Source organism: Blastococcus mobilis, assembly GCF_900188025.1.
Lineage (GTDB): Bacteria > Actinomycetota > Actinomycetes > Mycobacteriales > Geodermatophilaceae > Blastococcus_B > Blastococcus_B mobilis.
This window is the reverse complement of sequence record NZ_FZNO01000003.1, coordinates 167,300-223,881: the sequence shown is the minus strand read 5'-3', so window position 1 is coordinate 223,881 and position 56,582 is coordinate 167,300. Positions and strand designations below refer to the sequence as shown.

The 56,582-nt window shown below is 73.7% G+C and carries 54 protein-coding genes, 1 pseudogene and 1 riboswitch (1 of these 56 cut by a window edge); of the genes and pseudogenes, 26 read left to right on the top strand and 29 right to left on the bottom strand.

The window, feature by feature from the left end:
* Positions 1 to 124: 124 nt before the first annotated feature.
* Together CHB94_RS04385 and CHB94_RS04380 are read right to left on the bottom strand one after the other, a co-directional pair.
* Positions 125 to 814, bottom strand: coding sequence for a hypothetical protein (locus tag CHB94_RS04385; protein WP_089335355.1), 690 nt, complete (start codon positions 812 to 814; stop codon positions 125 to 127).
* Positions 811 to 1,638, bottom strand: a complete 828-nt coding sequence (locus tag CHB94_RS04380) for an alpha/beta hydrolase (protein ID WP_254920393.1) — start codon at positions 1,636 to 1,638, stop codon at positions 811 to 813. Before CHB94_RS04380 ends, CHB94_RS04385 begins: the two co-directional genes overlap by 4 nt.
* Before the next feature lie 124 nt (positions 1,639 to 1,762).
* On the opposite strand from CHB94_RS04380, the gene CHB94_RS04375 reads away from it, so the two are divergent.
* Positions 1,763 to 2,524, top strand: a complete 762-nt coding sequence (locus CHB94_RS04375) for a lysophospholipid acyltransferase family protein (protein WP_254920392.1) — start codon at positions 1,763 to 1,765, stop codon at positions 2,522 to 2,524.
* A gap of 29 nt (positions 2,525 to 2,553) precedes the next feature.
* Here CHB94_RS04375 and CHB94_RS04370 read toward each other — a convergent pair whose 3' ends face one another.
* Genes CHB94_RS04370 through CHB94_RS04360 form a run of 3 tightly spaced genes read right to left on the bottom strand, consistent with a single transcriptional unit; the run spans position 2,554 to position 5,643 of the window.
* Complete coding sequence (locus CHB94_RS04370) at positions 2,554 to 3,141, bottom strand: TetR/AcrR family transcriptional regulator (protein ID WP_176445409.1); 588 nt, start codon at positions 3,139 to 3,141, stop codon at positions 2,554 to 2,556.
* 16 nt (positions 3,142 to 3,157) lie between these two features.
* Positions 3,158 to 4,108: an alpha/beta fold hydrolase gene (locus CHB94_RS04365; RefSeq protein WP_089335353.1), complete on the bottom strand. Its 951-nt coding sequence runs from the start codon at positions 4,106 to 4,108 to the stop codon at positions 3,158 to 3,160.
* Positions 4,105 to 5,643 carry a flavin-containing monooxygenase gene (locus tag CHB94_RS04360; RefSeq protein ID WP_089335352.1) on the bottom strand — a complete coding sequence of 513 codons (1,539 nt, stop codon included), beginning with the start codon at positions 5,641 to 5,643 and terminating at the stop codon, positions 4,105 to 4,107. Before CHB94_RS04360 ends, CHB94_RS04365 begins: the two co-directional genes overlap by 4 nt.
* Before the next feature lie 99 nt (positions 5,644 to 5,742).
* On the opposite strand from CHB94_RS04360, the gene CHB94_RS04355 reads away from it, so the two are divergent.
* Positions 5,743 to 6,663 carry an SDR family oxidoreductase gene (locus CHB94_RS04355; RefSeq protein WP_089335351.1) on the top strand — a complete coding sequence of 307 codons (921 nt, stop codon included), beginning with the start codon at positions 5,743 to 5,745 and terminating at the stop codon, positions 6,661 to 6,663.
* A 56-nt stretch (positions 6,664 to 6,719) separates the two neighbouring features.
* On the top strand, positions 6,720 to 7,205 hold the full coding sequence (locus tag CHB94_RS04350) for a polyadenylate-specific 3'-exoribonuclease AS (protein WP_089335350.1): 486 nt from the start codon (positions 6,720 to 6,722) through the stop codon (positions 7,203 to 7,205).
* A gap of 51 nt (positions 7,206 to 7,256) precedes the next feature.
* Here CHB94_RS04350 and CHB94_RS04345 read toward each other — a convergent pair whose 3' ends face one another.
* Positions 7,257 to 9,407 (bottom strand): methyl-accepting chemotaxis protein, encoded by a 2,151-nt coding sequence (locus CHB94_RS04345; RefSeq protein ID WP_254920391.1) that lies wholly within the window; start codon positions 9,405 to 9,407, stop codon positions 7,257 to 7,259.
* Between the two features lie 30 nt (positions 9,408 to 9,437).
* Here CHB94_RS04345 and CHB94_RS04340 point away from each other — a divergent pair, with 30 nt between their 5' ends.
* On the top strand, positions 9,438 to 10,049 hold the full coding sequence (locus tag CHB94_RS04340; RefSeq protein WP_217899159.1) for a DinB family protein: 612 nt from the start codon (positions 9,438 to 9,440) through the stop codon (positions 10,047 to 10,049).
* Here the strand turns inward: CHB94_RS04340 and CHB94_RS04335 are convergent.
* Positions 10,046 to 10,945 carry an NAD(P)H-binding protein gene (locus CHB94_RS04335; RefSeq protein WP_089335349.1) on the bottom strand — a complete coding sequence of 300 codons (900 nt, stop codon included), beginning with the start codon at positions 10,943 to 10,945 and terminating at the stop codon, positions 10,046 to 10,048. The genes CHB94_RS04340 and CHB94_RS04335 overlap by 4 nt on opposite strands.
* A gap of 77 nt (positions 10,946 to 11,022) precedes the next feature.
* Here CHB94_RS04335 and CHB94_RS04330 point away from each other — a divergent pair, with 77 nt between their 5' ends.
* The 3 genes from CHB94_RS04330 to CHB94_RS04320 are packed head-to-tail and all read left to right on the top strand — an operon-like array spanning position 11,023 to position 14,417.
* Positions 11,023 to 12,048, top strand: a complete 1,026-nt coding sequence (locus CHB94_RS04330; RefSeq protein ID WP_089335348.1) for a 6-phosphofructokinase — start codon at positions 11,023 to 11,025, stop codon at positions 12,046 to 12,048.
* 28 nt (positions 12,049 to 12,076) lie between these two features.
* Entirely contained in the window at positions 12,077 to 13,414 is a 1,338-nt protein-coding gene (locus tag CHB94_RS04325; RefSeq protein WP_089335347.1) for a class II 3-deoxy-7-phosphoheptulonate synthase, read from the top strand.
* On the top strand, positions 13,407 to 14,417 hold the full coding sequence (locus CHB94_RS04320; protein WP_089335346.1) for a threonine aldolase family protein: 1,011 nt from the start codon (positions 13,407 to 13,409) through the stop codon (positions 14,415 to 14,417). The genes CHB94_RS04325 and CHB94_RS04320 overlap by 8 nt, the downstream gene beginning before the upstream one ends.
* Before the next feature lie 9 nt (positions 14,418 to 14,426).
* Here CHB94_RS04320 and CHB94_RS24420 read toward each other — a convergent pair whose 3' ends face one another.
* The 7 genes from CHB94_RS24420 to CHB94_RS04285 form a co-directional block, all read right to left on the bottom strand.
* Positions 14,427 to 14,933 carry a hypothetical protein gene (locus CHB94_RS24420; RefSeq protein ID WP_141137415.1) on the bottom strand — a complete coding sequence of 169 codons (507 nt, stop codon included), beginning with the start codon at positions 14,931 to 14,933 and terminating at the stop codon, positions 14,427 to 14,429.
* A 116-nt stretch (positions 14,934 to 15,049) separates the two neighbouring features.
* Positions 15,050 to 16,225, bottom strand: coding sequence for a S8 family peptidase (locus tag CHB94_RS04310; protein ID WP_217899158.1), 1,176 nt, complete (start codon positions 16,223 to 16,225; stop codon positions 15,050 to 15,052).
* 210 nt (positions 16,226 to 16,435) lie between these two features.
* A complete protein-coding gene (locus tag CHB94_RS04305; protein WP_089335345.1) occupies positions 16,436 to 16,924 on the bottom strand; it encodes an NUDIX hydrolase in 489 nt (162 codons plus the stop codon).
* A gap of 109 nt (positions 16,925 to 17,033) precedes the next feature.
* On the bottom strand, positions 17,034 to 17,954 hold the full coding sequence (locus CHB94_RS04300; protein WP_089335344.1) for a deoxyribonuclease IV: 921 nt from the start codon (positions 17,952 to 17,954) through the stop codon (positions 17,034 to 17,036).
* Positions 17,955 to 17,956: 2 nt separating this feature from the next.
* Complete coding sequence (gene pknB, locus CHB94_RS04295) at positions 17,957 to 19,942, bottom strand: Stk1 family PASTA domain-containing Ser/Thr kinase (RefSeq protein ID WP_089335343.1); 1,986 nt, start codon at positions 19,940 to 19,942, stop codon at positions 17,957 to 17,959.
* 144 nt (positions 19,943 to 20,086) lie between these two features.
* Positions 20,087 to 21,586, bottom strand: a complete 1,500-nt coding sequence (locus tag CHB94_RS04290) for a glycine hydroxymethyltransferase (RefSeq protein WP_089335342.1) — start codon at positions 21,584 to 21,586, stop codon at positions 20,087 to 20,089.
* A gap of 23 nt (positions 21,587 to 21,609) precedes the next feature.
* A riboswitch (ZMP/ZTP riboswitch) is annotated at positions 21,610 to 21,693 on the bottom strand.
* Between the two features lie 4 nt (positions 21,694 to 21,697).
* A complete protein-coding gene (locus CHB94_RS04285) occupies positions 21,698 to 22,831 on the bottom strand; it encodes an alpha-hydroxy acid oxidase (protein ID WP_089335341.1) in 1,134 nt (377 codons plus the stop codon).
* Between the two features lie 13 nt (positions 22,832 to 22,844).
* Here CHB94_RS04285 and CHB94_RS04280 point away from each other — a divergent pair, with 13 nt between their 5' ends.
* From CHB94_RS04280 to CHB94_RS25980, 3 genes and pseudogenes are all read left to right on the top strand, one after another.
* Positions 22,845 to 23,168, top strand: a complete 324-nt coding sequence (locus CHB94_RS04280; protein ID WP_089335340.1) for an Rv2175c family DNA-binding protein — start codon at positions 22,845 to 22,847, stop codon at positions 23,166 to 23,168.
* Between the two features lie 43 nt (positions 23,169 to 23,211).
* Positions 23,212 to 23,556 carry a lycopene cyclase domain-containing protein gene (locus tag CHB94_RS04275; protein WP_089335339.1) on the top strand — a complete coding sequence of 115 codons (345 nt, stop codon included), beginning with the start codon at positions 23,212 to 23,214 and terminating at the stop codon, positions 23,554 to 23,556.
* Positions 23,553 to 23,762, top strand: a pseudogene (locus CHB94_RS25980) (lycopene cyclase domain-containing protein); the annotation flags it as partial. The gene CHB94_RS04275 and the pseudogene CHB94_RS25980, both read left to right, overlap by 4 nt.
* Here CHB94_RS25980 and CHB94_RS04265 read toward each other — a convergent pair.
* Genes CHB94_RS04265 through CHB94_RS04255 form a run of 3 tightly spaced genes read right to left on the bottom strand, consistent with a single transcriptional unit; the run spans position 23,759 to position 27,314 of the window.
* Positions 23,759 to 24,694, bottom strand: a complete 936-nt coding sequence (locus tag CHB94_RS04265; protein ID WP_217899157.1) for a phytoene/squalene synthase family protein — start codon at positions 24,692 to 24,694, stop codon at positions 23,759 to 23,761. The pseudogene CHB94_RS25980 and the gene CHB94_RS04265 overlap by 4 nt on opposite strands.
* Positions 24,691 to 26,187: a phytoene desaturase family protein gene (gene crtI, locus CHB94_RS04260; protein ID WP_089335337.1), complete on the bottom strand. Its 1,497-nt coding sequence runs from the start codon at positions 26,185 to 26,187 to the stop codon at positions 24,691 to 24,693. The genes CHB94_RS04265 and crtI overlap by 4 nt, the downstream gene beginning before the upstream one ends.
* On the bottom strand, positions 26,187 to 27,314 hold the full coding sequence (locus CHB94_RS04255; RefSeq protein ID WP_254920390.1) for a polyprenyl synthetase family protein: 1,128 nt from the start codon (positions 27,312 to 27,314) through the stop codon (positions 26,187 to 26,189). The genes crtI and CHB94_RS04255 overlap by 1 nt, the downstream gene beginning before the upstream one ends.
* 269 nt (positions 27,315 to 27,583) lie before the next feature.
* Between CHB94_RS04255 and metF the strand changes: the two genes are divergently transcribed.
* Positions 27,584 to 28,486 (top strand): methylenetetrahydrofolate reductase [NAD(P)H], encoded by a 903-nt coding sequence (metF, locus tag CHB94_RS04250; RefSeq protein ID WP_217899156.1) that lies wholly within the window; start codon positions 27,584 to 27,586, stop codon positions 28,484 to 28,486.
* On the opposite strand, the gene CHB94_RS04245 is transcribed toward metF, so the two are convergent.
* Positions 28,476 to 29,114: a hypothetical protein gene (locus CHB94_RS04245; RefSeq protein ID WP_089335429.1), complete on the bottom strand. Its 639-nt coding sequence runs from the start codon at positions 29,112 to 29,114 to the stop codon at positions 28,476 to 28,478. The genes metF and CHB94_RS04245 overlap by 11 nt on opposite strands.
* Before the next feature lie 171 nt (positions 29,115 to 29,285).
* Here CHB94_RS04245 and CHB94_RS04240 point away from each other — a divergent pair, with 171 nt between their 5' ends.
* The 3 genes from CHB94_RS04240 to CHB94_RS04230 are packed head-to-tail and all read left to right on the top strand — an operon-like array spanning position 29,286 to position 32,118.
* On the top strand, positions 29,286 to 30,392 hold the full coding sequence (locus tag CHB94_RS04240; RefSeq protein ID WP_141137414.1) for a LolA family protein: 1,107 nt from the start codon (positions 29,286 to 29,288) through the stop codon (positions 30,390 to 30,392).
* Entirely contained in the window at positions 30,389 to 31,309 is a 921-nt protein-coding gene (locus CHB94_RS04235) for an ABC transporter ATP-binding protein (RefSeq protein WP_089335335.1), read from the top strand. Before CHB94_RS04240 ends, CHB94_RS04235 begins: the two co-directional genes overlap by 4 nt.
* On the top strand, positions 31,306 to 32,118 hold the full coding sequence (locus CHB94_RS04230; protein ID WP_089335334.1) for an ABC transporter permease: 813 nt from the start codon (positions 31,306 to 31,308) through the stop codon (positions 32,116 to 32,118). Before CHB94_RS04235 ends, CHB94_RS04230 begins: the two co-directional genes overlap by 4 nt.
* Before the next feature lies 1 nt (position 32,119).
* Here CHB94_RS04230 and CHB94_RS04225 read toward each other — a convergent pair whose 3' ends face one another.
* A complete protein-coding gene (locus CHB94_RS04225; RefSeq protein ID WP_089335333.1) occupies positions 32,120 to 32,917 on the bottom strand; it encodes a lipase family alpha/beta hydrolase in 798 nt (265 codons plus the stop codon).
* A gap of 68 nt (positions 32,918 to 32,985) precedes the next feature.
* On the opposite strand from CHB94_RS04225, the gene CHB94_RS04220 reads away from it, so the two are divergent.
* Together CHB94_RS04220 and CHB94_RS04215 are read left to right on the top strand one after the other, a co-directional pair.
* Complete coding sequence (locus CHB94_RS04220) at positions 32,986 to 33,639, top strand: CDP-alcohol phosphatidyltransferase family protein (RefSeq protein ID WP_089335427.1); 654 nt, start codon at positions 32,986 to 32,988, stop codon at positions 33,637 to 33,639.
* 115 nt (positions 33,640 to 33,754) lie between these two features.
* Positions 33,755 to 34,729, top strand: coding sequence for a carbohydrate kinase family protein (locus CHB94_RS04215; RefSeq protein WP_089335332.1), 975 nt, complete (start codon positions 33,755 to 33,757; stop codon positions 34,727 to 34,729).
* 286 nt (positions 34,730 to 35,015) lie between these two features.
* Here CHB94_RS04215 and CHB94_RS04210 read toward each other — a convergent pair whose 3' ends face one another.
* Genes CHB94_RS04210 through CHB94_RS04185 form a run of 6 tightly spaced genes read right to left on the bottom strand, consistent with a single transcriptional unit; the run spans position 35,016 to position 40,476 of the window.
* Positions 35,016 to 35,666 (bottom strand): flavin reductase family protein, encoded by a 651-nt coding sequence (locus tag CHB94_RS04210; RefSeq protein ID WP_254920389.1) that lies wholly within the window; start codon positions 35,664 to 35,666, stop codon positions 35,016 to 35,018.
* Positions 35,663 to 36,811: a glycosyltransferase family 2 protein gene (locus CHB94_RS04205; RefSeq protein WP_089335331.1), complete on the bottom strand. Its 1,149-nt coding sequence runs from the start codon at positions 36,809 to 36,811 to the stop codon at positions 35,663 to 35,665. The genes CHB94_RS04210 and CHB94_RS04205 overlap by 4 nt, the downstream gene beginning before the upstream one ends.
* Complete coding sequence (locus tag CHB94_RS04200) at positions 36,808 to 37,626, bottom strand: carotenoid biosynthesis protein (protein WP_089335330.1); 819 nt, start codon at positions 37,624 to 37,626, stop codon at positions 36,808 to 36,810. The genes CHB94_RS04205 and CHB94_RS04200 overlap by 4 nt, the downstream gene beginning before the upstream one ends.
* A complete protein-coding gene (locus CHB94_RS04195) occupies positions 37,623 to 39,344 on the bottom strand; it encodes a phytoene desaturase family protein (protein WP_254920388.1) in 1,722 nt (573 codons plus the stop codon). Before CHB94_RS04195 ends, CHB94_RS04200 begins: the two co-directional genes overlap by 4 nt.
* 2 nt (positions 39,345 to 39,346) lie before the next feature.
* Positions 39,347 to 39,934, bottom strand: a complete 588-nt coding sequence (locus tag CHB94_RS04190) for a GNAT family N-acetyltransferase (RefSeq protein WP_089335329.1) — start codon at positions 39,932 to 39,934, stop codon at positions 39,347 to 39,349.
* Entirely contained in the window at positions 39,931 to 40,476 is a 546-nt protein-coding gene (locus CHB94_RS04185) for a YbaK/EbsC family protein (RefSeq protein WP_089335328.1), read from the bottom strand. The genes CHB94_RS04190 and CHB94_RS04185 overlap by 4 nt, the downstream gene beginning before the upstream one ends.
* A gap of 227 nt (positions 40,477 to 40,703) precedes the next feature.
* On the opposite strand from CHB94_RS04185, the gene CHB94_RS04180 reads away from it, so the two are divergent.
* From CHB94_RS04180 to CHB94_RS04145, 8 genes are all read left to right on the top strand, one after another.
* Entirely contained in the window at positions 40,704 to 41,027 is a 324-nt protein-coding gene (locus tag CHB94_RS04180; RefSeq protein ID WP_089335327.1) for a DUF6504 family protein, read from the top strand.
* On the top strand, positions 41,027 to 41,521 hold the full coding sequence (locus CHB94_RS04175; RefSeq protein WP_089335326.1) for an SAV_6107 family HEPN domain-containing protein: 495 nt from the start codon (positions 41,027 to 41,029) through the stop codon (positions 41,519 to 41,521). Before CHB94_RS04180 ends, CHB94_RS04175 begins: the two co-directional genes overlap by 1 nt.
* Positions 41,518 to 45,294: a DNA polymerase III subunit alpha gene (locus tag CHB94_RS04170; protein WP_089335325.1), complete on the top strand. Its 3,777-nt coding sequence runs from the start codon at positions 41,518 to 41,520 to the stop codon at positions 45,292 to 45,294. Before CHB94_RS04175 ends, CHB94_RS04170 begins: the two co-directional genes overlap by 4 nt.
* 366 nt (positions 45,295 to 45,660) lie before the next feature.
* A complete protein-coding gene (locus CHB94_RS04165; protein ID WP_176445408.1) occupies positions 45,661 to 46,044 on the top strand; it encodes a nuclear transport factor 2 family protein in 384 nt (127 codons plus the stop codon).
* Positions 46,045 to 46,560: 516 nt separating this feature from the next.
* Positions 46,561 to 48,132: an HNH endonuclease signature motif containing protein gene (locus tag CHB94_RS04160; protein ID WP_089335323.1), complete on the top strand. Its 1,572-nt coding sequence runs from the start codon at positions 46,561 to 46,563 to the stop codon at positions 48,130 to 48,132.
* Between the two features lie 112 nt (positions 48,133 to 48,244).
* Entirely contained in the window at positions 48,245 to 48,730 is a 486-nt protein-coding gene (locus CHB94_RS04155; RefSeq protein WP_089335322.1) for a VOC family protein, read from the top strand.
* A gap of 64 nt (positions 48,731 to 48,794) precedes the next feature.
* A complete protein-coding gene (locus CHB94_RS04150) occupies positions 48,795 to 49,562 on the top strand; it encodes a class I SAM-dependent methyltransferase (protein WP_254920387.1) in 768 nt (255 codons plus the stop codon).
* Positions 49,559 to 50,749 carry an alkaline phosphatase family protein gene (locus CHB94_RS04145; protein ID WP_089335321.1) on the top strand — a complete coding sequence of 397 codons (1,191 nt, stop codon included), beginning with the start codon at positions 49,559 to 49,561 and terminating at the stop codon, positions 50,747 to 50,749. Before CHB94_RS04150 ends, CHB94_RS04145 begins: the two co-directional genes overlap by 4 nt.
* Positions 50,750 to 50,755: 6 nt before the next feature.
* Here the strand turns inward: CHB94_RS04145 and CHB94_RS04140 are convergent, their stop codons facing one another.
* From CHB94_RS04140 to CHB94_RS04130, 3 genes are all read right to left on the bottom strand, one after another.
* On the bottom strand, positions 50,756 to 51,739 hold the full coding sequence (locus CHB94_RS04140; RefSeq protein WP_254920386.1) for a ferredoxin family protein: 984 nt from the start codon (positions 51,737 to 51,739) through the stop codon (positions 50,756 to 50,758).
* A gap of 25 nt (positions 51,740 to 51,764) precedes the next feature.
* A complete protein-coding gene (locus CHB94_RS04135; protein ID WP_368073844.1) occupies positions 51,765 to 52,799 on the bottom strand; it encodes a cupin domain-containing protein in 1,035 nt (344 codons plus the stop codon).
* Between the two features lie 299 nt (positions 52,800 to 53,098).
* Positions 53,099 to 53,392: a BatC protein gene (locus CHB94_RS04130; protein ID WP_089335319.1), complete on the bottom strand. Its 294-nt coding sequence runs from the start codon at positions 53,390 to 53,392 to the stop codon at positions 53,099 to 53,101.
* 227 nt (positions 53,393 to 53,619) lie between these two features.
* On the opposite strand from CHB94_RS04130, the gene dinB reads away from it, so the two are divergent.
* A complete protein-coding gene (gene dinB / locus CHB94_RS04125; RefSeq protein WP_254920385.1) occupies positions 53,620 to 54,918 on the top strand; it encodes a DNA polymerase IV in 1,299 nt (432 codons plus the stop codon).
* Between the two features lie 125 nt (positions 54,919 to 55,043).
* Entirely contained in the window at positions 55,044 to 55,454 is a 411-nt protein-coding gene (locus tag CHB94_RS04120) for an SCO2097 family morphological protein (protein WP_089335318.1), read from the top strand.
* 76 nt (positions 55,455 to 55,530) lie between these two features.
* On the opposite strand, the gene CHB94_RS04115 is transcribed toward CHB94_RS04120, so the two are convergent.
* Positions 55,531 to 56,582: the 3' end of a transglutaminase TgpA family protein gene (locus CHB94_RS04115; protein ID WP_089335317.1), read on the bottom strand. It continues 1,318 nt past the right edge of the window; the window shows 1,052 of its 2,370 coding nt (coding positions 1,319–2,370); its start codon lies off the right edge, out of view — the gene reads right to left on this strand; its stop codon occupies positions 55,531 to 55,533.

The following is a 56,582-nucleotide window of genomic DNA, read 5'->3' as shown; positions in this document are numbered from 1 at the left end:
GACACTGTCGTCCTTCCGGACGACACCGCGGCCACGTGCCGTCCTCCGGCGGCGACGAGCCGCTTCGTCGTCGCTACGCGGAACCCTCCGGGTCCCACTCGCGACGGCTGCCTTCGATGTCCTGCTAGACCACCGCGCCGTCGTCGTCGTCGTCGGACCGGTCCCGCATGCGCGAGACCAGCATGACGGCGCCGCCGGCGATGGCCGCCACCCCGACGACGAGCCCCAGGTCGGGGGAGAGGTTCAAGAGGCCGGGTGCTCCGACGAGGAGGACGCCGGCAGCCACGAGCAGGACCGCGTAGAGCGACGCCGGCGCCGGCGCCGGGATCGGGGGAGGGGCAGGGGGTTCGTAGTGGTCGTCGGGTCGGTCGAGGACGGGCAGCTCGTGCGGCGGGGGCGGTGGCGCGTCCGACGGCTCGTCGACGACGGTGCGGCCGTGCTCGGCCTCGAACGCCGACACGATCCGTGACCACTCGGCGTCCTCGTCGAGGTCATGACGGGAGGCGGGCGGCCGGGAGCCGAGCTGCGTCGTCGGTGTTTCTCCCGCCTCCGGCGCGTACTCGTCGACGACCGTGCGTGCCTCCGCTCGCCGGGACCGGTCGACGAAGAGCCGGTCCGCCGGCGGGCTGGGCAGGCTGACCGACCGTGTGTAGGGCTCCACGTCGGCCGACGGCTCGAGGTACGCGGCGATGCCCACGGCGGAGAGCAGGTCGAGCAGGTGTTCACCGATCCGCGGGTCGACGTCGCGCAGCGGGCTCCAGAGGGCCGCTTCCAGGCCGTTGTCGCGGCGGCCGCGTCCGCGGCGGTAACTCACCGGGTCCCCGCCGCGGGACTCCCAGCGCCTGGGCTCTCGCCGGCGCCCACGCGCTCGCGGATCCAGTCCACCGAACCGGCGAAGATGCGCGGGGCGTCGTTGTCGAGGGTGGCGACGTGGTAGCTGTCCTCGAGGAGCACTTCGGTGGTGTCGGTACTACCGACGCCGGCCAGCAGGATCGTGCTGTTGACCGGCTCGACGACGTGGTCCTCCACGCTGTGGAAGACGATCACCGGCGCGGTCACCCGCCCCAGCTCCGCGCGGGTGGCCGCCCAGAGCCCACGCAGCTGCATCATCGCCCTGGTCGGCAGCTTGGGATAGGCCAGCTCGGTGACGCCGGGCTTCTTGATGTCGCTGGCGATCGGAGCCCAGCTCGGGGTGAACCGGGCGAGCACGGGCAGCAGCTTGGCGTCCAGCCGCTGGGTGAGCAGCGCCGGGTTCACCAGCAGCAGTCCGGCGACGTCGTCGGGCCGCACCTCGGCCAGCCGGGTCGCCAGGGTGCCGCCCATCGACAGGCCGGCGACGAACACCCGGTCGCACACGGCGGCGAGCTCGTCGAAGGCGTGCTCGACCGTCGTCGTCCACTGATCGTGCGTGCTGGCGTTGCAGTCCTGCCAGCGGGTTCCGTGACCGGGGAGCAGGGGGCACCGGACGGCGAAACCTTCCGTCGCCAGGTGCTCGCCCCACGGCCGCATGCTCATCGGGGTGCCGGTGAAACCGTGCACCAGCAGGACGCCCGTGCGGCCGTCGGGACCGTCCCCGCCGGGGAAGGCGAACGGTTCGGCGCCGGGCATCACGTCGTGGGGCACGGTCGCTCCAGACACGGGGGTCCTCCTCGGCGTCCGGCGGCGACGCCGACCGGCGTTACGGGTGCACGGGTATCTCACACCGGCGACCGATTGTGATTCGGCCCTCCGGCTCCTTAGTCTGGCAGCTCACGAGGGAGGCGTGTTGTTCTACTGGTTCCTCAAGTTCGTCGGGATCGGCCCGCTGGTGCACGCCGTCTTCCGTCCGCGCGCTGAAGGCGCGGAGCACGTCCCGGCGACTGGGGCGGTGATCCTGGCGAGCAACCACCTCTCCGCCGCCGACTGGATCTTCATGCCTCTCCAGCTCAAGCGGCGGGTGACCTTCCTCGCCAAGGCGGAGTACTTCACCGGCAAGGGCCTCAAGGGTGCGGCGCAGCGCGCGTTCTTCTCCGGCGCCGGTCAGGTGCCGATCGACCGCTCCAGCGCCTCCGCCGCGGAGAACGCGATCCAGACCGGCCTGCGCATCCTGCGCGAGGGCAAAGTCCTCGGGATCTACCCGGAGGGCACGCGCTCCCCGGACGGGCGGCTCTTCCGCGGCAAGACCGGCGTCGCGCGGATGGCGCTGGAGACCGGCGCCCCGGTCGTCCCGGTCGCGATGATCTACAGCAAGCGGAAGCTGCCGTTCGGCAAGTCCCTCATGCGCGTGCGCGTGAGGTTCGGCGCCCCGCTGGACTTCTCCCGGTACGAGGGCATGTCGGGCGACCGCTTCGTCGAGCGGTCGATCACCGACGAGATCATGTACGAGATCATGCAACTGTCGGGTCAGGAGTACGTCGACGTCTACGGCGCGACGGTCAAGAAGTCCATGGACGCCACTGGAGCCAGCGCACCCGACGTCGTCGCCCGGCTGCAGCCGCCGCCGGACGAGGCGGGCGACCGCGCCCCCACCTCCCTCGCCGGCTGACGCCCCAGCTTTCTGTACCGAAAGCTGGGTCAGCGGGCGGTCAGGCGGTCGAGGACGTCGTGCAGCAGGTCCAGCAGCTCCGGGCGGGACATCGTGGGCTCCTCCACCCACTGACCGACGAGATCCTCGGTGAAGGCGAACCAGGCCAGGACGAGCTGACGGCGTCGCAGGTCGTCGGGGAGGCCGAGGGCGGTCAGTGCGACCTCCACGAGGCGACCGCGAGTCTCCTCGTAGACCTCCGACACCCACGGGTCGCCGCCGGCGGCGCCGCGGACGAACGCCAGATGGGTCTCCCGGTACGTCTCCACCCAACCGACGAAGCGGTCGAGCATCCCGCTGACCTGCTCCTGCGGCGAGGTGCCCGGCGGCGGGAGGAGGTGCTCCCAGAGCAGGTCGGCCGCCGCGCGGGTGACCGCGGTGTAGTACTCCCGCTTGGTGGCGAAATAGTGGAACAGCAGACTGCGGCTGATGCCGGCCCGCCGTGCCACCTCGTCGATGGTGAGTTCCTGCACCGGCGTGGTGGGCAGCAGCTCCAGGCCGATCTGAACCAGCTGGGCCCGGCGGTCGCCCGCTGAGCGACGCAGCCGGGGTGGGCGGGGAGCGCTGGACGCCGTCACACTCTCGATGGTGCCCTCATGCGGCCGCCCGGTCCTCGACCGCCGCCGCGATCAGTCGCTCGAGCACGTCGCTGACGAGCTGCGGGCGCTCCTGGGGCAGCATGTGGCCGGTGCGTTCCGCCAGGTGCAGGCCGGCATCGGGTAGGGCCTGAGCAAGCTGGCGGCTGTGCCGCTGCGGGGTCAGCTTGTCGCTGTCGCCGACCAGGATCTCGACCTGGACCGCACGCAGAGCATCCAGCTCCGTGCGCTTGTCGTGGTCGCCCAGCGCCGGGTAGAAGGCCGCGAACGCGCGCACCGTCGACGCGTGCATGATCTCGGCCCCGGCGACGACCATCCGGTCGGTGGCGTCGGCGCCGTAGAGCAGCTCGCGCACCATCTTCTGGTGGCGCGGGTGCGATGGCGGCAGCAGTTGCCGCACCCGCTCGAGGGCACGCGCGCCCCCGATCGCGACCGTGACCAGTCCCGGCGCCAGCTTCAGCTGGAGCCTCTCGGCGAGCGTCTCGCCCGCGGGGGCGAGATCGCCGGCGGAGGTCGAGACCAGCGCGACGCCGCGGACCCGGTCGCCGAACAGCTCCGGCCGCGCCGCGGCCAGGCACATGATGGTCATGCCGCCCATGGAGTGGCCGGCCAGCACCACCGGGCCGGTGGGGACCAGCTCGTCGAGGAGGACGCCGAGGTCGGCACCGAGCTGGTCGATGGAGAGCTCGGCGACGTCGTTCGCGTACCGGCCCCAGGTGGACCGGCCGTGGCCGCGCTGGTCGTAGCGGATCAGCCGCAGTTCCCCGTCGGCGATCCGCGGCGCGAGGAGGGCCGCGACGTCGTCCCAGGCCGCCTGGGCCAGGGTCCAGCCGTGCGCCAGCACGAGAGTGACCGGCGCGTCGTCGGACCCGTCGACGACCGCGTGCAGCTGCGCGCCGTCCGGCGTGGGAACGGCCGCGACCCGGCGGAGGACGGTGCGGCCGGTCACGCCGCCACCTCCGTGCGGTCGGTGCCGGCGGGGATGCCGACGTAGTTCTCACGGTCGAGCTTCTTCATGAGTTTGCGGAACCGGAACGTGAAGTCCGGCCACAGCGTCGTGTTGTGGCCGTGCTCGTCGAGGTACCAGCTCGCGCAGCCACCGGCCAGCCACACGGTGCCCCTCGACTTCTCCGCGATCAGCTCCCGGTAGGCCTCCTGTGCCTCGGGTTTCGTCTCGAGCACGGCCAGGCCCTCGGCGTCCATGGTCTGCAGGGCGTCGTCGACGTAGGCCAGCTGGGACTCGATCATGTACACCATCGAGGTGTGCCCGACCCCCACGTTGGGGCCGACCAGCAGGAACAGGTTCGGGAAGCCGGCGACCGTGGCGCTGCGGTTGCTCACCATGCCGTCGGCCCAGACCTCGGCCAGGGTGCGCCCCGCGCGGCCGCGGATCTTCCCCGCGATCGGCAGATCGGTCACGTGGAAGCCGGTCGCCAGCACGATGGTGTCGGTCGGGCGCTCGACGCCGTCCTTCGTGATGATCGAGTGCGGCCGGATCTCGGCGATACCCGCCGTCACCAGTTCGGCGTTGGGGGCCGCGATCGCCGGAAAGTAGTCGTTGCTGATCAGGATCCGCTTGCAGCCGATCGTGTAGTCCGGCGTGAGGGCGGCGCGCAGTTTCGGGTCGCGGACCTGCCGGTGCAGGTGTGCCTTCGCCAGCCTGGCGACCGGACGGAGGAAGCGGGGCTGCTTGGCCATGCCGATGACGAGGAACTCGCGGAGTAGGTAGAGCGCCGCACGGATCGCCTTCTGCAGGCCGGGCTCGAAGCGATAGAGCCGCCGCATCCAGGGCTTCACCGGATGATCGGTGCGCGGGACCACCCACGACGGAGTGCGCTGGTAGACCGCGATGCTGCCGACGACCGGCTGGATGGCCGGCACCACCTGGATCGCCGAGGCGCCGGTGCCGATGACCGCGACGCGCTCGCCGGTGAGGTCGTGCTCGGCGTCCCAGCGGGCCGTGTGCATGACGGTGCCGGCGAAGGAGCCCAGGCCGGGGATGTCGGGGTACGTGGGGTCGGCCAGGGCACCGGCCGCGGACACCAGCACGCGGACGCGGAACTCGCCGACGGCGGTGGAGACCAGCCACCGCTGCGCGGCGTCGTCCCACCGTGCGGAGGTGACGTCGGCGCCGAAGACGCAGTGCCGGCGGACGTCGAACCGGTCGGCGGCGGCCTGCAGGTAGGCCTGGATCTCCGGCTGCTCGGAGTAGGAGCGCCCCCAGTCGGGGTTCGGTGCGAAGGAGAACGAGTAGAGGTTGGACTGCACGTCGCAGGCGGCCCCCGGATAGGTGTTGTCCCGCCAGGTACCGCCGACGTCGCCGGCCCGCTCCAGGAGGACGAAGTCCTCCTCCCCGCGGCGCTTCAGGGTGATCGCCATGCCGAGGCCGGCGAATCCCGAGCCGATGATCGCGATCCCCACATCGCGGGTGGTGCCGGTGGCCGCCGCGGCGGGGGCGGGCTGGGTCTCGAGCGTGCCGGTCATCGCTGACTGGCTCCTTCCCTCCGGCCTGCTGAGCAACGCTCAACAAGCTACAACGGCTGTCGAGCAGTGCTCAACCGAGCGCACGGACAAGGAGCACCCATGGCGACTCTTCGGCGGCAGCGTCCTCGCACACCCCTTTCCGGCCGGACGGTCCTGATCACCGGCGCGGCCCGGGGCATCGGTGCCGAACTGGCCCGCCGCGCCGCCACCCGGGGCGCCCGGGTCGCTCTGGTCGGTCTGGAGCCGGAGCAGCTGGCCCGGGTCGCCGCCGAGCTGGGGCCCGAGCACCTGTGGGCGGAGGCCGACGTCACCGACGCCGACGCCCTGGCGGCCGCAGTCCAGCAGACCGTGGACACCTTCGGCGGACTCGACATCGTCGTCGCCAACGCCGGGATCGCCCCGCTGACCACGGTGATGACCAGTTCGGCGCATGCCCTGGCACGCACGATCGAGGTGAACCTGATCGGCGCGATGCTCACCACGCACGCCGCGCTGCCGGAGATCGCCAAGGGCCGGGGCCACGTCCTGCTGATCAGCTCCGCAGCGGCGTTCACCGTGCTGCCGGGGATGAGCGCCTACTGCGCGGCGAAGGCCGGTGTGGAGCGGTTCGGCGACGCGCTGCGGCTGGAGGTGGCCCACCGCGGGGTGACCGTGGGCAGCGCGCACCCGACCTGGATCGACACCGACCTGGTCCGCGACACGGAGGCTGCGCTGCCCACCTTCGCGGCCACCCGCAAGCAGCTGCCAGGTCCGCTGGGCGCCTGCACGTCGGTCGAGGCCTGCGCCGACGCGCTCGTCGAGAACCTGGAGACCCGTGGCCGGCGGGTATTCGTACCCGGGTCGGTGGGTGTGGTCTCCGCGCTGCGCCAGCTGGTCACCGGTGTCGTCGCGGAGAAGGTGGCGATGAGGGTGTCGGCCGAGCGGGTGCCGCAGCTCGAGCGCGACATCCGGGCACTGAACGGCCAGGAGTTCGGCAAGAACTCCGTCAACGCGCGGGCGAAGGTCGATCCCGCCGCCTGACCGCCCTGGACGCACCGGTGGGACCAGGAACCCGACTCGCGCCTACGGTGGTGCGAATGCGGCGGTTCTTCTACGACACCGAGTTCATCGAGGACGGCACCACCATCGACCTCGTCTCCATCGGCGTCGTCGACGAGACCGGCCGGGAGTTCTACGCGGTGAGCACCCAGTTCGACCCGGACAAGGCGATCCCGTGGGTGCGGCGCAACGTGCTCGACCAGCTGCCGCCTCCCGCCGACAAGGCATGGCGCAGCCGCGAGCGGATCCGCGAGGACCTGCTGGCGTTCCTCACCGGGCCGGGTGAGGAGATCGAGCTCTGGGCGTGGTTCGGCGCCTACGACCACGTCGCCCTCTGCCAGTTGTGGGGCGCGATGCCGGCACTGCCGCGCCCGATCCCGCGATTCACCCGGGAATTGCGGCAGCGGTGGGACGACCTGGGGCAGCCGGCGCTGCCGCCCAAGCCGGCGGGGACCCACGACGCGCTGGTCGACGCCCGCTACAACCTGGAGCGCTGGCACGCGATGGAGGCTGCCCGCAGGTGATCCCCGCGGGCAGCCTCCGAAGGACCCCCTCCGCCCGGAGGGGGTCCTTCTTCAGACGGTGAAGACGCCCAGGAGGCGGTTCAGCTCGCCGGAGAGGGCGTCGAGCTCCCGTGCGGCGGTGCGGGCCCGGTCGACATCGGCAGCACTGTCGTCGGCGTCGCGGCTCACCGCCGTCAGCGTCGTCGTCACGGCGCCCGCCCCCTCGGCCGCGGCGGCCACGCTGCGGGTCAGCTCACCGGTCGTCGCGGTCTGCTCCTCGACGGCGCTGGCGATCGTCGTCTGGTGGTCGTTGATCGTGCGGACCACCTCGGCGATCTGGGCGATGGCGCGCACCGCGGCGGAGGTCTCGGCCTGGATGCCCTGGACCCGCTGGGCGATCTCCTCGCTGGCCTTGCCCGCTTCCTGCGCGAGCTCCTTGACCTCGTTGGCGACGACGGCGAAGCCCTTGCCCGCGTCACCGGCCCGCGCCGCCTCGATGGTGGCGTTGAGGGCGAGCAGGTTGGTCTGCTCGGCGACGCCGGAGATCACCTTGACCACGTCCCCGATCTCGGCCGAGCTGGAACCCAGGGCGGCGATGGTGGTCTCGGTCCGCGCGGCCAGGTCGGCCGCCTGCCGGCCGACCTCCGCCGCCTCGGTCGCGCTCCGGGCGATCTCGGAGATGGAGACGCCCATCTCCTCCGCGCCTGCAGCGGCCGAGGAGACGCTCGTGCTGATCTCGGCTGCGGAGTGGTGGGCACCCTGCGCCTGGTCGCGGCTGCGCGCGGCACGCTCGGCGAGCCCGTCGGCGACCGTGGACACGCCGGCCGCGGAGGCCGCGACCTCCTGGGCGCACCGGCCGATGTCGCGGACCGTGCCGGCCACCTTGTCGACGAACCGGTTGAACGCTCCCGACAGCTGGCCGACCTCGTCGGACCGAGAGTCGTCCATCCGCTGGGTGAGGTCGCCCTCGCCGTCGGCGACCTCGGCCATCCGGTCGCGGAGCCGCTCCAGCGGAGCGGTGAGGCGACGGCCGACCCAGGAGGAGAGGACCGCTCCGACGACGGCGATGAGCAGGGCGGCCACGACCAGGGCCCAGATCATCGAGGAGCGGCCGTCCTCCAACGAGTCCACGGGGCCGGAGAAGTCGCCGTCGCGGGCGACGGTGGCGATCACCCAGTCCCAGGGGGCGTAGTAGGACAGCCGCACAGTGGTCGGACCGGCGTCGGGATCGACGTAGTGGACGGTGGCCTGCTCGCCGTCCTGCAGCGTGACGGCGGTGTCGATCATCTGCTGCACGTAGGGGGTGCCCTCGGCGTCGGTCGCCTCGAGCAGGTTCTCCCCGTCCCGCGCTCCGTCCGGGCTGATGAGAACGGTGCCGGCGCGGTCGCCCGTGCCGCCGAAGACCTCGATGTGGCCCGAGGTGCCCACCGTGGTGCGGTTCAGGCTCTCCCGGAGCGCGGGCAGGTTCTCCTGCTTCTGGCCGACGTAGAGCATGCCGACGACGTCGCCGCCCGGCCCGGTCAGCGGGGCGTAGGCCGAGACGTACCAGGAGTCGACGACGAACGCGTTGCCGCGGTAGACCTGTCCGCTGCTGACGGCCGACGCGACGGGGTTGGGCGTGCCGTCGGGGTTGATCGCGGGGATGTAGGTCCCGATCGCGCGGGCACCGGAGGCCGCCTGCACGTTGGTCGCCACGCGCAGGAAGTTGCCGTCCGGGGTCTTCTGGAAGATGGTCGCGGTGCCGCCGACCATGGCCTTGATCTCGTCGACCACCGGCGTGGGGACGGCGACGTCGCTGTTCTTGCCCAGCCAGGTGGTCCCCGCGAGCACCCGGGGGAGGGCGACAGGGGTCACCTCGCCCGACAGCTGGTTCTTCGCCTCCCAGGTCACCGTGCCCCTGCGGGGGTCGTCGATGGCGAACCCGCCGGCCCGGGCGAGGACGTACTGGGCGACGGCGAGGTCGGAGTCCACCTTCGCCGCCGTGGACGCGCCCTGGGTGGAGACGACGTCGTAGACGCCGCCCGCCGTGCGCGAGATGTCCTCCTCGACCAGGGCCCGGACGTCGGTCTTGGCGTCGTCGGCGAACCGGCTGCTCTGCCAGCCGCTCACACCGCCCATCGCCACACCCGTCACGGCCACGCTGGTCACCGCCAGCGCCACCACCTTGGTCCTGATGCCCCAGCCGTCGGGGCGGGCCCAGGCGGGCATCGTCTTCCAGCGCATGTTCGTCCTTCGTGTCGTCTGCAGCGTCGCGTGCTGCTGTCGTTCCGTTCCTCGGCAGCCTCGGAGGGCACCGGTACGCGACGCGGGATTCGTGACCGGACCGTCACCGGGTACGCGAGGGCGACAGGATGGGCTGATGACCGACGGACGCATCGAGCCACCGCTCACAGGGGGCGAGCGGGAGACCTGCGCGCCTATCTGGACTGGCACCGGGCCACGCTCGCGCTCAAGTGCGCAGGGCTCTCCGACGACGACCTGCGCCGCCGGTCGATGCCGCCGTCCCGCCTGTCGCTGCTCGGACTGGTGCGGCACATGGCCGAGGTCGAGCGCTCGTGGTTCCGCCGGGTGGTCGACGGCCAGGACGTCCCGCTGGTGTGGTCGGCCGACGGCGACTTCCAGGTCGCCTACGACGCGGACGGCATCGATCGGGCGGAGGCGTTCGCGGCGTGGGAGGGCGAGATCGCCCACGCCCGGCGGATCGAGCGGGCCGCACCGTCCCTCGACGTCACCGGGGTCGACCGCATGGACGGGACCGCCTATTCGCTGCGCCTGGTCATGCTGCACGTCATCCAGGAGTACGCGCGGCACAACGGCCACGCGGACCTGCTGCGCGAGGGCCTGGACGGCGTCACGGGGGTCTAACGCAGGTGCGCCCAGTCCTCCGGGTGGGCACGCAGGTGCTCGCCGACGGTGCGGGCCGCGTGCCCCGTCAGCCGCGGGACGACGTCGGTGACGGTGGCGAGCTCCCCGGCGGCGATGGCCAGATAGCTGGTCACCCAGCCCTCGATCTCCCAGTCGGGGTGGCCGGACGGACGGCGGGTGGCCCAGGCCTCCTCGACGGTCTGCGGCCGGTACTCGGCCGGGATGCCGGTGACGTCGGCGAGCACCCGGGCGGCCTCAGCCAGCGTCAGCGCCTCGGGACCGGTCACGTCCAGCGCCTGGCCGTCGAGCGTCCCGTCGTCGCGCAGGAGCACGGCGGTGGCGACGTCGGCCAGGTCGTCCCGGGAGACGAAGCCGGTCCGGCCCTTCCCGGCCGGGGCCGCGATGACGGCGCCGCCGTCCTCCAGCGTGGCGAGGAACGGCACGAAGTCGGCGTACATGGAGTGCCGGAGGAAGGTGTGCCGCAGGCCGATGCTCCGGATCGCGGCCTCGGTCGCCGCGTGGTGGCGCGCCAGCGTGAACGTCGGCTCAGGGCGGTCGGCACCCACGAACGACGTGTAGACGATGCGCTGCACACCGGCCGCCGCCGCGGCGGCGACCGCCGTGAGGTGCTGCCGCACCCGGTCCTCGGTCTCGGACGCCGACACCAGGTACAGGGTGTGCACGCCCCGCAGGGCCTCCCGCAGACCCTCGCCGTCGCGGTAGCCCCCGGGGTTGGCGACGACGACCGGCGACGCGCCGCGGACGTGCGGCGCACGGGCGGGGTCGCGCACGATCAGCCGCAGGGAGACGTCGTCGGGCTCGGCCGCCGACAGCCGCTGGAGAACCCGGCGACCCAGAGCGCCTGTGGCTCCTGTGACCGCGACGACCCGGCTCACGCGCCTACGGACCTCACCTGCGGCATCATGACGCCATCCAACCCCGTGAGACCCGGACTCCTTCCCGGAGGCACAGCATGCGGATCGGCATCCTGACCGGCGGCGGTGACTGTCCGGGGCTCAACGCCGTCATCCGGGCGGTGGTCCGCAAGGGCATCGGTGAGCACGGCGACGAGATCGTCGGGTTCCGCGACGGCTGGCGTGGCGTCCTGGACGGCGACGTGGTCCCGATGGACCTCGCCGCCGTCCGCGGGATCCTGCCCCGCGGCGGGACGGTGCTGGGGACCTCGCGTACCAACCCCTACGCGATCGACGGGGGACCGGACCGCGTCCTCGCGACCCTCGAGCGGCTGGGCGTCGATGCGTTGGTGCCCATCGGCGGGGAGGACACCCTGGGGGTCGCGACCCGGCTCGCCGAGCGGGGCATGACCGTGGTCGGCGTGCCGAAGACGATCGACAACGACCTGGACGCGACCGACTACACCTTCGGCTTCGACACCGCCGTCGGCGTCGCGATGGAGGCGATCGACCGGCTGCACACCACGGGGGACAGTCACCACCGGACGCTGGTCGTCGAGGTCATGGGGCGGCACGCCGGCTGGATCGCGCTGCACGCCGGGATGGCCGGCGGCGCCAACGTGGTCCTGATCCCGGAGAAGCCCTTCGACGTCGACGGCGTCGTGGCGCACTGCCGGCACCGCTTCGACTCCGGATACTCGCCGATCGTGGTCGTCTCCGAGGGGGCCAAGCCCAAGGACGGCGACCTGATGCTGTCGACGGGGGAGAAGGACGCGTTCGGGCACGTGCGGCTGGGCGGCATCGGGGCCGCGCTGGCCGCGCTGATCGAGGAGCGGACCGGGCGCGAGGCGCGGGCCGTGGTCCTCGGGCACATCCAGCGCGGCGGCACGCCGTCCCCCTTCGACCGGGTGCTGGCCACCCGCTTCGGCCTGGCCGCGGTCGACGCAGTCCACGACGGCCAGTCCGGGGTGATGGTGGCGCTGCGCGGCACCGACATCGTGCGCGTGCCGCTGGACGTGGCCACGGCGCAGCTCAAGCTCGTGCCCCCGGAGCGGTATGCCGAGGCGGAGGTCTTCTTCGGCTGAGTGGTGCGTGCGCCGTACTCTCGAAGGTGTGAGCCTCCCCGAACCTGCTGAGTTGGTCCCCGGTCTGGACCGGTGGCGGGAACTGCCCGCCGCCCAGCAGCCGACGTGGCCCGACCGTCCGGCCCTCGACGCCGTCCTCGAGACGCTGTCGACGGTGCCCCCCATCGTGGCGCCGGCCGAGATCGACGGGCTGCGTGCGCAGCTGGCCCAGGTGGCGCAGGGCAAGGCGTTCCTGCTGCAGGGTGGCGACTGCGCCGAGACGTTCGACCTCAACACCGAACCGCACCTGCAGAGCACCACGCGGACGCTGCTGCAGATGGCCGTCGTCCTGACCTACGGCGCCAGCGTGCCGGTGGTGAAGGTCGGTCGGGTGGCCGGCCAGTACGCCAAGCCGCGTTCGTCGGACACCGACGCCCTCGGCCTGCCGTCCTACCGCGGCGACATGGTGAACTCGCTGGAGCCGGTGCTGGAGAAGCGGATCCCGGACCCGTACCGGCTGGTGCGGGCCTACGCGAACTCCGCGGCGGCCATGAACATGATCCGCGCCTACGCGCGGGGCGGCCTGGCCGACCTGCACGCGGTGCACGACTGGAACAAGGACTTCGTCGCCAACTCCCCGGCGGGCGTGCGCTACGAGGTCATCGCCCGCGAGATCGACCGGGCGCTGGCGTTCATGAAGGCCTGCGGCATCGACTCCGACGCGCTGCGCGGCGTGGAGCTCTACAACTCCCACGAGGCGCTGATCCTCGACTACGAGCGGGCGCTGCTGCGGGTGCACGACGGCCGGGCCTACGCCTCGTCGGCGCACTTCGTCTGGGTGGGGGAGCGGACCCGCCAGATGGACGGCGCGCACATCGAGTTCGTCTCCAAGATCGCCAACCCCATCGGCGTCAAGATCGGGCCGACGACGACGCCCGAGCAGGCCACCGAGCTCGTCGAGCGGCTGGATCCCGAGGGGCTGCCCGGCCGGCTGACGCTGATCAGCCGCATGGGCAACGGCAGGATCCGGGACGTCCTGCCGCCGATCGTCGAGAAGGTCACCGCCAGCGGGCACCAGGTCGTGTGGCAGTGCGACCCGATGCACGGCAACACCCACGAGTCCTCCACCGGCTACAAGACCCGGCACTTCGACCGGGTCGTCGACGAGGTGCTCGGCTTCTTCGACGTCCACCGCGCGCTGGGCACCTGGCCGGGCGGCATCCACGTCGAGCTGACCGGCGAGGACGTCACCGAGTGCCTCGGCGGGGCCATGGAGATCAGCGACGCGGATCTCAACAGCCGGTACGAGACCGCGTGCGACCCCCGGCTGAACACCGGGCAGTCGCTGGAGCTGGCCTTCCTCGTGGCGGAGATGCTGCGTGGCTGAGCTCGTCGACCTCCGGTCGGACACCGTCACGAAGCCGTCGCCCGGCATGCGCCGGGCCATGGCCGAGGCCGAGGTCGGGGACGACGTCTACGCCGAGGACCCGACCGTCCGCGCCCTCGAGGAGCGGACCGCGGGGCTCTTCGGTCACGAGGCTGCGCTGTTCGTGCCGTCCGGCACCATGGGCAATCAGATCGGCATGCGGTTGGTCTGCGAGCCGGGCCAGGAGGTCCTCTGCGACGCCGATGCCCATGTCGTCACCTACGAGATGGGTGCCGCGGCGGCCGTCTTCGGGATCTCGACGCGCACGGTGGTCTCCCCGGGCGGCCGGCTCGACGCCGACCAGCTGATCGCCCAGGTCCGGCCCAAGGACAACTGGCACCTGACCGCGACCGCCGCGATCGCCGTCGAGAACTCGCACAACCGGGGCGGTGGCCTCGTCCAGCCGCTCGGCGAGCTGCAGAAGCTCTGGGACTGGTCCCGGAAGGCCGACGTCGCCGTCCACCTCGACGGCGCCCGGATCTGGAACGCGTCCGTCGCCTCCGGCGTACCGCTGTCCACCTACGGCCGGCTGGCCGACACCGCCTCGGTCTGCTTCTCCAAGGGCCTGGGCACGCCCGTCGGCTCCGTGCTCGTCGGCTCGGCCGAGCGGATCGCGACCGCCCGGCTGTGGCGCAAGCGCCTGGGCGGGGGGATGCGCCAGGTCGGGGTGCTCGCCGCCGCCTGTCTGTACGGGCTCGACCACCACCTCGACCGGCTGGCCGAGGACCACGAGCACGCGCAGCTGCTCGCCAAGCGGCTCGGCGTCGACCCGTCGTCGGTCGAGACCAACATGGTCGTGCTCGACGGCGTGGAGGCATCCCTGGTGGCCGAGGCAGCCAAGGCCCGCGGCGTGCTGGTCAGTCAGGTGAGCGCGCACAGAATCCGGCTCGTGACGCACCTGGACGTCGACCGTGGCGCGATCGACCGCGCTGCCGACGTGCTCAGCGAGATCCTCAACCGCTGACGCGCCGGATCAGCCGATCGGCGTGAAGCCGGGCGGCATGTACTTGTCCTTCTCCGCGTCGATCTGCTCCTGCGTCGGGTTGTAGAGCACCGTGCCGTCCCCCGGAATGTAGGTGACGCCGGGCTCCTGCTGCTGCACGGGCGGAGCCGGTGCGGGCACGGGAGCCGGCTTCGGAGCCGGCGCGGGCGCGGGAGCCGGCTTCGGGGCGGGCTTGGGCGCCGGAGGCGCGACCGGTGCCGGAACCGGGGCCGGGGCCGGTGCCGGAGCCGGAGCCGGGGTGGGTGCCGGCGCGGGCGTGCTCTCGGCGACGGCGGTGCCCTCCGGGGTCTCGGTGGGCTCGTCGGGTGCGGCGGTGTCGGCCGCCGCCGGCCGTCCGGTGTCCACGGTCTCGACCTGGACGAGGGGCTCGTCTCCGGCCACGGTGACGACCGCACCGGTGGCTCCGGCGACCGCGACACCTGCGGTGATCGCCGTAGCCGCGGTGTGCGCCTTGAGCAGGAGGAACAGCGTCTTCACCCTGATTGGGTCGGCCCGTTCCGGTAGTGCCTTGACTCGGCAAGCTGCCCGCCCACCCGAACGGGTGACGGATCGCATCGGCCGGGTCGCCGCAACGGCGACCCGGCCCGACGCGGTCAGTAGTTGCTGAACAGCAGGTCGTTGTTCGCCGTCCGCGTGGTCCGCACCGCGTCCTTGGTGGTGAGGGTCTTGATCGCGGTGCTCACCGTGGCGGGGCTGGCGCCCGTGTTGGTCTGCAGGTACAGCGCCGCGACCCCGGCCACGTGGGGGGTGGCCATCGACGTCCCACTGATCGTGGCGGTCGCCGTCGTGCCGGTGTGCCAGTCACTGGTGATGCCCACGCCGGGGGCGAACAGGTCCACGCAGCTGCCGTAGTTGCTGAACGAGGCAGGGGCGTCGGTGCGGTCGCTGGCGCCCACGGTCAGAGCGGCGGTGACCCGGGCCGGGGAGGAGTAGCAGGCGTCCTGCGGAACTCCGGAGCTGTTGCCGTTGCCCGCGGCGACTGCATAGGTGACGCCGTCGCTGATGGACCGGGCGACCGCGTTGTCCAGCGTCGTGCTCAGTCCGCCGCCCAGGCTCATGTTCGCCACGGCCGGCTGGCCGGCCTGGTGGTGGGCCGTGACCCAGTCGATCCCGGCGATGACGCCGGAGGTGCTGCCGCTGCCGGCGCAGTCGAGCACGCGGACACCGACCAGCCGAACCCCCTTGGCCACACCGTGGGCCGCCCCTCCGACGGTGCCGGCGACGTGCGTGCCGTGTCCGTTGCAGTCGTCGGCGGTGCCACCGTCGATCGCGTCGTAGCCGGACACCGCCCGGCCACCGAAGTCGACGTGCGAGAACCGGATGCCGGTGTCGATGACGTAAGCGGTGACCCCGGCACCGGTCGCGGTGTAGCTGTAGGAGCTGCTGAGCGGCAGGGCCCGTTGGTCGGTCCGGTCCAGGCCCCAGGTGGCGCCGGTCTGGGTGGTCGTCAGCTGGATCGGCTGGTCGGGCTCCACGGTGACGACCCCCGGCAGGCCGCTCAGCCGGTCGGCGAGCGCGGTGGGGAGCGTGACGGCGAAGCCGCTCAGTGCCGCTGTGTAGACGTGGTCGATCCGGCCGCCGAGCCGGCCGGCTCGCTCGGCCACCGCCGCCGGCACATGGCCTGGCGCGAGGCTGACGATGTAGGAGCCGACGGGCGAGCCGGCGGCCGGGACGGATGGTGCGGCGGCTGCGGTGCCGGCGGTCGTACCGACACCGGTGGCGGCGAGCGCCGCGATGGCCGCGGCCGCCAGGTTCTTGCGGATGGGCACGTGGGATCTCCTCGCTCCGGGGGCACTGGCTGCTCAGCGGCAGCGCAGCTCCCGTAGCGAAGCGTGCTCCTCCGGTCACTTCAAGCAACCTCGCCGGGGACGCGAGTGCCGCCCCGGCGCGTCGTCGGTTGCGGCGTGTCACCGATACGGGCCACCACGTGAGCGCCCATGGCGGACCCAGGGCGGACCCTCGACGTGGGCGAGGACCGATCAGTCGGCTGCCGCACCGCTCGACGCGTGGAACCCGAAGGTCGTGATCGGGGCCAGGGTCCCGGTCCGGAGCGCCGTCATCACCTGCAGCTCGTGCGGGACCACGGGCTCCGGCAGCGCGTCGAGCGTGAACCACCGCAGGTCCGCGGACTTATCCGCCTCCAGAACTCGCGGCTCGCCGGCCCAGCGGCGGCACTCGAAGAAGAAGTCGACCCGCTCGTCGATCGGGCCGTGCGGGGCGACCGTCCGGTGCATCGCGCAGAGGGGGAGCAGGTCGGCGCGGTCGATCGCGACGCCGAGCTCCTCGGCGGCCTCCCGGACGGCGGCGTCCAGGACCGACTCACCCGCCTCGACGTGCCCGGCGGCAGCAGCGGCCCAGTGCCCGTCCATGTAGCCGGTGCCCCGGCGCAGCTGCAGCAGCAGCTGGTCGACGCCGTCCGCACTGCGCCGGAGGAACACGTAGGCCGCCGGGACCACCTGGAACCGCATCCGGACCTCTCTTCCTGTGCCGCGGCGGTCAGGCTGCGGGGGACTCCAATCGCGCCGAGTGGACCCCGGAGGTGCCCCGGAGGGGTCCGCGCAGGGGTGACGCAGCAGCTCAGCTCGCCAGGGGGGCGGCAGTTGGCCGCGGTGCGGTCCGGAGGACCGCGAGATCATTGAGCAGGTCGATGTCCCGCTTGTGCCCCGCGGACGGGGAGCCGTCGCGCTCGCTCGGGGTCTCCACCACCACGGCGACGCCGGACATCGAGGGATGGGCCAGCAGCTCGGCGAACGGAGCCGCCCCGATCGAACCCTCCCCGATCGTCGTGTGCCGGTCCCGCTTGGAGCCGCACTCGTCGAGGGAGTCGTTGGCGTGCACCAGCCCGAGCCGACCCGGGCCGACGGTTGCCTCCAGGGCGTCGAGCGTCGCCGTCATCCCGCCGGGCACCGACAGGTCGTGCCCGGCGGCCCAGGCGTGGCAGGTGTCGAAGCAGACGCCGACCAGCGGGTGGCCCTCCAGGGCGGCGAGGTACGGCCCGAGGTCCTCGACGGTGGCGGCCAGCGACCTGCCACCCCCGGCGGTCGGCTCGATCAGCAGCCGGGGGCCGTCCTCCGCCAGCCCGTCCAGCACCGGCAGCAGCCGCTCGTGCAGCTGGCGCAGCGCGGCCTCGTAGCGGTCCTCACCGACGGCGGACCCGGCGTGGACGACCACGCCCGCGCACCCGAGCTGCGCGCCGCGCGCGAGGTTGTGCGCGATGGAGGCGATCGACTGCTCGACGGTCGCCTCGGTGGGGGAGCCGACGTTGACCAGGAACGGCGTGTGGATGAACGAGGGAACGCCCCGCTCGGCGCAGCCCTCGACGAACAGGGCGTCCTGGCGGGGGTCGCCCGCCGTCAGCTTCCAGCCGCGCGGATTGCCCACGAACACCTGCACGGCCCGCGCGCCGACGGCGTCGGTGTAGGCCAGCCCGCCCTTGGCGAGCCCGCCCTTGATCTGAATGTGCGCCCCGATCGGGGGCGCGGAACGGAACTGCTGCACCGCTAGAAGGCCACCAGGATCTTGACGCCGGTGCCCTGCTCGACGGACTCGCCGGCTGCGGGCTGCTGCTGGCGCACCTTGTTGCCGAAGAACTTGGTCGCGTCGACGGTCAGCCCCGCGGCCTCGAGCGCGGCGCGTGCCTCGTCCTCGGTCATCCCGACGACGTCCGGGACGGTCACCAGCGGCAGGCCGGCGGAGACGGTGATCGTCACCTCGCTGCCGTACGGGGCCGGGCCGGCGGCCGGGGCCGGGCTCACGGCCATGACCTCGCCCGTGTCGACGTCGGCGCTGCGGCCGTCCTCGCCACGCGTGACGGTGAAGCCCAGCGACTCGAGGTTCGCCTGCGCCTGCTCCGGGCTCTGCCCGGTCACGTCGGGGACGGCGACCGGCGCGTGGCCGAGGCTGACGAACACCGTGACGACCTGGTCGCGCTTCAGCTCGGTGCCCGCCGGTGGGTCGAAGCGGACGACGAGACCCTTGTCGACGTCGTTGTCGTACTCCTCGGCGGTGGCCACCTGCAGCGCCGGCCGCTCGTCCTGGAGGAAGGCGACGACGTCGGTGACGGGCTGGTGCACCAGGTCGGTGGGCACCGTGAAGCGCTCGGGGCCCTGCGAGACGACCAGGCGGATGTCGGTCCCGCGGATCGCCTCGCCCCCGCCCGTGGGCTCGGTGGACATGACCGCCCCGGCCGGGAACTCCTCGCTCCAGACCTTCTCGCAGCAGTCGGGGTCGAGCCCGGCCGCCTGGAGCAGGTCGATGGCGGCGTTCTGGTCCTGGCCGACGAGCTCGGGGACCGTCGTCCATCGGCCCTCGCCCAGCCACCAGCCGATCGCGCCGATGGTGATGGTGAGCAGCGCGACGAGGGCCACGGCGAGGCGGGCCCTGCGGCGCCGGATGTGCTGGGGGACCCCTGGCCGGACCCGCTCGACCGCGGGGCGGCGGCCGTTGACGTTCATCGTCGGGCCGGCGCCCATGGCCGGGAGCATGCTGGTCCGCCCGGCCCGGTCGGTGCGCTGGCTGCCCAGCACGGCGGTGCCGGGGTCGCTCGGATGGCGCGGCCGGGTGGGCCGGTTGGTCGGGCGCAGGGTCTGCGGGCCGGCGGTGCTGCGACCGGTCGGGACCGGGACCGGCTCGATGCCGAGGTCCTTGCGCACGTGCCCGAGCTCGGCGAGGAAGGCACCGGCGTCCAGCGGCCGGCCGGCCGGGTCGCGGCGGGTGGTGCGGGCGACCAGCTCGTCGACGGCCCATGGCAACCCGGGGACCTCCGCGGACGGCGCGGGGACGTCGTGGTGGACGTGCTGGTAGGCCACCGCGAGCGGTGTGTCGCCCCCGTAGGGCGGATGGCCCGTGAGCATCTCGTACAGGACGATCCCGGCGGCGTAGATGTCGCTGCGCGCGTCGGCCCGGCCTCGCTCGAGCTGCTCGGGTGAGAGGTAGGCCACCGTGCCGATCAGGACGCCGCCGGTCTGACTGGTCTGACCGGTGCCGACGACGGCGCGGGCCAGACCGAAGTCGGCCACCTTGACCACGCCGTCGACCCCGATGAGCACGTTCTCGGGCTTGATGTCGCGGTGCACGATGCCGGCCCGGTGCGCGGCGGTGAGGCCGGCGAGGGTCGGCTCGAGGACGGCGAACGCCTCGGCGACCGTGAGCCGCCCGCGGGCGGTCAACAGGTCACGGAGCGTGCGGCCGCGGACCAGCTCCATGACCAGGAACACCAGTCCCTGGTCGCTGCCCTGGTCGCTGACGCCGACCACGTTGGGGTGGCTCAGCATGGCGGCGGCGCGCGCCTCACGGGTGAACCGGTCGACGAAGGTCGGGTCGTGCGCCAGGTGCTCGGCCATCACCTTGACCGCGACCGTCCTGTGCAGGCGGAGGTCGGTGGCCGCGTAGACGGTGGACATGCCGCCACGGGCGAGCCGCTCCTCGAGGCGGTAACGCCCCTCCAGGACCACGCCCACCACGGGGTCGGTCACGGCAGTGTCCACTCGACCGAGTGTAGGTAGGACTTCGGCGAGGGTCGGCCAACCACGCGGTAGAGGGGACCGCCGTGGCCCGTGGTGCGAATGAACAAGGACCTCCCTGCCCCGCACCACTCGCGAACTCGCGGCGGGACTCTGCAGGGAGGCCGCTCAGCCGAGGTCGAGACCCGGGTAGAGCGGGTGCGCGGCCACGAGCTCGGCGGCGGCGGCCCGGGTGCGGTCGGCCAGGCCGTCGGCCAGCGTGTACTTCGCGCGGGAGGGCTCTCCGGAGGACGTCGTCGTCGGCGTGGTGCCGCCGAGGACCCCGGCGATGAGCTCCGCGACGCGGTCGAACTCCGCGGCGCCGAAGCCGCGGGTGGTGAGCGCGGGTGTCCCGATGCGGACGCCGGAGGTGTACCAGGCGCCCTGGGGGTCGGCCGGGACGGCGTTGCGGTTGGTCACGATCCCGGCGTCCAGGAGCGCCGACTCGGCCTGCCGGCCGGTGAGGCCGAAGCCGCTGACGTCCAGGAGCACCAGGTGGTTGTCGGTGCCGTCGGTGACCAGCCGCACGCCCCGCCGGCGCAGGCCGTCGGCCAGGGCCACCGCGTTGTCCACGACGGCCTGCGCGTACGCGGCGAAGGCCGGTCGGCGAGCCTCGGCGAAGGCGACCGCCTTGGCCGCCATCACCTGGGGGAGCGGGCCACCCAGTACCATGGGGCAGCCGCGGTCGACGGCGTCGGCGAACTCCGGCTGGGCGAGCACGAAGCCGCCCCGGGGCCCGCGGAGGGACTTGTGGCTGGTGCTGGTGACGACGTGGGCGTGCGGCACCGGGTCGAAGTCGCCGGTGAAGACCTTGCCGGCGACCAGGCCGGCGAAGTGCGCCATGTCGACCACGAGCGTGGCGCCGACCTCGTCGGCGATCTCCCGCATCGCGGCGAAGTCGACACGCCGGGGGTAGGCGGAGTACCCGGCCATGAGGATCAGCGGGCGGAACTCCTTCGCGCGGGCGCGGACGGCGGCGTAGTCGAGCAGGCCGGTCCGCGGATCGGTGCCGTAGGAGGACTGCTCGAACATCTTGCCGCTGATGTTGGGCCGGAAGCCGTGGGTGAGGTGCCCGCCGGCATCCAGGGACATGCCCAGCATCCGCTGGTCGCCCAGGGCCCGGCGCAGCGTCGCCCAGTCGGCGTCGGTCAGCTCGTTGACGTGCCGGACCCCGGCCTGCTCCAGCGCCGGCAGCTCCACCTTCTGGGCGAGCACGGCCCAGAAGGCGACAAGGTTGGCGTCGATGCCCGAGTGCGGCTGGACGTAGGCGTACGGCGCTCCGAACAGCTCGCGGGCGTGCTCGGCGGCGAGCGCCTCGACGGTGTCGACGTTCTGGCAGCCGGCGTAGAAGCGGTGCCCGACGGTGCCCTCGGCGTACTTGTCGCTGAGCCAGTTGCCCATCGTCAGCAGCACCGCGGGGCTGGCGTAGTTCTCGCTCGCGATCAGCTTGAGCGAGGCCCGCTGGTCGGCCAGCTCGGCGCCGATCGCCTCGGCGATCCGGGGCTCGACGGCACCGATGACCTGCAGTGCGTTGCGGTAGGCGGCCGACGCCGCGGTGCCGTCGAAGCCCGCGCCCGTTGCGGCAGCGGTCCCCGACGCAGTGGTGCGGGCGGTGGGCGAGGCGGTCATGAAGGCTCCTGCACGTGACGTCGGGAGAGTGCCCAGGCGCACGGCGGGACGGTGCAGGCCGCTCCCCGGTGGTGGTCCACCTCGATGCGCCAGTCACGGCCCGCGCGCAGGTTATCGCGCCGGCGTGATCGTGTCGCGGGGCACCGAGCGGACGTCGTCGAGGCCGCAGAGCGCCATCGTGTGCGTCAGCTCCTCGCCCAGACCGGCCAGGACGCCGGCCACGCCGTCGGCGCCCCCGGTCGCCAGCCCCCAGACGCAGGGGCGGCCGAGGAAGACCGCCGAAGCGCCGAGCGCCAGCGCGGTGAGCACGTCCGAGCCGGTGCGGATCCCGCCGTCGGCATAGATCTCGACGTCCGCCCCGACGGCCTCCACCACCTCGGGCAGGGCGTGCGCGCTGGCGATCGCAGGGTCGACCTGTCGGCCGCCGTGCGTGGACACCCAGACGGCCGAGGCGCCGGCCTGCACGCACCGGGCGGCGTCGTCGCCGCGCAGCACCCCCTTGACGATCACCGGCAGCCCGGAGAGCTCCCCGAACCGGGCGATGTCGTCGAAGGTCCAGGTCGCCGTCGCCAGGTCCGACAGGGTCGGTTGGTCACCCTCGGGTGGGTGGTTGGCCATCCGCAGGCCGGCCGGCAGCGCGAAGCGGTGGCGCAGGTCGCGGCGCCGGCGTCCCAGCAGGGGCACGTCGACGGTGAGCACCAGGGCGCGGTAGCCGGCGTCGCCGGCCCGCCGGGCGAGGTCGTCGGTGTGGCGGTTGGAGTGCAGCCGGTAGAGCTGGAACCACTGCGGGCCGTCGGCTGCCGCGGCCACCTCCTCGAGGGTGTGGGTCGCGCTGGTCGAGACGGTCATCAGGGCGCCCCTCGCGGCCGCGCCCCGGGCGGTGGCCAGCTCGCCGTCGGGATGCGCCATGCCCTGGTAGGCCCACGGCGCGATGCCGATCGGCGTCCGCACGGGAGTGCCGAGCAGCTCGGTGCCGAGGCGCACCCGCGCGGTCCCGCGCAGCACGCGGGGCCGCAGCCGCCACGACCGCCAGGACGCCGGGGCCTCGGCCATCGTCGTCTCGGTCTCGGCGCCGCCGGCGTAGTAGTCGTAGACCGAGGCCGGCAGCTGTTCGCGGGCCCGCGCCTCCAGCCGATCGAGGTCCAGGTACGGGGGCTCCTGGCCCGGGTCCTCGGGGGTCTCCTCGCCGGGGAGGCGCGGCGGCTGCCCCGGCACCGCGCTGTCGGGTGCTCCGATGGTCGCCATAGGCTGGCACTCTATGGACACGCTGACCCCCGCGGAGGCGGCCCAGATCCTGGGCACCTCGCCCAACCGAGTTCGCCAGCTCCTGCGCGACCGCAAGCTCATGGCGGTCCCCGGTAGCGGGAACGGCAAGATCCCCGCGGACTTCCTGCAGGACGGCGCGGTCCTCAAGCACCTGCCCGGCCTGCTGACCGTCCTCAAGGACGGCGGTTTCAGCGACGAGGAGGCCTTCGACTGGCTGTTCCGGGAGGACGAGTCGCTCCCCGGGACGCCGGTGCAGGCGCTCCGCGACGACCGGCACACCGAGGTCACCCGCCGGGCCCAGGCCCTGGCGTTCTGACCGCGGTGCATCCGGACGGCGCGTCCCCGCCGAAGCTCGTGCCGTGGAGCAGCTGACCTACCTCGGCCTGCTCGTCGGCTGCCTGGTCGTGACCGCCCCGCTGGAGCTGGTGCTGCGGGTGCGCGTCTACGCCCGCTGGCGGCGGCTGCTGCTCGCCGTCGTCCCCGAGTTCGTGGTGTTCGTCGGGTGGGTGCTCTACGCGATCGCGCAGGGGCACTGGGACTACAGCGCCGACCGGACCCTGGGGGTTCGGCTGCCCGGGGGCATCCCGGTCGAGGAGGTGCTGTTCTTCCTCGTCGTCCCGCTCTGCTCGGTGCTGGCGCTGGAGGCGGTGCGTCGGGTCACGGGGTGGGACGCCGGCTATCCAGCCGAGGAGGCCGACGCATGAGCTACTCGGCCCTGGCGGTGGTGGCCGTCGTCGGTGTGCTGGTGGTGGACCTGGCCGTCTACCGCACCCGGATGGTGACGCGGCCGGTGTTCTGGACCGCCTACGCGATCATCGTGACGTTCCAGCTGCTGATGAACGGCGTCCTCACGGGACTGGACGTGGTCACCTACGACCCGGACACGATCTGGGGACCGCGGATCGCCTACGCCCCGGTCGAGGACCTGCTCTTCGGCTTCGCCATGGTCACCCTCACCCTGGCCAGCTGGGCCGCGGTCAACCGGCGGGCGAACACCGCGAGGCGGCGCGGCTTGGACACCGACACCCGTCCGTCGAGCACCCGGTAGTCCGCCCGCTCGATCTCGGTGAGGATGCCGCCGTAGAGGGCGGTGGCCGCCCGGACGCAGTCCCGGGACTCCGGTGCCAGCAGCCGGGTGCCCGGGGCGGCGTCGTCGTAACGGCGGCGGACGAGGGCCACCATCTCCCGCATCAGCGCCGCGAACCGGGCGTCGTGGCGCCGCTGCGCCAGCTGCTCCCGGGTGACGCCGTGCGCGGCCATGGCGTCGGCAGGCAGGTAGACCCGGCCCCGGTCGGCGTCCTCGGCGACGTCGCGCAGGAAGTTGGTCAGCTGGAAGGCCTCGCCCAGAGCGATCGCGTACGGCTCGGCATCCCGCCGCGCGACCCCCGGCGCGGTGCCCAGCACCGGCAGCACCTGCAGGCCGATGACCGCGGCCGACCCCCACATGTACCGGTCGAGGGCGGCGAGGTCGGCGTAGGAGTCGACGGAGAGGTCGCTGGTCATCGCGGCCAGGAAGTCGACGAGGTGCTCGACGGGGATGTCGTGGCGACGGTAGGTGTCGACCAGGGCCAGTCGGACCGGGTCGTCGGACCAGCCGGCGTCCAGCTCCGCGAGCACCGCTCGCGACCACTCGGCGAGGTCACCGGCGGGATCGGCGCCGGGCACGTCGACCAGGTCGTCGGCGGTGCGGGCCGCGGTGTACAGGGCGTGCACGGCCGGCCTCCGGTCCGGGGTCAGGAGCCGGGTCGCCAGGTGGTAGCTCTTGCCGTGCCGGGCGGCGACCTGCGCGCAGTGCCGGTAGGCCGCGTCGAGCTGCTCCTGCCGCCCGGTGTCGGTCGTCACCGGGGCACCGGCCCGGTGATCCGCTCCGCGGCGAGCCGGCCGCTGATCAGCACCATGGGCACGCCGACGCCGGGCTGCACCGACGAGCCCGCGAGGACGACGTTCTCCGGGCCGCGCCGGGGAAGGGTCGAGGGGCGGAACGGCCCGGTCTGCCCGAAGGTGTGCGCCAGCGCGAAGGGCGTGCCCGCGGCCATGCCCTGGGCGGCCCAGTCCAGCGGCGTGGCCATCTCCTCGACCTCGACCGCGCCGGTCAGCCCCGTCCAGCCCCGGGCCTCCAGGGTCGTGAGCAGCTCGTCGCGGTACCGCGGGCCCAGCGTCGTCCAGTCCAGGTCGGGATTGCCGCCGCTGCGGCGGTCCAGGTTGGGAGTCGGGGCGACGATGCTCAGCACCTGACCCCCCTCCGGCGCGAGGCTGCGGTCGGTGCGCGAGGGCATGCTGACGAGCAGGCTCGGGTCGCTCATCGGTCGCCCGTGGCGCGTCAGCTCGTCGAACACTCCGCGCCACGACTGCCCGAAGCTGATCGTGTGGTGCCCCTGCCCGGGCAGCTCGGTGCGGACGCCGACGTGCAGCGCCACGCACGAGGGGGACCACACCGGCCGCCGTGGCCCGCGCAGCCCGGGGACCAGCCGCCACGGCTGGTCGGTGGTGACGACGACGGCGTCGCAGGGCAGCCGGTCGCCGTCGGCCAGGCGCACCGCAGCGACCCGTCGTCCGGACGTCTCGAGCTCTGCGACCGTCGCCGAGTACCGGAAGGTGACGCCGGCGTCGGTCGCCGCGGCAGCCAGGGCGTCGGGAACGGCGGCGATCCCGCCCATGGGGTGCCAGACCCCGGCGCCGATGTCGAGCTGGGCGATGACGGCGTAGGCGGCGATGGCCCGGAAGGGGGACACCCCCGCGTAGAGCGCCTGGAAGCTGAACAGCCGCCGCAGCCGGTCGTCGGTGAAGTACTTCTCCACGTGCCGGGACAGCCGGCCGAAGCCACCACGGCGCGCGAGCGTGATCAGCTCGGGGACGAGCAGGTCCAGGGGCGAGTCCAGGTTGCGGTCGATGAACGTCGCCAGCTGCAGCCGGTACAGCTCGGCGAGGTCGGCCAGGTACCTGCGCAGCGCATCGGCCTCGGCGGGCCCGCACAGCGCAGCGACCTCGGCGGCGAAGGCGCCCGGGTCGGCGTGCACGTCGAGGTGGGACCCGTCGCCGTACTGCGCCCGGTAGGTGGTCTCGAGCGGGACGAGGGTGAGCCGGTCCTCCAGCTTGTCGCCGACCGCGGCGAGGGTGTCGGCCAGGATCTCCGGGGCGGTGAAGACGGACGGTCCCGTGTCGAGGGCGTACCCGCCGCGCTCGATGCGCCCGGCTCGCCCACCGGGGCCGGCCGCCCGCTCCACCACGGTGACCTCCCGGCCGGCGCCGCGCAGGCGCAGGGCGGCGGCCAGCCCGGCGAGGCCGGCGCCCACGACGACGACCCGCTCGGCGCGGCCCGGGACGGTGCGGAGCATCAGGCGGTGCGCGACGTCGCCGCCACGGCGAGGGCGTCCAGAGCGGCGCGCGCGTCCTCGGCGATGGGGGCGGTCGCGATCGCCGAGCGCGCCCGCGCGGTCTGCCCGGTGATCCGCTCCTCGACGCGAGCGCGCGCGCCGGTGGACTCCAGGAGCCCGCGCAGCGCGTCGAACTCCTCCGGACCCGCGTCGGCGTTTCCCAGCGATGCGGCCAGCAGCCGCCGGCCGGCCTCGTCGGCCTCCTCTTCGGCGAGGGCGATGAGCAGCGTCTGCTTGCCCTCGCGCAGGTCGTCGTCGGCGGACTTGCCGGTCACGGCGGGGTCGCCGAACACCCCCAGGACGTCGTCGCGCAGCTGGAAGGCCTCCCCGAGGGGGAGCCCGATCGCGGTGTACGCCTCGGCGACCTCCGGACCCGCGTCGGCGATCGACGCACCCAGCTGGAGGGGGCGCTGGACGGTGTAACCGGCGCTCTTGTAGCGGGCCACCGTGAGGGCGCCGTCGGGGCCGGGCAGGCCGCCGGCCGCCCGCAGCAGGTCCAGGTACTGGCCGGCGGTGACCTCGGTGCGCATCGTGTCCCAGACCGCCCGTGCCCGGGTGAGCGCGGCGGGGGAGATGCCGGAGCGGCGCAGGAGCTCGTCGGACCAGACCAGGGCCAGGTCGCCGACCAGGATCGCCGCGCCGGTCCCGAAGAGGTGCCGGTCGCCGTTGAGCTCCTCGACCGTGTGGCGGGACGCGAACCCGACGTGGGTGGCCGGCCGCCCCCGCCGGGTGTGCGCGCCGTCCATGACGTCGTCGTGCACGAGGGCGCTGGCGTGGACGAACTCCAGCGCCGTGACGGCCCTCAGCACGGCCGCTTCGTCCTCGGGCGAAGCCGTGTCACGTGCACCGCGCCAGCCCCAGTAGGCGAAGGCGGGGCGCAGGCGTTTGCCGCCCACGGCCAGGGCGCACACCTCGTCGACGACCGGGACGAGGGTCGGGTCCATCGCGGCGAGGGTCTCCCGCTGACGGTCGAGGAACTCCGTCAGCGCTGCACTGACCGCCGCCCGGAGCCGGTCGAGTTCCGCCGCCGCGAGCGGTGGGGCGCCGGATCCGACCACCGACTCACGGCTCTGGGTCTCGGCGGTCACCCGCCCAGTATTGCCCAACCCGATGGTGCGCGACCGCCGCAACAGGGCAGGACCCGGGCTCCGGTTCATCGTCTCTCCACCCTCCTCGCGCCGTCGCGCGACGGTCGTCGGCGGCGACGTCCGTCGCACGCCCCTGGTCACGGCTCGAACCGCTGCCTCCACTTCCGCCCCACCCGCGCGGGTGGATGCGGCCCGGAGAAAAGATCGTGAGAAATGTCGTGCTCCGGCGCACGGCCGCCCGCGCGGAACCGTCCGTACTCTCGATGCCCGTGACCGGGACCGTGCGTGAACTCCTCGCCGCCGACGGGCCGACGTGGTCGTTCGAGTTCTTCCCTCCGAAGACACCGGAGGCCGAGCCGCAGCTCTGGACGGCGCTGCGCGAGCTGGAGCGCCTGCGGCCCTCGTTCGTCTCCGTCACCTACGGCGCCGGCGGCTCGACGCGGGAGGGCACCGTCTCGGTGACCGAGCGGATCGCCAGCGACACGACGATGACGCCCCTGGCCCACCTGACCGCCGTCGACCACAGCGTCGCCGAGCTACGGCATCTGGTCAGCCGGCTGGCCGCGGCCGGAGTGCGCAACCTGCTGGCGTTGCGCGGTGACCCTCCTGGCGCCGACCCCCAGGCCGAGTGGGTGGCCCATCCCCAGGGGCTCAACTACGCCGCCGAACTGGTCGAGCTGATCAAGTCGATGGGGGACTTCTCCGTGGGCGTGGCCGCCTTTCCCGAGCGGCATCCTCGCTCGCCGGACTTCGAGACCGACGTCGCCCGGTTCGTCGACAAGTGCCGGGCCGGCGCGGACTTCGCGATCACGCAGATGTTCTTCCGGGCCGAGGACTACCTGCGACTGCGGGACCGCGTGGCCGGGCGGGGCTGCGACGTGCCGATCATCGCCGGCGTGATGCCGGTGACCAACGCCCGCCAGATCACCCGCATCGTGCAGCTGTCCGGCCAGGCGTTCCCGGCCGACCTCGCCGAGCGCTTCGCCGCACTGGACGGGGACCGGCCCGAGGACAAGGCGGCCGTCCGGGCCTTCGGCGTCGAGGTGGCCACCGAGCTGTGCCGCACGCTGCTGGCCGAGGGGGCCCCGGGCATCCACTTCATCACCATGAACCGCTCCACGGCGACGCGTGAGGTCTACGCGAACCTGGCGCAGCTGCCGGCTACTCGCTGACCGGGCGCTCCTCCAGGACCGCGGCGGCCTCGGCCGCGGCGCGCCGCAGGCCCTCGCGCTCGGCGGCGTAGCCACCGAAGACGCCGACGACCGGCAGGTTGGCCAGCGCCCGATGGCGCAGCTTGCCCTTGGGGCGGGCATCGAGGGCGTCGTCGATCCGGCCGAGCAGCCGGGCGACCCGCCACAGGGTGCGGGCGTTGCCGCGGACCCCGTTGCGCTCCTCCCTGGCCCCCAGCGCCTCCTCGGTGTAGGTGCCCTTCGCCCGCTCGAGGAGCGGCTCCACCTGCTCGGGCGTGAGATCGCGCCGGAGGAGCACGCGGGTCAGCAGCGAGATCCGTGCGGCCGGCTCCTCGATGCCGTGCTCGGACGCCACGCCGAGGACGACGACCGACTGGACCGCCGTCCCCACGGTGTTCTGCAGCGGCAGCAGGTCGGCGAGCTTGCCGGCGAGGCGGGGTGCCGCGGAGACCCCGGCCGCCACGCGCGAGACGCGATGGGCCCACCACGCGGTGCGCTCCGCCGCCGGGAGGGCCGGCGGGCGACCGAGCCGCCGCACGAGGGAGGCGGTCGACCGGTCGACCCGGCGGAGGACGTCGACGACCACGGCGTCACTGATCGGAGGGGTCACGGACCCGACGGTAGGGGCCCGGCCGCCGCATCGCAGGTCGCGGTTGTGCCAGGCCGGGAGACCGGTGCCGACGAGGTGGTGGTCGACGGCCGGCGGCGGGATCGGCACACCGCCGAGGGCGGACGCTCGGACGCCGGTGGCTGCGTGCCCTCCACACGTACCGTGTCTGCCGTGGTCTCGCCGGGTTTCGGAGCCCGCCGGCGGTGGGCGGTCGTGGCCGGGCTGGTCGCGCTCCTCGCCGGTCTCCCGTCCCTGATCGGGGCGATCCCCGCGTCGGATCGCGATGTCCCCGCGGCCGACCTGCGGAGCGCCGTCCTGGCCAGTGACATGGTGGCGTTCTCCGGATACGCCGAATCGGCCGGCGGGCTGGCCCTGCCGGTCACCGACCAGCTGGCCTCGGTGGCCGACCTCTTCAGCGACCGGACCCTGATGCGCGTCTGGTGGCGGGGCCCGGCCGACAACCGGGTGGATGTCGTCACCCCCACCGGGGAGATCAGCACGCACCGCGACGCGACCGGCACCTGGACGTGGGAGTACGAGAGCGCGACCGCGACCCGCGGCGCGCTGGGCCCGCTCGAGCTGCCCGCGCCCCTCGATCTGCTGCCCAGCGCGCTCGGGCGGCGGCTGCTGTCGGAGGCCGCCGATGGCGAGCTGTCCCGCATCGGCGCCCGCCGCGTGGCCGGGCGCGACGGTCTCGGGCTGCGGCTGTCGCCCGTCGACCAGGCGTCCTCGGTGAGCCGGGTGGACGTCTGGGTGGACGGCGACAGCGGGGTGCCGCTGCAGGTGCAGGTGTACGGAGAGGACGCTCGCCGGCCCGCCCTGGACACCCGCTTCCTCGACCTGGAGCTCGCCGCTCCCGGGCCCGAGGTCACCGCCTTCTCGCCGCCGGCGGGGGCGGTCGTGCGGGAGGACCGGGGGGTCGACCTCGTGGAGGCCGCCCAGCAGGTCACCGGTCCCGGACTGCCCTTGACGCTGGCCGGTCTCGACCGGCGTCCGATGGAGGGGCTTCCCCGCGGGCTCGGGGTGTACGGCAGAGGCGTGACCCTGCTCGCGGTCGTGCCGGCTCCCGGCCGCCTGACCGAGGAGCTGCGGCGCGCCCTCGGCGCGTCTCCCGGTGCGGTCGTGGACGAGCTCGGGGTCCGGGCATCGATCGGCCCGCTGGGCCTCATGGTCGTCGACCGGCCGGGCGGGCGCGCCTACGTGCTCACGGGTTCGGTGACCCTCGACGCGCTGGCCGCCGCGGCAGCGGAGATGCCCGAGCTCGGGGGGCGCCCGTGACCACGGTCATCGCCACGTCCGGACTCGTCAAGCGCTACGGCAGGGTGCGTGCGGTCGACGGAATCGACCTGGGCGTCCAGCAGGGCGACATCTACGGCTTCCTCGGCGCCAACGGCTCCGGGAAGACGACCACCGTCCGCATGCTGCTGGGCCTGGTCCTGCCCACGAGCGGTGAGATCGAGCTGCTGGGGGAGCGGATGCCGCGCGCCGGCCGACGGGTGCTGCACCGGGTGGGGGCGCTGATCGAGGGCCCGGCCCACTACGGGCACCTGTCGGGGCGGGAGAACCTGTCGCTGCTCGACGCGTCCGGCCGCGGTGGATCCTGGCGGACCCGGTCCCGGCGGGTGGCCGCCGCGCTCGAGCAGGTCGGGCTCGGTGGGGTGGGCCGCCGGCCGGTCAAGGCCTACTCGATGGGCATGCGCCAGCGGCTGGGGCTCGCGGGCGCGCTCCTGCGCCGTCCGGAGCTGCTGGTGCTCGACGAGCCCACCAACGGTCTGGACCCGCAGGGCATCTCGGAGGTCCGCGAACTGCTGCTGGACCTGCACCGCGACGGCACGACGGTCTTCCTCTCCAGTCACCTGCTGGCCGAGGTCGAGCAGCTGTGCACCCGCGTCGGGGTGCTGGACCGGGGCCGACTCGTGCTCCAGGACCGGCTGGCCACGCTGACCGCGCCGACCGGGTCGACGGTGGTCCACACCTCGGATCCCGACCGGGTCCGGGCCGCCCTCGACGGGCGGGTCACCTCGGTCGAGGGGGAGCGGGTCATCGTGCGGGGAGACGACCCGGCCGAGGTCAACGCCCGGCTGGTGGCGGCGGGGGTCCCCGTGCACGGCCTGGCCCTCGAGCGGCCGAGCCTCGAGGCGGTCGTGCTGGCCGCGGCAGGCGCCAGCCCCGACCGGGTGGACGTCCGCCGATGATCCTCGTCGAACTGCGCAAGATGTTCCGGCGGCCGCGGACGTGGGCCACGATCACCGTCCTCAATTCCTTGCCGGTGCTCGTGGCGGTACTCCTCGTGCTCACCGACCTCGCGCCCCGGCCGGGCGAGGGCCCGCCGTTCCTGTCCGCCGTCCTGAGCAACGGCGCGCTCTACCCGCTGGCGGCACTGGCCATCGTGCTGCCGCTGTTCCTGCCCATCGCCGTCGCGGTCGTCGCGGGGGACTCCGTCGCGGGCGAGGCGCAGGCCGGCACGCTGCGCTACCTGCTGGCCCGCCCGGTCGGGCGCACCCGGCTCCTTGTGGCCAAGCTGGTGGCCGTCCTGGCGTTCGTGCTGGTGACCGTGGTCGTCGTCGCCGCCGTCGGCTACGTCGTCGGGACGACGATGTTCGACGCCCAGCCGGTCGCCGGTGGGACCTCGGTGTCCGGCACGTCCTTGACGCCGGACGAGATCAGCGGCCGGACCCTGCTCGCCATCGGTTACGTGGCGGTGTCGATGCTCGGTGTCGCGGCCTTCGCGCTCTTCTTCTCCACGCTCACCGACTCGCCTCTGGGCGCCACCATGGGTGCGCTCGCCGTGCTGGTCGCCTCCTCGCTGCTGTTCACCCTCGATGCCGCGTCACCGATCGCGCCCTACCTCCCGACGCGCTACTGGCTGGCGTTCGTCGACCTCTTCCGCGACCCGATCCTCTGGCGGGACATCACCCGCGGGCTCGCGCTGCAGGGCGTCTACGTCGGGGTTCTGCTCGTCGCGGCCTGGGCGAACTTCACCACCAAGGACGTCACCAGCTGAGTCAGCCGCTGAGCCGTGCGCAGTCGGCGGGGCCCAGTGCCACCGGCTCCCCGGCGGCGAGCTCGGCGAGGACGATCCGCTGCACGAGCGGGCTGCGTGGCAGGTCTCCGTGACCGACCCTGGCGTCGGGGCACACCGACTGCACGGTCAGGTTGAGCGCGCCGTCCAGTCGGGCCGAGTCCGGCGGCGTCACGGTCTCGTCCTGAGCGGTCCAGACCGAGACCCAGGTGGGGCCGTCGGGTGTCTCGTCGCCGGCGTTGAGGACCGCCAGCACCTCACTGCCGGTGCCCAGCTGCCGGCAGCCCACCGGGCACGACGCGACGCTCCCGGCCAGATCCGCCAGCGAGGTGCCGTGGTGCGGCGACCCCAGCGTCAGCACCCGGCGCACGACGCCGGCGTTGCCGTCGGCCACCCACAGGCGGGCCACGATCCCGCCCGCCGAGTACCCGATCACGTCGACGGTCGCCTCCCCGGTGCGTGCCAGGGCGTCGGACACGGCGGCGTCGAGCGCGTCGGCGGCGGCGTGGAGATCCCCCGTCCCGTCTCCCGGCAGCGCGACCACGGTGGCGTCGCGGCCTGCGGCGGTCAGCCGGTCGGCCAGGGACTGCAGGGAGCCGGTCGCGCCTCCGTACCCGGGGACCAGCAGGACCGGTCCCGGGCGGGTCTGGGGCACCGGCCCGTCCACCTGAGCCGGCCGACGGCCGACCAGCGCGGTCGTGAGGGCAGCGGCCACGGCGATGACCAGGACCAGCAGCGTGAGGACGACGCGTCGGCGAGCGGGGGCGAGGCCGGCGAGCACCCTCTCACTGTCCCTCCTGTCGCTGCTCGCGCCACCGTTTGGTGGACTGCGCGGGTGGAGGAGTGGGCGTGCTGAGCCGGGACGAGTACCTGGCGGCCTGGTCGCGCTGGCACGGCGACACGCCCACCGACCGCCCGCTCGTGCGAGGCTGGCTGACGATCGCCTGGACCCTCGCCCGGCCGCTGGCGGGGCTGCCGCCGCTGGCCGCCACCGCGCTCGGCCTGTTGGTGGCGCTCGCCGCGGTCGGGCCGGCCGCCGCCGGAGGCCACTGGCTGATCGCCGCCGGGATCCTCGTCGCGCTGTCCGGTCTGCTGGACTCCCTGGACGGTGCGCTCGCCATCGGCACCGGACGCGCATCTCGCCGCGGCTTCGTCCTCGACTCCGTGGTCGACCGGCTGACCGAGGCCGCGTACGCCGCGGCCCTGTGGGTGGGCGGCGCGCCCGGCTGGCTGGCCGTCGCCTTCGGTGCGCTCTGCTGGCTGCCCGACTACCTGCGGGCTCGAGCCGGACAGGCCGGGGTGGCCGAGACCGGCGCCCTGTCGGTGTGGGAACGCCCGACCCGGATCGCGATGACCGGGATGACGCTGGTCGGCGCGGGGGTCGTCGCGGGGTTCGGATTCGCCGGCCCGGTGGTCACCTCGGGCGCCGCTGTGGGAGCCCTGCTCGGCGCTGTCGGCGTCGTCCAGCTCGGGAACTCCCTGCGCCGGATGCTGACCGATTGACGCCGACGACCCACACGCGGGGCGCGGCTCCTAAGGTGTGCGGGTGCCCTGCTCAGCGGCAGGGCGCCCGACATCGTGCGGCCGTTCCGCCGATCCAGCACCCAGGGAGCGTTCCGTGCCCGTCGCCGTCACCGGCTCCATCGCCACCGACCACCTGATGACCTTCCCGGGGAAGTTCACCGAGCAGTTCGTCGAGGGCCAGATGGAGAACGTCTCCCTGTCCTTCCTCGTCGACGACCTCGTGCAGCACCGTGGCGGCGCCGGCGCGAACATGGCCTACGGGCTGGGACTGCTCGGCCTGCGGCCCGTCCTCGTGGGCGCGGTCGGCAACGACTTCGCCGACTACGACGCGTGGCTGACCCGGCACGGGGTGGACACCCAGAGCGTGCACTGGTCGGAGCTCAAGCACACCGCCCGGTTCGTCTGCACGACCGACATCGTCAACAACCAGATCGCCTCGTTCTACTCGGGCGCCATGTCGGAGGCGGCCGACATCGAGTTGGGCCCCGTCGCCGAGCGCGTCGGTGGGTTCGACCTGGTGGTGGTCGGCCCGAACGACCCGAAGGCCATGGTGCGCCACACGCAGGAGTGCCGGCAGCGCGGTTACCGGTTCGCCGCCGACCCCAGCCAGCAGCTGGCCTGGGCCGACGGCGAGATGATCCGTGACCTGGTCGACGGCGCGGATCTGCTGTTCACCAACGAGTACGAGTCCCACCTCCTCCAGCAGAAGACCGGCTGGAACGAGAACGAGGTGCTCGCCCGGGTGGGGACCTGGGTGACCACCCTCGCCGCCGACGGGGTTCTGGTCCGTCAGGCCGACGCCGAACCGATCGCGGTGATCGCGGTCCCCGAGACCAAGCCGGTCGAGCCCACCGGCGGCGGCGATGCCCTGCGCGCCGGCTTCATCGCCGGCCGCATGTGGGGTCTCAGCCTGGAGCGGGCCACCCAGCTCGGGTCCGCCGTGGCCACCGCTGCCGTCGAGGTCATCGGCACCCAGGAGTACGAGCTGCCCCGGGAGAGCTTCCTCGCCCGCTTCGCGGACGCGTTCGGCGCCGACGCCGCCGACGAGGTCGCCGCCCACCTGCCGTGACATGGTCGGCCTACCGGCCGACACCGCCATGACACGGTCGTCCTCCGGACGACACCGCGGCCAGGAGTCGTAACCCAGCGGCGACGAGCCCCGCGTGTGTCCCCGGCGGGAGCCTCCGGCCCCGCGCCGGGTGCACCGTGACACTGTCGGCCTACCGGCCGACACCGCCGCCAGGAGCCTTATCCCTGCGGCGACGAGCGTGTCCGTGTGTCCCCGGCGGGAGCCTCCGGCCCCGCGCCGGGTCCACCGTGAGCCCGAGCGGTCCGCCAGCTGAGAGCCGGCGGTTCTATTCGCCTTTGACGCGCTCGCCGATGCTCGGGTCCTCGGCCCAGCTGCGGTAGGGGATCCGGGGGATCTCCTTGACCTCGCCGATCGTCGACCACTCGTTGCCACCGAGCCGGGCCAGCGGCTGCAGGTGCTCGATGCGGGGGCGCCCGTCGCGAACCGCGCTCTCCCGGACGCTGATCAGCTGCACGCGGCCGAACACGACCGTGCTGTCGCCCAGGCGCACGGTGGAGTGCAGCGTGCACTCCGCCGACACCGGTGACTCGGCGACCCGGGGCACGCTCACCCGATCGCTGTCCTCCAGCCGGACGCCGACCTCCTCGGCCTCGCTCACGCCGGCGGGGAAGTCGGTGCCCGTGGCGTTGATCTGCTCGAAGAGCGACTCCGGCGTCAGGCTGACGGTGAATTCTCCGGTCGCCTCGACGTTGCGCAGCGAGTCCTTGCGGCCCACCGAGGTGAACTGGACGACCGGCGGATCCACGCAGGCCACGGTGTAGAAGGAGTGCGGCGCCAGGTTCACCACCCCCTCCGCCGAGCGGCTGCACACCCAGGCGATCGGCCGGGGGACGACGACGGAGTTCAGCACGCGGTAGAACGCCCGCGTCTCCATCTCGGCGGGGTCGAAGAGCACACGGTCGGTGGGGTCGGTCACCCGTCCATCCTCGCCGGAGCGCGTCGTGACGACCGTGGCGGGGCCGAGACGGGACGGTCGCGCCAGGTGAGCGTGCCCCGCCGGTGCCCGACGACCGACCGCACCATCAGGACGTCGAGCAGCAGGATCGACACCGGGTGTGCCAGCACATCCGGCCAGACGCGACTGCCCGTCGCGGCGGCGACGACCGCCCGGCCGGCGGCCCCGGAGAGCCAGCCGACCAGCCCGGCGCGCGAGCCGCGCAGCGCCGCGAGCGGCGGGAGCACCCATACGGCGGTCAGGACGGCCGCCCCGGCGAGGCCGGCCCAGGGACGTCCACCGACCGCCGCCCACAGCGACTTCGCATACCCGTCCCGGAGCGCGGGCCACCCGTCGTACATCCGGCAGACGGCCAGCCGTGATCCGTCGATCGGGACACCCCGACCGCCGGCGCGCTTCACCGCCCGGAGGAGGGCGATGTCCTCGAGGACCTCGCCCCGTACCGCCGCATGTCCGCCGGCCCGCTCGTAGGCACGCCGGCCGACCATCAGGAACTGCCCGTTGGCCGCCGCCAGGGACGGCCGGCGGGAGCGCTCGGCCACCCGCAGCGGCAGCGTCGTCGCCCAGAGCCACGGCGCCAGGGGCTGCACGAGCCGCTCGGCCGCTCCGTGCGCCACGGGGCGCGGCCAGGGCGAGACCAGATCCAGGTCGTGCCGCTCCAGCACGGCCACGGCGCCGGCGATCGCGTCGGGGAACAGCCGGACGTCGGCGTCCACGAAGACGAGCAGGGCGTCGTCGTCCTGGACCGTGGCCGCTCCGGTGACGCAGGCATGCGGCTTGCCCAGCCAGCCGGCCGGGGGAGGGTCGGCACGGACCAGCCGCACCCGCGGGTCGGTCACCGCGCGCACCGCCGCCGCCGTCCCGTCCGTCGAGCCGTCGTCCACCACGACGACCCGGAGGTCGGAAACCCTCCGCTGGTCGAGCAGGGCGGCCAGGCAGCCGCCGATCTGCTCCTCCTCGTCGCGGGCGGGGACGACCACCGTCACCGGCCGGCGCACGGCCGGCGGGTCGGCCGGCGGACGGCGGAGCAGTGCCACGTTGAGCGCCGCATGGACGGCGCCCGCGACGGAGAGCCCGGCGAGCGCCCGGACCAGCCGACCGCTCATCGGCGTCGCGCGGTGGCCCGGACGGCCAGGACCAGCAGCACGGGGACGGCCAGGGCGACCCCCCAGGCGGCGGACCCGGGCAGGCCCAGCCACCCCGAGTGCGCGAGCGCGCCGCCGAGGGTCATCCACCCGAGGGCCAGCAGCGGGGCCGTGGCGCCGATCCGGGGCGGCCCGGGGACTGCGGTGCGGGCGACCAGCAGATCGAGCAGCGCCATGAGCACGAGCCCGGCGAGCAGCCAGCCGGCGAGATTGGTGAGCGGGACGGTATCGATGCCGGGCAGTCCCGGGTCCGGATGAGCCCAGGTCCAGTACCCGGCCTGCACCATCTGAGGATCCAGGACGACGTCCCAGCCGGCGAAGACGTAGGCGGCGGCTGCGATGCGCGCGGCGCGCCGGCGGCCGGGCCGTGCCGTCCGGGTCAGGTGCTCGGCGAGCACCCAACTCGGCCAGGCCATCATCAGCCAGGCCAGCGGGACGAGGAACGGCACGCCGAGCAGGGTGGGGCCCAGGACGTCGCTGTACCGGTAGCTCCCGTACGGGAAGCCGGTGGCGAGCCCGACCGCCTCGAACGCGATCGCGGTGAGGGTGACCAGGACGAGCAGGGCGGCCCCCGTCCGGGCTCCCCGGCTCAGTGCGGCGTGCACGACGGAGAGCAGCGAGCCCAGCACGACGATGGTCCAGCTGACCGTGTCACGAGCCGACCCTGAACTGAGCGGATAGGCGATCGCGGTGAGCACCAGTGCACCGGCCAGGAGCAGCGGCAGCGCCCGCGCGGCCGTGGGTGACCCCTGCCGCGCGATGACGGCGGCCGTCATGCCGGTGTCCGCCGCAGCCGCGCGGCCATCCGGCGGACCGCACGGCCCGCGCTCGCCCGGGCGCGCGGCAACCCGCGCCGGTCGGCCAGCAGCACCCGTGCCGCCGTCCGCCCGGAGTTGCCCGACACGCCACCGCCGGGATGGGTCGACGCGCCGGCCAGGTAGAGCCCGGGGAGGCCGGGGACCCGGTAGCCGGAGAGCGCCGGGGTAGGCCGGAAGGCGAACATGCTGGCCACGCCCATCTCCACGTGCATGACGTTGCCACGGGGGAGGGACAGTTCGCGTTCCAGGGCCAGGGGCGTCTGGACGTACAGTCGCTGTACCGACTCGGCGAACCCGGGGGCGTAGCGGTTGACCGCGGCCACGAGCCGGCGCGCTTCGCTCTCCGCCAGGTCGTCCCAGTCCGCCCCGTCCGCGAGCGTGTACGGGTACCACTGCCCCCAGATGGTCACGACGTGCTGTCCTGGCGGGGCGAGGGTGTCGTCGCTGGCCGAGAAGCACATCGCCAGCGGCACCGGACTGCGGGGGAGCCGGCCGGCGGCCCAGTCGCCGTGCGCCGAGGCGAGTTCGGCGCGATCGGTGCAGAGCAGCTGGAGTCCCTGGAGGGACTGCTCGGCGGAGATCCCCGGATAGTTCGGCGGGGCGTCGGTGAGTGCGCGCACGACGAGCCCGAAGCCGTTGCCCAGGGGCGGGTCGGCGTCCACCAGTGCGGTTGGGGCGGCGTCCCCCGCGAGTTCCCGGGTGACCTGCACGTGGCAGGCGGCGATGACGGCGTCGGCGTGCACCCGCCGACCGCTGACGGTCTGCACGCCGACGACCCGACGTCCCCCCGCGCCGTCGTCCTCGGTGAGCAGTCGCGCGGCGCCGTCGCCCAGCACGACTCGCCCACCGTCGGACTCCAGCCGGCGGCGGAGAGCCGCCGTCAGCCCACCCGAGCCGCCCACCGGGTGCCCGGGCGGTACGTCGTGCAGGAGGGCCACCCAGGCGACCATCGCGGCGGTGCCGGGCTCGGACATCGGCGGTCCGGACTGGGCGCCGAACCAGGCCAGCGCGGCCTTGAGCCGCTCGCTGTGGAACCAGCGGTCGAGGAGGGCGTTCCCGGAACCCAGGAAGTCGACCGCCAGCTCCCCGCCGGGCGTGCGCGGCCGCCCGTCGGCCGGCGCCCCCAGGGGCCAGAACGAGCGGAGGAGCCCCGCCGGGCCGGGCCGGCGACCGAACGAGGCGGCGACCGCCCGGCCGCGCGGGCCCCACACCTGCACGAACCGGCGGTAGGCGGCGGCGTCCTCGGGGCCGCACGCCTCGGCGATGGAGGCGCAGGTGGCATCGAGGTCGACGGAGAACACGAGGGGACGCCCCGCGGGCCCCGGATCTCCCGGGGACGGCGCGGGTGCGAAGCCCCACGGGTCGCAGTCGAGGTAGCGCAGGCCGTGTGCGGCGAGGTCGAGCTCCTCGAGGATGCCGCTCTGCCGGATGATCACGTGCGCACTGGAGCCGCGGTCGACGCGGACACCCGGCCAGCGCTCCACGGTCGAGACGGCGCCGCCGAGGACGCTGTCGGACTCCACCACCTCCACCGACAGACCCGCGCGCGCCAGGTAGCAGGCGGCGACCAGCCCGTTGTGGCCCGAGCCGATCACCGCGACATCGACATGGACATCGACCTGGACATCGACGGGGACATCGACGGAGGGCTCGACCGCCGGGGAAGGGGTGCTCACACTCAGCTGTTCGTCGGGGTCCGGTCGCGTGGATGCAGCGGGAGGCGTGCGCCGAGGATGGCGAACGGCCGGGAGTCCCCCGGGAAGTGGTAGCCGCGCGCCAGGTCCACGAACCCATCGGCGTGGTAGAGCCGGAACGCCTTCGTGTCGGCGTCCGGCGTGGAGAGCAGGGCCGTGGGGTGGGGAAGATCGGCCACCAGCGCGTGCAGGAGCCGGCGGCCCAGCCCCCGGCTCTGGTGATCGGGGTGGACGTGCAGTTCGCAGACCTCGAAGGCGCCGGGCAGCCACTTCTTCGCCGTCCGCCGGTCGAGTGCCGCCCGCACCTGGTCGTGCCACCACTGGCCCGGGGCGATCAGATAGCCGTACCCGAAGCCGACCAGCCGCTCGCCGTCGGGAGACTCGGCGAAAGCGCCGACCGCCCGGAAACCGGGGCGCTCGGTGTGCTGGACGGCGTAGCCGTAGCGGCCGGCGACGACGGCGGAGTCGTACCCCATCGCCAGGCCGTAGATGCTCAGCGCCTCGTGCATGTGCTCACGCAGCCACGGGGTGGGCAGCTCGACGATGCGGGTGGCGGGCTTCGTGTCGGTCATCGCGCAGCCGCCTCGGCCGTCGGGGTGCTGGCCGCCTCGGCCGTCGGGGTGCTGGCCGTCGGGCCGGTGCCGACCTCTGCCGCCGTGCCGCCGGTGAGGCGGAGCAGCTCGTCGTAGGTCGTGGGGAAGACGGTGTGCGGATGCCCGGCGGCCGCCCAGACCTGGTCGTAGCGGGCCAGCTCGATGTCGACGAGGGTGCCGATCGGCTCGGGGTGGCCGATCGGGGCGACGCCGCCGATGGCCTGGCCGGTGTGCCGGCGGACGAACTCCGGCGTGGCCCGGCTGATCCCCGGGACACCGAGCAGGGTGGCGACCAGGGTCTCGTCGACCCGGTGGGCACCGCTGGTCAGCACCAGCAACGGGTTGCCGCCGACGTCGAACACGAGACTGTTGGCGATCGCGCCCACCTCGACGCCCAGCTGGGCCGCGGCCGCGGCGGCGGAGCGTGCGCTGTCGGGGAGGTGGCGCACGGTGCCGGTGGCACCGGCCGCGCGCAGCAGTCGCGCGACCTCGGCGACCCGGGGGTGCTCCGGCGGGGTCATGGATCCGATCCTGCCACCGGCCCGGACGCCGTGCTGTCGTGGTTCCTCCGGGAGCGAGCGGCGACACGGTTCTCGCGGTCTTGACGGCGGGGAAGCGGTCCGGTCTACTGAACGCTGTTCGAACAACTGTTCGAGCAGCGTCGCTCCTCCATCGCTCTCCGGTACTTCCCCGCCCGGGGCGGTGGCCGGGAGCGGCGCGTGCGTGGGCGAGAGGTGGGGAGGCTGTCATGAGCCGGGTGCTCGGTGAGGTCGCTGGACGGGTCGGCGAAGAGGTCCAGGTCGAGCGTGGGCCGCTGGGCCCGGTCCAGTTCTGGCGAGGGCAGTCCCGGTACCTCGTGGGGGAGCTGCTCGACTCCTGGGTCGAGACCCTTCCGTGGTGGCGGCAGGACGCCGTCGTCGGCGGTGCCTCCGCCGAACTGGTCGCCACCCAGGAGGTGTGGCGGGTCGAGGCGGTGCGGGCCGGGCGCTCCCGGACCAGCTTCGCCGGGGTCTACGACCTCTCCTGGGACGCAGCGGGCAACCGCTGGTGGCTCGTGCGGGTGCACGACTGATGGGCGCCGCCCGGGCCGTCCCCGCCGGCCAGTTGCCGCTGCCTCCCGCCTTGCCCGCGGCGGCCGTCCAGCTCCTCGACCAGGCGCACCGTGGTCTGGCCGAGGCAGCCGCGGCCGCCGATCCCCGGCAGCGCTATGCCACGGCCCATCTGGGTGCGCTACGCGGCGCTGCTGCGGTGCTGGCCGCCCGCACCCGCCCGGAGCCCGCTCGCCGGCGTCCCCGCAGTGCCTGGGTGCTGCTGGGGCAGGTCGCGCCCGAGCTGGGGGAGTGGGCCACCTTCTTCGCCGCCGGTGCGGCCAAGCGTGCGGCCGCCGAGGCCGGGCTCTCCCGGGCGGTGACCGAGCGGGAGGCCGACGACCTGGTCCGGGACGTCGGGGCCTTCCTCGCCGTCGTGGAGAACTGCCTCGACAGCTCGCCGGCTCCTGAGCCGCCCCGGGTGACCTATGCCCGTCCGCGGATGGTCGGTGGCACCGCTTCCGGTCCGCGGAGGTGAGTGACCCCTTCGTCCATCTGCACGTCGCCTCCGGTTACTCCATGCGGTACGGGGCCAACCACCCCGCCGATCTGGTGACCCGGGCCGCCGAGCACGGCATGTCGGCCCTGGCGCTCACCGATCGCGACGGGCTGTACGGCGCGGTGAAGTTCGCGCTGGCCTGCCGGTCGGCCGGGGTGCGGCCGATCTTCGGGGTGGACCTCGCCGTCGCCCCCGCCCTCGACGCCACGGTGCCTCCGGCGCTGGCCACCGCGCTCGGCGGTGAGGCGTCCGGAGCCCGACCCCCGCGGCTACGGGCCACGACGTCCCCGCCCCGCCCGGGTCCGGGGTCCCGTCGGGCGCCGGCCCGGGGCGGGGCCGGCGTCGACCCGCGGCTGTCCCGGGTCACCTTCCTCGCCCGGGACGGTGCCGGCTGGCGGTCGCTGTGCCGGCTGACCAGTGCCACCCATCTGCGCGGCACGCGCGGCGAGCCGGTGAGCTCGCTGGCGGCGGCCGCCGAGCACGCGAACGGGTTGGTCGCGCTGCTCGGGCCCGGCTCCACGGTGGGCCGGGCACTGCTCAGTGGCCGGGCCGACCATGCCGCCGCCCACCTCGACGCCTGGCGCGCCGCCTTCGGGCCCGACCGCCTGGTGCTCGAGGTCGTCCACCACCGCGGCCGGGGAGACCGCGTGCGGGCGCAGGCGATGCTCCGGTTCGCCGCCGAGCAGGGCGTGCCGGTGGTGCTCAGCAACGCCGTCCGGTACGTCGACGCCCTCGACGCGCCGACCGCCGACGTGCTGGACGCCGCCCGCCGGCTGGTCCCGCTCGACGAGCGGCACGTCGACCGGCGCACCGCCGAGGGCTACCTGAAGTCGGGCAAGGAGATGGCCGCGGTGGCCGAGGACCTCGTCGGTCCCGACCGTGACGCCGCCCTGCGCCTGCTCGAGGGCACCGCCCGGCTGGCCGAGCAGTGCGCCGTCGACATCCGGGAGGACCTCGGCATCGGCAGCGTCCGCTATCCCGAGCTCGACGTCGTCACCACGGCTGCAGAGCGGGGGATGGGCCCGTCTCAGGTGCTGCGGGCCCGCTGCGAGGCCGGGATGGGCCGACGCGGCATGCCCCCGTCCGAGCGGGTGCGGCAACGACTGGACGAGGAGCTGGCCGTGATCGACCAGCTCGGCTATCCGTCGTACTTCCTCACCGTCGCTGACGTGGTCGACCTCATCAAGAGCTTGAGGGTTCGGGCCGCCGCGCGCGGCTCCGGTGCCGGCAGCCTGGTCACCTACCTGCTCGGCATCTCCGACGTCGACCCGCTGCGGTACGGCCTGCTGATGGAGCGCTTCCTCTCCCCGCTGCGCCACCAGCTGCCCGACGTCGACATCGACGTGGAGTCCGCCCGTCGCATGGAGGTCTACGACGCGGTCATCGACCGCTTCGGCGCCGACCGGGTCAGCTGCATCTCGATGATGGACACCTACCGGGTCCGGCACGCCATCCGCGACGTCGGCGCGGCGCTCGGGCTGCCGCCCGCTGAGATCGACGCCGTCGCCAAGGCCTTCCCGCACATCCGGGCCAACCAGGTGCATGCCGCGCTCAAGGACCTGCCGGAGCTGCGGGCCAGCCGGCTCGGGTCCCGCCGCGGTGGCGGCACCGGCGATCTGGACCTGATGTTCGACCTCGTCGCCCGGCTCGACGGGCTGCCCCGGCACATCGCGCTGCATCCGTGCGGGGTCCTGCTCTCCGATGCCACCCTGCTCGACCGGACGCCGGTGGAGAACAGCTACCTCGGCTACCCGATGAGCCAGTTCGACAAGGACGACGTCGAGGAGCTGGGGCTGCTCAAGCTCGACCTGCTCGGCATCCGGATGCAGTCGGCGATCGCCCACGCCCTCGACGAGGTGGCCCGGGTCGACGGCGAGACCGTCGACATCGACGCCGTCCCGCGCGACGACCCGACGACGTTCGAGCTGATCCGCAGCACCCGCACCCTCGGCATGTTCCAGATCGAGTCACCGGGTCAGCGGGAGCTGGTCGGCAAGTTCGGCCCGCAGACCTTCGAGGACATCATCATCGACATCTCGCTGTTCCGGCCCGGGCCGGTGAAGAGCGACATGGTCACCCCGTTCCTCATGGCCCGGAACGGCTGGCGGGAGACCGAGTACCCGCACCCCCACCTGGAGTTCTGCCTCGAGGAGACCGCCGGGGTGGTGGTCTTCCACGAGCAGGTGCTGCAGATCGTGGCCCGGATGGCCGGGGTCACCCTGGCCGAGGCCGACGAGGTGCGCCGCGCGCTGGGGGAGAAGGACGCCCATCCCGAGGTGCGGGCCTGGTTCGTGCCCCGGTTGCTGGACGAGGGTTACCCGGTCGAGGTGGCCGAGCGGGTGTGGGAGGTGCTGGCGGCCTTCGGATCCTTCGGTTTCTGCAAGGCCCACGCGGCGGCGTTCGCGCTGCCGACCTACCAGTCAGCGTGGCTGAAGGCCCACCACCCGGCCGCCTTCCTTGCCGGGGTGCTCACCCACGACCCGGGGATGTACCCGAAGCGGCTGATCCTCGACGACGCCCGCAACTTCGGGATCCGGGTGCTGGGCCTGGACGTCAACGCGTCGGCCGACACCTACCGGGTCGAGCGGCTCGCGGCCCACCCTGATGCTGAAGAAGAGGTAGAGGGTTGGCCGCGGCCGGAGTGGATGCCGGCGGGCATGCGCGACCCGTCCCGCTACGGCATCCGGCTGGCCCTGGCCGACGTGAAGGGCATCTCCGACGACGAGGTCGCCCGGATCCTCACCGGCCAGCCCTATCGGTCACTGACGGATTTCTGGCACCGCGCCTCGATCTCGCGGCCGGTGGTGGAGCGGCTGGTGCTGGCCGGTGGCTTCGACTCGCTCTACGGCTTCGGGGTCCGCGACCGTGAGGCCGGCCGGCCGACCCACCGCCGCAACCAGGTCACCCGCCGCGACCTGCTGCTGCAGATCGGGGAACTCGACCGGTGGAGCCGCAGCGGCGCGCGGGGGAGCTCCAGCGGTCAGCTCAGCCTGGATTTCATGGGGCTCGACCTCCCGGAAGAGGAGGGACAGGGGCCCGAGGCGACCGGCGTGAGCTGGGCGGAGGGCAGCGGCCTTCCGGAGTTCACCGACGCCGAGCTGGTGCGCGCCGAGCTGGAGGTGCTCGGCCTGGACGCCAGCCGGCACGTCGTCGACTTCTACCGGCCGTTCCTGGCCGCGATCGGCGCGGTTCCGGCCGGCGAGCTGCTCACCTGCCGCAGCGGGGCGGAGGTGCTGGTCGCGGGGGTCAAGGTCGCGACCCAGACCCCGCCGATCCGCTCGGGCCGCCGGGTGGTGTTCGTGACCCTCGACGACGGCACCGGCTGCACCGACTCCACCTTCTTCGAGGACGCGCAGGGGCCCTACGCCGCCACGGTGTTCCACTCCTGGCTGCTGGTCATCCGGGGGGTGCTCCGCCGGACCGGCCCGCGCGGGGTCTCGCTGCGGGCGACCGGGGCCTGGGAGCTGCCGGCGCTGCACGAGGCATGGGAGGCCGACGGACTGGACGGCGTTCGCGAGCTGATGGCCGCACCGGGCGAGTTCACCGAGCAGGCGATCGCCGGGGCCGCGGCCTCTCACGGGTCGCGGCCGGTGGTGGTTCGCCCGGTGCTGGTCCACCCGACCGGCTTCCGCATGTCGCCCTACGCCGACATCAAGCCCGCCGGCGAGGACTCGAAGGTCGCCGCCCGACGTGCGGCGTCCGGACCGCCCCGCAAGCTCTGGCACTCCAGCCCGGGCAGCTCCGGCCACTGACCAATAGCGCAGGAGAACGCTCGCCCTGAAGGGAGGCCTCAGAGACAGGCCCGTCTGACGGGGCGACCGACGGGAGGCGGTGGCCGTCGCTCATCCGAGCCGCCGTGAGCGTCCGGATTGATGGCCACCCAGTTGCCAGCGCGGCCCGGTCGATCCTGACTCCCGCGCGACCGCCGCGATCGGCTTTCTCCTTTCGAAAAGGATCCGCACCGCACACCGGCGGGAACTCCGCATTGAACTTCCTACGTGGCTACGACGCCCGTTCCTCCTCGGTAGGCGTCTACGCACCCCGAGGAAGGACCAACGGCTCTGGAAATGGACCTCGGGTGGATGCAGGATGGTCGCCTCGCGGGAAGGGGTGCTGCGATGTCACAGTCGGATGTGGTCTCACTTCAGGATGCCTACCGGGCGTTCAGTCGCGGGGACTTCGATGTTGCCAGCCAGATCCTGGCTCCGGATGTCGAGTGGGTTGAGCACGGCAGAGGAATGCCGTACAGCGGAATCTGGCATGGTCGCGAGAGCGTCGTGAAGGATGTGTGGACGTCGTTCGTGCAGTACTGGGGTGGTCCTGGTGTCGTAGGCCTCGAGACCGACCAGTTCCTGGACGCCGGTGACCAGATCGTCGTGACCGGCCGCTTTGTCGGCAGAGACAGCGAAGGTCGAACACTCGACGCGCCATGTGCTCACGTCTGGCGCATGTCGGGCGGCGTCGCGACACATTTCGCCGACTATGTCGATTGGAGCGTCTGATCCGCGCTCCTGGTAGCGCGCAAAGCGATCGGAATGCCATCCAGTCCTCAAGTCTTGGTGCAGCTTCCCTTGTCTCCGGAGTCGGCTGGTTCAACCGGCGCCGAACGGAATGCGCGACGACTAGGTCGGATGAAGACGGCCCTATGATTCGAACGGGCTGTCGGGGTCGAACACGAACACTTTTTCAGGTCCTGATTGGTCGGCGCGCCGGGTCGGCGATGCATCAGCATCACCGCACCCGGAACCGCCCCACGGGGCGTCGCACAAGGCCGGCCAGCCACACCCCATGCAGCGCCCACTGCGGAAACCCGACCGGCCGCAGATAGGGCTGTCCCGCAGAAGACGCCTTCGCCGTACGTTGCAGGGCTCACCCATTCACGTCGAGTCAGCCCGGCGAGCCGGCTCCTGGCGAGCGAGCGGGCCGTCTCGAATGGCGCCTGATTGGCCGGCTCCGCGTGAACACCGCCGTTGCGGGGACCAGCGGAACTGTCGTACCCCCGCCGTAGCCTCGCTCATGTGTTCGAAGGCGGTGGCTTCGGTGTCGGGCTGACGGTGAACCAGCTCGACACGTCCCCGTGGCCGGCCGAGGTCCTCCCGGCCGGCGTGGACGTGCATCCGACGCGGCTCGGCGAGCTCATGCCGGTGGCGTCCCGCTGCGATGCCGGACTGGCCGAGGAGATGCGGCGGGCGAACATCGCCGACAGCAGGCTGTGGGCCTACCGGGTGGAGATGATCGCCGCGCTGGCCGCCCGTCGTCGCGACGACCGCGACCGCGCTCCTGGGCGACCGGGCGCCGCCTCCTCCGGCTGGGCATGTTCCAGCGCCGCGCTGGAGGGCATCTCGGAGTTCTTCCCCGACGAGCTGGCGCTGATCCTCAACTGCTCCCGCGCCGAGGCCACCCGGCTGGCCGGGGTGGCGTTGACCCTGGTGCACCGGCTGTCGGAGACCTGGGCGGCGCTGGCTGACGGAGAGCTGAGTTGGGCTCGCGCCCGTGCCATCGCCCGCGAGGTCGACCGGCACGGAGCGGACCTCGATCCGCACGTGCTCGCGACCGTGGAGGCCGTCGTCCTGCCGCAGGCACCGGAACTGCCGGTCACTCGGCTGCAGGCCCTCGTGCGCGCCGAGATCGTCCGTCGCGATGCGGAGGCCGCCGAGCGTCGCCGGAAGCAGGCAGAGTCGGCCGCTGACGTGCTGCTCCGCCGGTCAGCGCTCGACGGCATGGCAGAGCTGGTGACCGTCCTTCCGCAGCCCATGGCCGCCGCCATGTACAGCGCGGTGGACACCCATGCCCGACAGGCCAAGCTCGATGGCGACCCGCGGCCGATCGGTCAGATCCGCGCCGAGGTCTCGGCCGCGCTGACGCTCCGACCGTGGGACGCCACCCGGAGTCCGGTCACCGCCGAGCTCCGGGTGATCGCACCGCTGAACTCTCTTCTGCCCGACCCGTCCGCCCCCGAGATCGGTGGCCCGCCGACGGGTGTCGCCGAGGTCGAGGGGGAGCCGATCACCGCTGCGCACCTGCGGGCATTGCTCACCGCTCTGGATGCCGTGTGCCCCGGCGGGCTCCAGGCACCGACCGGTGGTTCGCTGCACGTGGATGTGCTCGGAGCCGGGGGCGCGTTGCTCGCCACGCTGACGCGGCGAGAGCTCGAGCGAGCCGTGCGCCGTGGCTGTCCTTCCCACTCCGACGAGAACTGCCGCTGTCCCGTGGTGCAACGTCCGCCGCGCTCCGGGGGCTACGCACCCACCGCAGCGCAACGCAGGTGGGTGAGGGCCCGCGACAGGCAGTGCCGTCATCCCGGCTGCCGCAACAGGGCGGGTTGGACGGATCTCGATCACGTCGTGGCGCACGCCGACGGCGGGCCGACCGACTGTGCCAACCTGTGCTGTCTGTGTCGCCGGCACCACCGGCTGAAGACACATGCCCCGGGCTGGGCCTTCCATCTCGACGGCGACGGCGCTCTGCTCGTCACCACGCCCAGCGGTGTCACACGGGTCAGCCGACCACCGGGTCTCGCATTCCTGGAGCCCTACGAGCTGGGGCCACCTCTCGGGTACGCCGAAGGCGTCGACGTCGTCCCGTTCTGAGCGGCGGATCGACGGCACCCGGCGATCGCTGCGGTCTTTCGATGAGTTTCGGGGAGGGGCACGGTCAACCCCTCGCACCGGCAGTCCGGCCGGCGAGAGAGAGGACGCAGTCATGCCCAAGCAGATCCCGTGCCTGTGGTTCGACGGCACGGCCGAGCAGGCCGCCGAGCACTACACCTCGATCTTTCCGAACTCGAGCATCGGCGACGTCACCCGCTACGGGCCGAACATGCCCCCACCGATGAAGGAGGGCGACGTCCTGACCGTCGAGTTCACCCTCGACGGGCAGCCCTACACCGGCCTCAACGGCGGCCCCCAGTTCCCGTTCACCGAGGCGATCTCCTTCCAGATCATGTGCCGCGACCAGGAGGAGGCCGACCACTACTGGACCCGGCTCACCGAGGGCGGCGAGGAGAGCCAGTGCGGCTGGCTCAAGGACAAGTTCGGCGTCTCCTGGCAGGTCGTCCCCACCGAGCTCATGAGCCTGCTCAACGATCCCGACCCCGGTCGGGCGCAGCGTGCCACCCAGGCCATGCTGCAGATGAAGCGCATCGACATCGCCGAGATCCGGCGCGCCGCCGACAGCGTTTCGGCCTGACCCGCCGGCGGTGGCCGGTAGCGGCAGCCTGTGACGACAGGGGACCGCCACTAGGCTTCCGCAGGTGACGTCGTCGTCCCCTGCCTCGCCGACCGCGGAGCAGATGCCCGCCCGGACCGCCGCCGTCTGGGCCGCCCTCGACCCGCTGGTCGGTGCGGGCAGTCCCCTCCGGGTGCTCGACGTCGGTGGCGGCAGTGGCATGTTCGCCGTCCCGCTGGCCCGGCTCGGCCACGACGTCACCGTCGTCGACCCCAGCGCCGACGCCCTGGCCACCCTGCGCCGCCGGGCCGACACCGCCGGGGCCGGTGCCCGGGTGCACGCCGTCCAGGGCGACGGCGACCTGCTGCACGAGGTGCTGCCGGTCACCGACGACGGCGCGGGAACATCCGACAGCGGTTATGACGTGGCGCTCTGCCACTACGTGCTGGAGGTGGTCGACGACCCGGCGGTCACCCTCCGGGAGATCGCCCGGGCCCTTCGACCGGGCGGCCAGGTGAGCATCGCGACGGTCAACCGCGCCGGCGCCGTCCTCGCCCGAGCCGTGGCAGGTCACCCCGTCGAGGCCCTCGCCCTCCTCGAGGACCGTGACCCGGCGCCCGGCCGCGCCCGGCCGGCACGTCGGCGCTTCACCCCGGCCGATCTGCTCGCCCTCGTCGAGGGTGCCGGCCTGCGTCCGGGGACGTGGCGCGGTGTGTCCGTCGTCGCCGACCTGCTCGAGTCCACCTCCGGCGCCGATCCGCGGGCCGTCCGCGCGCTCGAGCTGGCCCTCGCCGAAGCCTCGCCCTACCGCGACATCGCGACCGGCCTGCACGTCCTGGCCGCTCGTCCGTGATCCCGCTGCCGCCGGACCTGGCGGTGCCGCCGTACGGCGCCGCCACCCTGGCCGACGTGCTGCCCGGTGCAGCCACGGCGCTCGGCGTCCCGGTGGGCCGCGGTGCCCTGGCCCGCGACCCGCTCGACCTGACCGGGGTCCTCGGCGGCGCTCGTCGCGTGGCCGTGCTGCTGATCGACGGCCTCGGCGCCGACCTCGTCCGCGCCCACGCCGAGTTCGCACCCACCCTCGCCGCGCTCAGCAGCCCGGTCGGGGACCTGTCGGCCCCCTGCCCCAGCACCACCCCGGTCAGTCTCGCGACCCTCGGCACCGGGCTTCCGCCGGGCAGTCACGGCATCCTCGGCTTCGTCACCCTCGTCCCCGGAGAGGGCGGCGCAACGGGGGAGGGCCGGACACTCAACCACGTCCAATGGGTCGACGACCCCGACCCCGCCGTCTGGCAGGCCCGGCGCACCGTCTTCGAGCAGGCCGAGACGGCCGGGGTGTCGGCCACTGCGGTGGGGCCCTACGCCTATGCCGGCTCCGGGCTCACCCGCGCCGTCTATCGGGGCGCGACCTACACCGGTGCCGTCAGCCACGGAGACGTCTGCGCCCTGGTCCTCGGCGCTCTGGCCGCCACGCCGCGCGCGCTCGTCTACGGCTACATCCCCGAGCTCGACCTCACCGGCCACGTGCGCGGAGTGGACTCGCCGAGCTGGCGGGCCCAGCTGGCCTTCGTCGATCGGGTCGTCGAGGAACTCGTCGCGGGCCTGCCCGACGATGCCGCACTCCTGGTCACCGCCGACCACGGGATGCTCGACGTCCCCGACGTCACCCGCGTGGACCTGGACGAGGAGCCCGATCTCTCCGACGGCGTCCGGCTGCTGGCGGGAGAGCCGCGAGCCCGCTACGTGCACGCCGAGCCCGGGGCCGAGGACGACGTGCTGCACAGCTGGCGCGAGGTCCTGGGCCACCGTGCGTGGGTGGTCAGCCGGGAGGACGCCGTCGCCAGCGGCATCTTCGGCCCGGTCGACGACGCGGTGGCGGCGCGGATCGGGGACGTGGTCGCGCTCGCGCGGGGCACCTGGGCACTGACCACCCCACGCCTGGAGCCGGGGCCCAGCCGCCTGGTCGCCTACCACGGCTCACTGACCGCGACCGAGCTGGCGATCCCCCTGCTGGTCGCCCGGGGGCGCGCGCTGGGCTGACGCCGGTCAGGCCACCGGACCGCCCGCGAACGTCACGTGCCAGGTGCGGGAGTGCGCCGGATGGGTCGCCCGGCAGGTGAGATGGGCTGCGTCGGCGGACGGGCGGCTCTCCACGCTGGTGACGACCTCGCCGTCCGGGCCGGCGAGGATCACCAGCCAGCGCTCGACCTCCGACCCCGGCGGTGTCCGCTGCTCCACCGACACCACCGGCAGGTCGTCGATGCCGAACAGCCCCAGTTCGCCGCGGGCGAAGTGCTGGGCGGCCTGCCCCGGCGCCGGGACGCCGGCCCGGCCGCGCAGCCAAGGCAGCGCCACCTGCCCGCGGCCGTGAGCGGCGACCAGGTCGGAGCCATCACCGGGGACCTGTCCGTAGTAGAAGCCGTGCGGCAGCACCACGACGTTCGCCGCGAAGCGGTCACCTCCGAGGTGGCTGCACTCCCAGACATCGTCAGCCCCTGGTGCGGGGAGTGACCGGGCGAGTGGCCGCCCGCGCAGCGCGCAGCAGGCGTCGTGTCCGCCATGCGTGCACACCAGGTACGTGGGTCCCGGCGCCGCCTCGCCGACCGAGCCGTCCCATGGAGCGGTGACCAGTTCGGCGTCGGACGTCCGGACCGACCACCACAGCCCCTCCCGTCCGGGGCGGCTGTCGGCATAGGCCCACCGGCGCCCGGAGTCGGCCAGCCGCCCCCCGGGCCGGCGGACGAGGAGCAGCCGCACACCCTCCTCGCGCGACCGTCTGGCCAGCATCGGCGCCACGTCGGCGTCGAACCGTGACTCGGTCAGCGCCTCACGCCCCCACGGCCCGGGCTGCTCGATCAGCAGCCAGCGCTGGGCGGGGGAGGCGGTGGCGACGGGGGAGTCGCCCCGGGCCAGGGCCTGGACCGAGCACCGGCCGGCGTCGAGCCGCCCCAGGGGTCGGGCGGGCACCTCGGTGCCGAGGACGTCGTCGGGGACGGTCGCGTCGGGCGGGGCGCTTCCGGCGGCCGTCACGCCCCCCACCGGGTCCGCGGGCCGATCATCGGCCGGTCCCGGGTGCGTCGTCACGGGTCCCATCGTGCCCGCCGGCTGTTCCCGCATCGGCCAGGGTGGCATCGGTGACGGTGACGACGGCCTCGGTGACCAGCCGCCGGGCCAGGGTGATCCGGTCGGCGGGCTCCAGCCCGGGAAGGTCCCCCACCTTCAGCTCCCCGGCCGCCAGGAGCGCCGTCAACGCCGGCCGCACGTCGGCGGGGAAGGAGTGCGAGCGCCGTCCGGCGAGCAGGGTCGGCCGGCCGTCGGCGCCGTCCCGGAGGGAGCAACGCAACCGGCGGCGCAGCCGCAGCACGGTCTCGGGCGTGAGCGCGGCCGCGGCGGTCGACTGCGCCAGTGGGGCCACCGGCTCCGGGCGCACCTGCGCCCAGGTACGGGCCCGCAGCCGGTCGGCGACCTCGGCGGGGTCGACGCGGTCCAGCCAGTCCCGGAGGCCGGTGATGACCGCGGCGACGTCCTCGCGCACCGAGTCGGGATCGCCCAGGTCGAGGCCGAGGGGCAGGGAACCGCGCAGCTCCGGATCGTCGGCGGCGAGGGTGCGCACGAGGTCGAGCGCCGACTCGGCTGCGGCCCACCGGGTGACGGAGTGGACGCCGATGGTCAGGTGGGCGCTGATCTCGCCCAGCGCCGTGGCCGAGTGCAGGAAGCCCCGGGGTAGGTAGAGCGCGTCACCGGGGCGCAGGACGGCGTCGATCACCGGCTCGCGCTCGGCCGCCGCGGCCACGTCGGCGGCGCGGTCGTTCCACGGCTGGGTGCGCAGCGGGTCGCGGAGCACCGGCTCGTGGATGGTCCAGTGCTTCTCACCGGCCACCTGCAGGACGAAGACGTCGTGCACGTCGTAGTGCGGGCTGAACCCGCGTGAGGACGGCGGGGTGATGTAGGCGTTGACCTGGGTGGGGTGGCCGAGATCGGCGGCCAGCTGGTCGGCGAACTCGATCAGCGGCGGCCAGAGCCGGTGCAGACCCTGCAGCACGACGGTGCTGCCCTCGGCGAACAGTCGCAGGACAGCGTCGGAGGACACCTGGTCGGCGATCTCGGCGCCCGCGCCCCCGGAGGTCGTGAAGCGCTCGGGATCGACGACGGCGCCGTCCTTGGCGATGCGCAGGAAAGGGGTGCGCAGCCCGCGGCGGGAGAGCAGCTCGTCGACGGCGGGCAGGTCCAGCAGGTCGGTGAAGGAACCGCCGGTGTCCGCGGCGCGGGTCAGCAGGGGGCGGCGGGCCCAGTACCGCTCGGCGAAGACCTGCGGATCGATGTTCGTGCACCGCCACAGGGCCGGGCGGAACTCATGCTCCGCCCGGCCCTGGGTGCTCGGGTCCTCGGTCAGGCGGAACCGTCCGCGCCACCATCGGCACCGCCGTCCGCGCCGCCGTCCGCGCCACCGTCCGCGCCGCCGTCCGCGCCGCCATCGGCACCCCCATCGGCACCGCCGTCCGCGCCGCCGTCCGCGCCGCCATCGGCACCCCCATCGGCGCCGCCATCGGCACCCCCATCGGCACCGCCGTCCGCGCCGCCGTCCGCTCCGCCGTCGGCACCGCCGTCGCGGGCTCCCGGCGTGCCGGACGCCCCACCGTCGGCCGGGCCCTCCGTGCTGGTCATGTCGTCGTCGAGCGCCATGGCATCTCCGTCCAGGATCGATCGTCGGCTGCCGGACGGCAGCCCACCGTCGCTGCTTACCTCGGCCATCCTCGTTCGACACCTGTACTCCCACCATCTCGGGGACCGGCTCCAGCGCCGGTCCCAGCGGCGCGAGACGGCGGGCGCCGACACGCGCGCGTCGCCGCCCGGGCCCGTTAGTCTCCCCCCAGCCGTCGAACAGGTGTTCGATGCGAGAGGAGGGTTTCGTGGGATCGCCGGCCGGGCGGGCGGAGGGATGCAGCGTCCTGCACGTCGACATGGACGCGTTCTTCGCCAGCGTCGAGGTGCGGCGACGTCCCGAGCTGGCCGGGACCCCGGTGATCGTCGGCGGGGCCGGCAACCGGGGCGTGGTCACCTCGGCCACCTACGAGGCCCGCCGCTACGGCGTGCACGCGGCCATGCCGACCGCCCGGGCCCTGCGGCTGTGCCCGACGGCGACGGTGTTGCCGGGGGACATGGCGCTCTACACCGAGGTCTCCCGGTCGGTGATGGCGCTGTTCCGCTCGGTCACCCCTCTCGTGGAGCCCTTGTCGCTGGACGAGGCCTTCCTCGACGTGTCCGGGGCCGGGCGCCGGCTGGGTGACGCCGCGGAGATCGGTGAGTACCTGCGCGCCCGCGTCTTCGACGAGCAGGGGATCACCTGCTCGGTCGGGGTGGCGGGCACCAAGTTCGTCGCCAAGCTCGCCTCCGCCCGGGCCAAGCCCGACGGGTTGCTGATCGTCCGCCCGCCGGAGGTCATGGACTTCCTGCACCCGCTGCCGGTGGGGGCGCTCTGGGGAGTGGGCCCCAAGACGGAGGAGTCGCTGCTCCGACTGGGGCTGCGCACGGTCGGCGACCTCGCGCACGTGCCGGTGAAGACCCTGCAACGCGGACTGGGAGCGGCGGTCGGCACGCACCTGCACGAGCTGTCCTGGGGCAGGGACCCCCGGCGGGTGGTGCCGGACGAGCCGGAGAAGTCGACCGGTCACGAGGAGACCTTCGGCACCGACGTCGACGACCCGGCCGTCATCCACCGCGAGCTGTTGCTGTTGTCCGAGCGGACAGCGGGCCGGCTCCGCTCCGGCGGATGGCTGGCCCGCACGGTGAGCATCAAGGTCCGGTTCGCCGACTTCGCCACGATCACCCGCAGCCGCACCCTCGACGTGCCCACCGACGTCGGCCAGGAGCTGTACGACACCGCCCGCGCCCTCTTCGACGCGCTCGGTCTCGACCGGGCCCGCATCCGGCTGGTTGGGGTGCGAGCCGAACGCCTGGTCGACGCCGGGTCCGCGCCCCGACAGCTGGAGCTCGGTGCCCGGGAGCGCGGCCGCCGGGACGCCGAGCTGGCCGCGGACCGGGCCGCTCGCCGGTTCGGTGCCGGCGCGGTGCGGCCGGCGACGCTGCTGCTTCGGACGGGACGGCCGGGCACGGGACGGCCGGGCACGGGGCGGACCAGCGCGGATTCGCTCCCGAGGACGGCGCGGAACCCGAGCGGGGGATCGGCCGTTGAGTACCCCGAGGAGTGATCGCGAGATGATCCTGACCGGTCGCCGCGCGGTCGCCTTTCGCAGCCTGCAAAGGCCTCGTATCCTCGAAGTCACCGTCGGCGGGAGCCACCGACGGCCCTGGCTCCGCCCACCTGGAGGTCGACGTGCCGCTCTCCGAACACGAGCAGCGTCTGCTGGAGCAGATCGAGCGCGCCCTCGTCGATGACGATCCCAAGTTCGCCTCGTCCGTACGCACCGGTGACCGCCGGTTGAAAGCACGCCGCAAGCTGCAGGTCGGCGCGGGCCTCGTCGTGGTCGGTCTGGCCGTCCTCGTCGGCGGCGCGGTCGCCCGATCGGTGCCGCTGGGGGTCTTCGGCTTCCTGGTCGCTTTCGCCGGCGTCACCCTCGGCGTCCTCAACTACAAGGCCGCGACCGGCGTGGTCGAGGCCGGCAGCCCGCCCGCCGGGAGCCGTGGCCCGGCCGGCCCCGGTCGTTCCGGCCGTGGTGGTCGCGCCGGCCGTCAGCCGCTGAAGAACCGTCTCGAGGAGCGCTTCCGCCGCCGCTACGACCAGTAGCTGCCGGGGCGCCGTCCCGCTCCCGCCGTGAGCCGCTGTCCGCCCGGACGGCGGCTCACGTCGTCCGGGGCGCAGGTCAGACCGTCCGCGTCCGCCGCCCCCGCCGGATCCGGTGCAGGGACAGCCGTCGGCCCGCCTCCGCCACCAGCCGGCTCCCGGCGCCGCTGACGAGGGACGCCGGCCAGATCCGCGCCCGCAGCCGCTTCCCGGGAGGCAGCGAGCCCAGGAGGGCCTTGCGTGCCGTCTGCAGCGCCACGGGCAGGTCGGGATGTGCCCGTTCCCCGGCGGTCGGCCCGTAGCTGGCCGCCTCCTCGGCCAGGGCCAGTCGCACGACCGCGTCGGTACCCGGCCCGCCGGACGCCCCCGAGCGGGCCAGGACGGCGCCCAGCTCGCGCGCCGACTGCCGGGGCGTCCAGGCCGGGTGCAGCCGCACCCCGGCGTCCAGGGCACTCGCGGTCAGCTCGTCCCACAGGGCCCCTGCGGTGCCCGCGGCGACGCGGCGCCGCCGCTGCAGGGCGCGCACTCCGGCCGGCGTCGCCACGAGCGCGCCGGCCAGCGCGGTGATGCCCAGCCCGCCGGCGAGCCGCCACAGCAGGTCGTCGGCACCCTGGCCCGACGGCACGGTCGGGGCGGCGCCGGGGTCGCGGTGCTGCGGAACGGAGGGGAGGGGCCGCGCGGGCACGGTGGGCGCGGGCGCCTCGGCCCGGCCGTCGGTGTCGTCCCGCTCGTCCGCGCGGGGCGCCCACGGCAGGTCGACGGCGCGGTCGCGGGCGATGGGCGTCGGGTCGAAGGGCACCCAGCCCAGGTCCTCGAAGTACACCTCCACCCAGGCGTGCGCGTCGTCGCTGGTGATGAGGCGGCTGCCGTCGTCCCGCTCGGTGCCGGGCGTGTATCCCAGCGCGACCCGGGCGGGCACGCCGGCGGCCCGCACCATGACCGCCATCGCGCCGGCGTACTGCTCGCAGTAGCCGCGGCGCAGCTGCAGGAAGTCCACGAGGTCGTCACCGCTGGTGCCGGGCGCGGTCGAGAGGCTGTAGGTGAAGCCGTTGGCGCGGTCGGTCAGGAAGCCGTGGATGCGGGAGACCCGCTCGTAGGGCGTGTCGGCCCCGGCGGTCACCTCGGCGACCC

Coding starts and splice junctions, on each gene's coding strand:
- CHB94_RS04350 (WP_089335350.1), top strand. CDS start 6,720: ATGCGGCGGTTCTTCTACGACACCGAGTTCATCGAGGACGGCACCACC.
- CHB94_RS04130 (WP_089335319.1), bottom strand. CDS start 53,392: ATGGCGCTCGACGACGACATGACCAGCACGGAGGGCCCGGCCGACGGT.
- CHB94_RS04205 (WP_089335331.1), bottom strand. CDS start 36,811: ATGAGCGGTCGGCTGGTCCGGGCGCTCGCCGGGCTCTCCGTCGCGGGC.
- CHB94_RS04305 (WP_089335345.1), bottom strand. CDS start 16,924: ATGCGGTTCCAGGTGGTCCCGGCGGCCTACGTGTTCCTCCGGCGCAGT.
- CHB94_RS04180 (WP_089335327.1), top strand. CDS start 40,704: ATGAGCCGGGTGCTCGGTGAGGTCGCTGGACGGGTCGGCGAAGAGGTC.
- CHB94_RS04285 (WP_089335341.1), bottom strand. CDS start 22,831: ATGGCGACCATCGGAGCACCCGACAGCGCGGTGCCGGGGCAGCCGCCG.
- CHB94_RS04360 (WP_089335352.1), bottom strand. CDS start 5,643: ATGACCGGCACGCTCGAGACCCAGCCCGCCCCCGCCGCGGCGGCCACC.
- CHB94_RS04355 (WP_089335351.1), top strand. CDS start 5,743: ATGGCGACTCTTCGGCGGCAGCGTCCTCGCACACCCCTTTCCGGCCGG.
- CHB94_RS04345 (WP_254920391.1), bottom strand. CDS start 9,407: ATGCGCTGGAAGACGATGCCCGCCTGGGCCCGCCCCGACGGCTGGGGC.
- CHB94_RS04190 (WP_089335329.1), bottom strand. CDS start 39,934: ATGACCGACACGAAGCCCGCCACCCGCATCGTCGAGCTGCCCACCCCG.
- CHB94_RS04290 (WP_089335342.1), bottom strand. CDS start 21,586: ATGACCGCCTCGCCCACCGCCCGCACCACTGCGTCGGGGACCGCTGCC.
- CHB94_RS04175 (WP_089335326.1), top strand. CDS start 41,027: ATGGGCGCCGCCCGGGCCGTCCCCGCCGGCCAGTTGCCGCTGCCTCCC.
- CHB94_RS04155 (WP_089335322.1), top strand. CDS start 48,245: ATGCCCAAGCAGATCCCGTGCCTGTGGTTCGACGGCACGGCCGAGCAG.
- CHB94_RS04200 (WP_089335330.1), bottom strand. CDS start 37,626: ATGACGGCCGCCGTCATCGCGCGGCAGGGGTCACCCACGGCCGCGCGG.
- CHB94_RS04330 (WP_089335348.1), top strand. CDS start 11,023: ATGCGGATCGGCATCCTGACCGGCGGCGGTGACTGTCCGGGGCTCAAC.
- CHB94_RS04165 (WP_176445408.1), top strand. CDS start 45,661: ATGTCACAGTCGGATGTGGTCTCACTTCAGGATGCCTACCGGGCGTTC.
- crtI (WP_089335337.1), bottom strand. CDS start 26,187: ATGCTCCGCACCGTCCCGGGCCGCGCCGAGCGGGTCGTCGTCGTGGGC.
- CHB94_RS04185 (WP_089335328.1), bottom strand. CDS start 40,476: ATGACCCCGCCGGAGCACCCCCGGGTCGCCGAGGTCGCGCGACTGCTG.
- CHB94_RS04280 (WP_089335340.1), top strand. CDS start 22,845: ATGGACACGCTGACCCCCGCGGAGGCGGCCCAGATCCTGGGCACCTCG.
- CHB94_RS04230 (WP_089335334.1), top strand. CDS start 31,306: ATGATCCTCGTCGAACTGCGCAAGATGTTCCGGCGGCCGCGGACGTGG.